This window comes from Nocardia coffeae (assembly GCF_019890715.1).
GTDB classification, from domain to species: Bacteria; Actinomycetota; Actinomycetes; order Mycobacteriales; family Mycobacteriaceae; genus Nocardia; species Nocardia jiangxiensis.
The window spans coordinates 57,672-115,342 of the sequence record NZ_JAINZY010000022.1; the positions used below are offsets into that span (position 1 = coordinate 57,672).

At 63.6% G+C, this 57,671-nt stretch carries 50 protein-coding genes and 2 pseudogenes (2 of these 52 cut by a window edge); 35 read left to right on the forward strand and 17 right to left on the reverse strand.

Features of this window, described 5'->3' with window-relative positions:
* On the reverse strand, window positions 1–1,116 hold the 5' portion of the coding sequence (locus tag K7711_RS43550) for a VOC family protein (protein WP_222978373.1). 6 nt of this gene lie to the left of the window's left edge; 1,116 of the gene's 1,122 nt are visible here — the first part of the coding sequence; it begins with the start codon at window positions 1,114–1,116; the stop codon falls past the left edge of the window.
* A 168-nt stretch (window positions 1,117–1,284) separates the two neighbouring features.
* Between K7711_RS43550 and K7711_RS43555 the strand changes: the two genes are divergently transcribed.
* The 17 genes from K7711_RS43555 to K7711_RS43635 all read left to right on the forward strand — a co-directional run bounded on the left by K7711_RS43555 (window position 1,285) and on the right by K7711_RS43635 (window position 18,781).
* Window positions 1,285–1,932, forward strand: a complete 648-nt coding sequence (locus K7711_RS43555; RefSeq protein WP_235748730.1) for a TetR/AcrR family transcriptional regulator — start codon at window positions 1,285–1,287, stop codon at window positions 1,930–1,932.
* Between the two features lie 60 nt (window positions 1,933–1,992).
* Window positions 1,993–3,657 carry an FAD-dependent monooxygenase gene (locus tag K7711_RS43560; protein WP_222978383.1) on the forward strand — a complete coding sequence of 555 codons (1,665 nt, stop codon included), beginning with the start codon at window positions 1,993–1,995 and terminating at the stop codon, window positions 3,655–3,657.
* The gene (locus tag K7711_RS43565; RefSeq protein ID WP_222978384.1) at window positions 3,654–5,465 is read left to right on the forward strand and encodes an AMP-dependent synthetase/ligase; all 1,812 of its coding nucleotides are present in this window, start codon (window positions 3,654–3,656) and stop codon (window positions 5,463–5,465) included. Before K7711_RS43560 ends, K7711_RS43565 begins: the two co-directional genes overlap by 4 nt.
* A 58-nt stretch (window positions 5,466–5,523) precedes the next feature.
* On the forward strand, window positions 5,524–5,877 hold the full coding sequence (locus K7711_RS43570; protein WP_222978385.1) for a DoxX family protein: 354 nt from the start codon (window positions 5,524–5,526) through the stop codon (window positions 5,875–5,877).
* Between the two features lie 109 nt (window positions 5,878–5,986).
* Entirely contained in the window at window positions 5,987–7,453 is a 1,467-nt protein-coding gene (locus K7711_RS43575) for a hypothetical protein (protein WP_222978386.1), read from the forward strand.
* A 63-nt stretch (window positions 7,454–7,516) separates the two neighbouring features.
* The gene (locus tag K7711_RS43580) at window positions 7,517–8,026 is read left to right on the forward strand and encodes a DUF2505 domain-containing protein (protein ID WP_222978400.1); all 510 of its coding nucleotides are present in this window, start codon (window positions 7,517–7,519) and stop codon (window positions 8,024–8,026) included.
* 18 nt (window positions 8,027–8,044) lie between these two features.
* Entirely contained in the window at window positions 8,045–9,010 is a 966-nt protein-coding gene (locus K7711_RS43585) for a fumarylacetoacetate hydrolase family protein (RefSeq protein WP_222978402.1), read from the forward strand.
* Between the two features lie 124 nt (window positions 9,011–9,134).
* Entirely contained in the window at window positions 9,135–9,977 is an 843-nt protein-coding gene (locus K7711_RS43590; RefSeq protein ID WP_372460259.1) for an MlaE family ABC transporter permease, read from the forward strand.
* Complete coding sequence (locus K7711_RS43595; RefSeq protein ID WP_222978407.1) at window positions 9,977–10,834, forward strand: ABC transporter permease; 858 nt, start codon at window positions 9,977–9,979, stop codon at window positions 10,832–10,834. The genes K7711_RS43590 and K7711_RS43595 overlap by 1 nt, the downstream gene beginning before the upstream one ends.
* An 18-nt stretch (window positions 10,835–10,852) precedes the next feature.
* Window positions 10,853–11,884, forward strand: coding sequence for an MlaD family protein (locus K7711_RS43600; protein WP_222978411.1), 1,032 nt, complete (start codon window positions 10,853–10,855; stop codon window positions 11,882–11,884).
* Complete coding sequence (locus tag K7711_RS43605; RefSeq protein ID WP_222978413.1) at window positions 11,881–12,888, forward strand: MlaD family protein; 1,008 nt, start codon at window positions 11,881–11,883, stop codon at window positions 12,886–12,888. The genes K7711_RS43600 and K7711_RS43605 overlap by 4 nt, the downstream gene beginning before the upstream one ends.
* Entirely contained in the window at window positions 12,876–13,919 is a 1,044-nt protein-coding gene (locus K7711_RS43610; protein ID WP_222978415.1) for an MlaD family protein, read from the forward strand. The genes K7711_RS43605 and K7711_RS43610 overlap by 13 nt, the downstream gene beginning before the upstream one ends.
* Window positions 13,889–15,025, forward strand: coding sequence for an MlaD family protein (locus tag K7711_RS43615; protein WP_222978417.1), 1,137 nt, complete (start codon window positions 13,889–13,891; stop codon window positions 15,023–15,025). The genes K7711_RS43610 and K7711_RS43615 overlap by 31 nt, the downstream gene beginning before the upstream one ends.
* Before the next feature lie 77 nt (window positions 15,026–15,102).
* A complete protein-coding gene (locus K7711_RS43620; protein WP_235748718.1) occupies window positions 15,103–16,122 on the forward strand; it encodes an MlaD family protein in 1,020 nt (339 codons plus the stop codon).
* A complete protein-coding gene (locus K7711_RS43625) occupies window positions 16,119–17,078 on the forward strand; it encodes an MlaD family protein (RefSeq protein ID WP_222978419.1) in 960 nt (319 codons plus the stop codon). The genes K7711_RS43620 and K7711_RS43625 overlap by 4 nt, the downstream gene beginning before the upstream one ends.
* A gap of 151 nt (window positions 17,079–17,229) precedes the next feature.
* Complete coding sequence (locus K7711_RS43630; protein WP_308015210.1) at window positions 17,230–17,721, forward strand: hypothetical protein; 492 nt, start codon at window positions 17,230–17,232, stop codon at window positions 17,719–17,721.
* A gap of 316 nt (window positions 17,722–18,037) precedes the next feature.
* Entirely contained in the window at window positions 18,038–18,781 is a 744-nt protein-coding gene (locus K7711_RS43635; protein WP_222978520.1) for a maleate cis-trans isomerase family protein, read from the forward strand.
* Window positions 18,782–18,850: 69 nt separating this feature from the next.
* On the opposite strand, the gene K7711_RS43640 is transcribed toward K7711_RS43635, so the two are convergent.
* The gene (locus tag K7711_RS43640) at window positions 18,851–19,441 is read right to left on the reverse strand and encodes a hypothetical protein (RefSeq protein WP_222978423.1); all 591 of its coding nucleotides are present in this window, start codon (window positions 19,439–19,441) and stop codon (window positions 18,851–18,853) included.
* Between the two features lie 360 nt (window positions 19,442–19,801).
* Here K7711_RS43640 and K7711_RS43645 point away from each other — a divergent pair, with 360 nt between their 5' ends.
* The 3 genes from K7711_RS43645 to K7711_RS43655 all read left to right on the forward strand — a co-directional run bounded on the left by K7711_RS43645 (window position 19,802) and on the right by K7711_RS43655 (window position 22,699).
* Window positions 19,802–20,650 carry a lysophospholipid acyltransferase family protein gene (locus tag K7711_RS43645; protein ID WP_222978424.1) on the forward strand — a complete coding sequence of 283 codons (849 nt, stop codon included), beginning with the start codon at window positions 19,802–19,804 and terminating at the stop codon, window positions 20,648–20,650.
* Between the two features lie 296 nt (window positions 20,651–20,946).
* Window positions 20,947–21,705, forward strand: a complete 759-nt coding sequence (locus tag K7711_RS43650; RefSeq protein WP_222978425.1) for a hypothetical protein — start codon at window positions 20,947–20,949, stop codon at window positions 21,703–21,705.
* Between the two features lie 37 nt (window positions 21,706–21,742).
* Window positions 21,743–22,699: an SMP-30/gluconolactonase/LRE family protein gene (locus K7711_RS43655; protein ID WP_222978426.1), complete on the forward strand. Its 957-nt coding sequence runs from the start codon at window positions 21,743–21,745 to the stop codon at window positions 22,697–22,699.
* Between the two features lie 43 nt (window positions 22,700–22,742).
* On the opposite strand, the gene K7711_RS43660 is transcribed toward K7711_RS43655, so the two are convergent.
* The 7 genes from K7711_RS43660 to K7711_RS43690 all read right to left on the reverse strand — a co-directional run bounded on the left by K7711_RS43660 (window position 22,743) and on the right by K7711_RS43690 (window position 32,994).
* Window positions 22,743–24,509: a multicopper oxidase family protein gene (locus tag K7711_RS43660; protein WP_222978427.1), complete on the reverse strand. Its 1,767-nt coding sequence runs from the start codon at window positions 24,507–24,509 to the stop codon at window positions 22,743–22,745.
* Between the two features lie 345 nt (window positions 24,510–24,854).
* Window positions 24,855–26,003: an acyl-CoA dehydrogenase family protein gene (locus K7711_RS43665; protein ID WP_222978428.1), complete on the reverse strand. Its 1,149-nt coding sequence runs from the start codon at window positions 26,001–26,003 to the stop codon at window positions 24,855–24,857.
* Complete coding sequence (locus K7711_RS43670) at window positions 26,003–27,793, reverse strand: acyclic terpene utilization AtuA family protein (protein ID WP_222978429.1); 1,791 nt, start codon at window positions 27,791–27,793, stop codon at window positions 26,003–26,005. The genes K7711_RS43665 and K7711_RS43670 overlap by 1 nt, the downstream gene beginning before the upstream one ends.
* Window positions 27,790–28,608 (reverse strand): TIGR03084 family metal-binding protein, encoded by an 819-nt coding sequence (locus K7711_RS43675; protein WP_222978431.1) that lies wholly within the window; start codon window positions 28,606–28,608, stop codon window positions 27,790–27,792. Before K7711_RS43675 ends, K7711_RS43670 begins: the two co-directional genes overlap by 4 nt.
* Window positions 28,608–29,372, reverse strand: a complete 765-nt coding sequence (locus K7711_RS43680; protein WP_222978433.1) for an enoyl-CoA hydratase/isomerase family protein — start codon at window positions 29,370–29,372, stop codon at window positions 28,608–28,610. The genes K7711_RS43675 and K7711_RS43680 overlap by 1 nt, the downstream gene beginning before the upstream one ends.
* Window positions 29,372–31,387 carry an acetyl/propionyl/methylcrotonyl-CoA carboxylase subunit alpha gene (locus K7711_RS43685; protein ID WP_222978435.1) on the reverse strand — a complete coding sequence of 672 codons (2,016 nt, stop codon included), beginning with the start codon at window positions 31,385–31,387 and terminating at the stop codon, window positions 29,372–29,374. Before K7711_RS43685 ends, K7711_RS43680 begins: the two co-directional genes overlap by 1 nt.
* An 8-nt stretch (window positions 31,388–31,395) precedes the next feature.
* Window positions 31,396–32,994 (reverse strand): acyl-CoA carboxylase subunit beta, encoded by a 1,599-nt coding sequence (locus K7711_RS43690; protein ID WP_222978437.1) that lies wholly within the window; start codon window positions 32,992–32,994, stop codon window positions 31,396–31,398.
* A gap of 329 nt (window positions 32,995–33,323) precedes the next feature.
* Here K7711_RS43690 and K7711_RS43695 point away from each other — a divergent pair, with 329 nt between their 5' ends.
* The 3 genes from K7711_RS43695 to K7711_RS43705 all read left to right on the forward strand — a co-directional run bounded on the left by K7711_RS43695 (window position 33,324) and on the right by K7711_RS43705 (window position 37,922).
* A complete protein-coding gene (locus K7711_RS43695) occupies window positions 33,324–34,538 on the forward strand; it encodes an acetyl-CoA C-acetyltransferase (protein WP_222978439.1) in 1,215 nt (404 codons plus the stop codon).
* Between the two features lie 37 nt (window positions 34,539–34,575).
* A complete protein-coding gene (locus tag K7711_RS43700; RefSeq protein WP_222978441.1) occupies window positions 34,576–36,729 on the forward strand; it encodes a 3-hydroxyacyl-CoA dehydrogenase NAD-binding domain-containing protein in 2,154 nt (717 codons plus the stop codon).
* A 167-nt stretch (window positions 36,730–36,896) separates the two neighbouring features.
* Window positions 36,897–37,922 (forward strand): LLM class F420-dependent oxidoreductase, encoded by a 1,026-nt coding sequence (locus K7711_RS43705; RefSeq protein ID WP_372460260.1) that lies wholly within the window; start codon window positions 36,897–36,899, stop codon window positions 37,920–37,922.
* 51 nt (window positions 37,923–37,973) lie between these two features.
* On the opposite strand, the gene K7711_RS43710 is transcribed toward K7711_RS43705, so the two are convergent.
* The 5 genes and pseudogenes from K7711_RS43710 to K7711_RS43730 form a co-directional block, all read right to left on the reverse strand.
* Complete coding sequence (locus K7711_RS43710) at window positions 37,974–39,569, reverse strand: AMP-binding protein (RefSeq protein ID WP_222978445.1); 1,596 nt, start codon at window positions 39,567–39,569, stop codon at window positions 37,974–37,976.
* Window positions 39,570–39,786: 217 nt separating this feature from the next.
* Window positions 39,787–40,386, reverse strand: coding sequence for a TetR/AcrR family transcriptional regulator (locus K7711_RS49170; RefSeq protein WP_222978522.1), 600 nt, complete (start codon window positions 40,384–40,386; stop codon window positions 39,787–39,789).
* Window positions 40,387–40,554: 168 nt separating this feature from the next.
* A pseudogene (locus tag K7711_RS49470) lies at window positions 40,555–41,369 on the reverse strand (AraC family transcriptional regulator ligand-binding domain-containing protein); the annotation flags it as partial.
* A 37-nt stretch (window positions 41,370–41,406) separates the two neighbouring features.
* Window positions 41,407–41,628, reverse strand: a complete 222-nt coding sequence (locus K7711_RS43725; RefSeq protein WP_222978450.1) for a hypothetical protein — start codon at window positions 41,626–41,628, stop codon at window positions 41,407–41,409.
* A 56-nt stretch (window positions 41,629–41,684) separates the two neighbouring features.
* Complete coding sequence (locus K7711_RS43730; protein ID WP_222978524.1) at window positions 41,685–42,722, reverse strand: LLM class F420-dependent oxidoreductase; 1,038 nt, start codon at window positions 42,720–42,722, stop codon at window positions 41,685–41,687.
* Window positions 42,723–44,027: 1,305 nt separating this feature from the next.
* Between K7711_RS43730 and K7711_RS43735 the strand changes: the two genes are divergently transcribed.
* The gene (locus K7711_RS43735; RefSeq protein WP_222978451.1) at window positions 44,028–44,243 is read left to right on the forward strand and encodes a hypothetical protein; all 216 of its coding nucleotides are present in this window, start codon (window positions 44,028–44,030) and stop codon (window positions 44,241–44,243) included.
* A 49-nt stretch (window positions 44,244–44,292) separates the two neighbouring features.
* Here K7711_RS43735 and K7711_RS43740 read toward each other — a convergent pair whose 3' ends face one another.
* Window positions 44,293–45,078: a GntR family transcriptional regulator gene (locus K7711_RS43740; RefSeq protein ID WP_222978452.1), complete on the reverse strand. Its 786-nt coding sequence runs from the start codon at window positions 45,076–45,078 to the stop codon at window positions 44,293–44,295.
* A gap of 416 nt (window positions 45,079–45,494) precedes the next feature.
* Between K7711_RS43740 and K7711_RS43745 the strand changes: the two genes are divergently transcribed.
* The 8 genes from K7711_RS43745 (at window position 45,495) to K7711_RS43780 (ending at window position 53,405) form a co-directional block, all read left to right on the forward strand.
* Entirely contained in the window at window positions 45,495–46,118 is a 624-nt protein-coding gene (locus K7711_RS43745; RefSeq protein ID WP_222978453.1) for a cysteine hydrolase family protein, read from the forward strand.
* A complete protein-coding gene (locus K7711_RS43750; protein ID WP_222978454.1) occupies window positions 46,115–46,516 on the forward strand; it encodes a nuclear transport factor 2 family protein in 402 nt (133 codons plus the stop codon). Before K7711_RS43745 ends, K7711_RS43750 begins: the two co-directional genes overlap by 4 nt.
* A gap of 191 nt (window positions 46,517–46,707) precedes the next feature.
* A complete protein-coding gene (locus K7711_RS43755; RefSeq protein WP_222978455.1) occupies window positions 46,708–47,067 on the forward strand; it encodes a DoxX family protein in 360 nt (119 codons plus the stop codon).
* Between the two features lie 751 nt (window positions 47,068–47,818).
* Complete coding sequence (locus tag K7711_RS43760) at window positions 47,819–49,654, forward strand: FAD-dependent monooxygenase (protein WP_222978456.1); 1,836 nt, start codon at window positions 47,819–47,821, stop codon at window positions 49,652–49,654.
* Between the two features lie 64 nt (window positions 49,655–49,718).
* Complete coding sequence (locus tag K7711_RS43765; RefSeq protein ID WP_222978457.1) at window positions 49,719–50,609, forward strand: alpha/beta fold hydrolase; 891 nt, start codon at window positions 49,719–49,721, stop codon at window positions 50,607–50,609.
* A complete protein-coding gene (locus K7711_RS43770; protein ID WP_222978459.1) occupies window positions 50,606–51,475 on the forward strand; it encodes a VOC family protein in 870 nt (289 codons plus the stop codon). The genes K7711_RS43765 and K7711_RS43770 overlap by 4 nt, the downstream gene beginning before the upstream one ends.
* Window positions 51,476–51,566: 91 nt before the next feature.
* Entirely contained in the window at window positions 51,567–52,391 is an 825-nt protein-coding gene (locus K7711_RS43775) for a fumarylacetoacetate hydrolase family protein (RefSeq protein ID WP_222978461.1), read from the forward strand.
* 123 nt (window positions 52,392–52,514) lie between these two features.
* Window positions 52,515–53,405, forward strand: a complete 891-nt coding sequence (locus K7711_RS43780; RefSeq protein WP_222978463.1) for a helix-turn-helix domain-containing protein — start codon at window positions 52,515–52,517, stop codon at window positions 53,403–53,405.
* A 50-nt stretch (window positions 53,406–53,455) separates the two neighbouring features.
* On the opposite strand, the gene K7711_RS43785 is transcribed toward K7711_RS43780, so the two are convergent.
* Complete coding sequence (locus tag K7711_RS43785) at window positions 53,456–53,851, reverse strand: NUDIX hydrolase (RefSeq protein ID WP_222978465.1); 396 nt, start codon at window positions 53,849–53,851, stop codon at window positions 53,456–53,458.
* Window positions 53,852–54,470: 619 nt separating this feature from the next.
* Window positions 54,471–54,650, reverse strand: coding sequence for a YegP family protein (locus tag K7711_RS43790; RefSeq protein WP_222978467.1), 180 nt, complete (start codon window positions 54,648–54,650; stop codon window positions 54,471–54,473).
* A gap of 908 nt (window positions 54,651–55,558) precedes the next feature.
* Here K7711_RS43790 and K7711_RS43795 point away from each other — a divergent pair.
* The 3 genes and pseudogenes from K7711_RS43795 to K7711_RS43805 form a co-directional block, all read left to right on the forward strand.
* Window positions 55,559–56,539, forward strand: a pseudogene (locus tag K7711_RS43795) (RNA polymerase sigma factor); the annotation flags it as partial.
* A 320-nt stretch (window positions 56,540–56,859) separates the two neighbouring features.
* Complete coding sequence (locus tag K7711_RS43800) at window positions 56,860–57,021, forward strand: hypothetical protein (RefSeq protein WP_222978471.1); 162 nt, start codon at window positions 56,860–56,862, stop codon at window positions 57,019–57,021.
* 1 nt (window position 57,022) lies between these two features.
* Window positions 57,023–57,671, forward strand: partial view of a fatty acid desaturase family protein gene (locus tag K7711_RS43805; protein ID WP_222978472.1) — the 5' portion only. 680 nt of this gene lie beyond the right edge of the window; 649 of the gene's 1,329 nt are visible here — the first part of the coding sequence; it begins with the start codon at window positions 57,023–57,025; its stop codon lies beyond the right edge, outside the window.

The following is a 57,671-nucleotide window of genomic DNA, read 5'->3' on the forward strand; positions in this document are numbered from 1 at the left end:
CGGAAGCATCGCCTTCACCATGGCGACCAGGCGAGATACTGTGATCTCGTTGTCCTCTCGGAGAGCGGCGACAATGTTGCGGAGGGTCTCGGGAGAGGGGCTGGCGCCGAGGAAATCCTTTGTGACGGGAGGCCCCCACTGGGCCAGCCCGTTGACCGACATCGGTGCCCATCCAGTGGGTACGGTGGTGTCGAACAGGTCTCCGTCGGCGAAGTGCTCGACCATCAGATGGTCCGGGTCGCGCCAGTAGTCGAATAGTTGGCTGCCCTGGACGTGCCGACCAATGCCCCAGGCTCGCTGGTAGCCCTCGTCTGCGAGAAATTGCCCGCCCGCTGCCATGGCGTCGAGGTCGCTGACCTGGTAGGCGGAATGCACATACCCCAGGGAGGGGCCGAGGACGAGGGCCAGGGTGTGGTGATCGGCCGGGGCGTTGCCGCGGTCGCATCGGACGAAGGCCATGAGGGGCCCGCGATCGCGTTGGCTGTCCAGGAACAGGAAGTCGCTGACGATCATGCCGAGGGTATCGAGATACCAGTCCAGCGTCTTGTTGAACCTGCGAGTCTGCAGCACGAGGTGTCCGAGCCGTTGCACGCGCGCCGGTTGCCGTGGTGGCCGCTGAGTGGCGTTGATGCGGACGGGGTTCGTCCCGAAGTTCAGTGCGAGTGGCTGTTGGTCGGGCAGGGGAGGTAGTTGCTCGACACCGTGCACCACACGTACCGGCATGCCGTTCGGGTCGGCCAAGGTGACCGCCGTACCGCCGCCGGGTTGACGCAGTAGGGATTGTGATGCGCCCGGCAGCCGGGTCAGCCGGGCGATGTCTCCGGCGTCGGCGGCATGGAAGGCCGGGCCGACGAAGCGGGATTTGCGGCTCTTGTGCACGACCATGCTGTGGGTTCCGGCGAAGGTACCACGCAAGTACAGCGATTGTGGGGTGCGTTCGACCGTCGTGAGCCCGAAGGCGTGGGCGAAGCGTTCGGTGCGGTCGAGGTCGGGTTTTTCGAATTCCAGCCACGCGAGGTCGGTGACCTTGATCAGGGGGTTCGGCGCGCGGCCCGGACGTTCACCCCGCAACGCACCGTCGTTGCTGTGCAGGTCTTCGTGTGCCGTCTTCGTCATCGCTGTCCCGGCCTGTCGTTTTCGTGACCCGGCCGAGTGGCATGCCCGCTGCGCACCGGCCGGAGTCTCTTCAGCTGTCCGGGCCTCATCATCGAACCGAGTGAGCTTGTTGTCAAGCGACAACTAAATTGTTGTCATTACCTCGGGTAACATGTTCGTGTGAATGAGATGGTTCAGCCCAAACCGGCCGGGCGCCCGAAGGCGGGGGAATCGCCCGTGGAGCGGGAAGAGATTCTGTCGGCGGCGTTGCGTGCGTTCGCGCGGTACGGCTATGCCGGTGTGTCGGTACGAACCCTACAGCGTGAGCTCGGGGTCAGTCACAACCTGATCAGGCAGCGTTTCGGATCGAAGGAGGGTCTCTGGAAGGCGGCGGTCGACTGGTCGTTCGGCAGCCTGGTTGCAGAGCTGGGTGCGTTGCTGGATCCGACCCTCGAGGATCCGCTTGACCAGTTGCATCATGTGATCAGAAGGTTCGTGGAGTTCAGTGCGGCTCATCCGGAATTGCTGGCATTGATGAACGTCGAAGGCGCCTCTGATACCGATCGCCTCGACTACATCTACGAGGCCTACGTCGCCAGGTTCTTTGAGCCGATTGGCCGGTTGACCGACCATCTCGTCTCGGTTGGCCGGATCCGGCCGATTCCGCTGCGGACGCTGCATTTCCTCATTGCCCACGGGGGTGCGGCACCATTCAGTCTCGCTCCGCTGGCTCGTCGTTTCGATCCGGTGGATCCGCTCTTGCAGTCCCAGGTTCGCCGGCATGCGCAATTGGTGGCCGACCTGATCATCGAGGGCCTGAGGGTGCGCTCGGCATAGAGCGCTCCAGCCGCCAACTCATTTGTTGACGACCGACAACATCTGTCATATTGTTGGCGCATGGTTGGAAACCAAGCGCCGGTCGTCATCGTTGGGGCCGGTCCGGTGGGCATGGTGCTCGCGCTCGAGTTGGCCCATCACGAGATCGACTCGGTCTTGGTCGAGGCGCACGCCGAGACGACCAAGTTCCCCAAAATGGACGAAACCAATCCGCGCAGCATGGAATTGCTAGCCCGGTTGGGTCTGACAGATGACCTTCGTGCAGCTGGCGTGCCGCCGGAATTCAGCTTCGATACCGTGTTCTGCTCCTCGTTGGAGGGTTTCGAGTACGCGCGGTGGTCCGAGCCTTCGGTGGCTCAGATGTGCGAACGGATCGATCGAGCCACCGATGGCACGCTGCCGGGGCAGCCCTGGCAGCGTATTTCGCAGGAGTACGCCGAGGACGTGCTGATGCGTCGTTGCCTGCAGAATCCGCGTGTCGATGTCCTGCGTCCGTGGCGGGTGACCGATGTCGCCGAGCATGATGACGAGGTCACCGTGACGGCTGTGCACGCCGAGACCGGAGAAGCGCGCACGCTGTCGGCTGGATATGTCGTAGGTTGCGACGGTGCCCGTTCGCGGGTGCGGACGTGTCTGGGTATCGAGCAGGACGGGATGGAGCGCATCCTGACACTTGCCCTGGTTCACTTCCGTTCACGGGACCGCGAGCGCCTGCAGGCCCACGGCCAGTTCTGGCATTTGTATTTCGCTTCGGGAGGAATCCTCATCGCCCAGGACGAGGAGGAGACCTGGACGTTGCACGGGCTGGTCCCACCCGACACCGAGCTCGGGAACATCGACCCGGTCGAATTCATTCATCGCGTGTGCGGTGCGCCGGTCGAAGTCGATGAGATTCTGGCCCAGTCGATCTGGCAGCCGAACGTGCTGCTGGCCGATCATTACCGTAAGGGCCGGATCTTCTTGGCCGGTGACGCATGCCACCAGGTGATACCGAACGGCGGCTATGGGATGAACACCGGCATCGGCGATGCGGTGGATCTGGGTTGGAAATTTGCTGCGGTTCTGCACGGATGGGGTGGTGATGCCCTGCTCGACAGCTATGAGGCCGAACGTCGCCCGGTTGCAGAACGCAACCGCGACTGGTCGTTCCGGCATGTTGGCGCGCAGCTGGAAATTCAGTCCGAGGTCGATCTGGAGTTGATCGGTGCCGACACCGAGGAAGGCGGTCGGCATCGTCACGAGATGGCGGCGTTCATTGCCGAACGTCGTGGCGAGGCGTGCAGTCCCGGAGTGGAATACGGCTACCGCTACGAGGGGTCGCCAGCGGTCGTCAGTGAGGCGGGCGAGGGGCCGGCCCTGGATCCGATGCGCTATGAGCCCACCACACGGCCGGGGGCGCGGGCTCCGCACGTCGTATTGCCGGACGGGCGCTCGATTCTGAGCCTGTACTCACGCGGATTCACGCTGGTCGATCACGGCGGCATCGGCGGTGAGAAGTTCGCCGCCGCCGCATGGGCCGCCGGCATTCCCTTCGAGCACGTCGTCATCGAGGCCTCCGCGGGAAGCGCGTCGGTCTACGAGCGTGCACTGGTCCTGGTTCGGCCCGACGGCCACGTCGCCTGGCGCGGCGAATCTGTCGACGACGACCCGGCCGCGATCCTGGCCACCGTTACCGGACATGTCATTGTTCCCGCCGCTGTACCTCAGGAAGAGGCAACTCGATGACCACCCCTGCATCTATCTCCTCGAACGTTCGTGATGCGCTGTCGATGCGCACGCTCGGCGAGGCATTTCTGGCAACGGTCGAAGCCCGCGGTGGCCAGCCCGCTTTGGCCACCGAGGACGGGACGCTCACCCTCACCTGGCGTGAATACGGCGAACAGGCACGACGCGCCGGGGCCGGGCTGGTCGGACTCGGTGTGCAACGGGGCGACACCGTAGGACTGCTGCTGAGCAACCGGCCGGAGTTTCACGTGACGGATGCCGGCGCCCTGCTTGTCGGGGCTACGACGTTCTCGATGTACAACACATATCCGCCCGAGCAGTTGGCGTACCTGCTGACCGATACCGGTGCCCGGGTCGTGGTGACCGAGCCTGCCCTGTTGCCGGGTTTGCTGGCGGCCCGCGAGCTCGAGGGCCCCGTTCTGGAAACGATCGTCGTGGTCGGCGAGCCGGTCGAGGCCACCATTGCATGGTCGGCGCTTATCGACGCCGATCCCGACGCGGTCGACCTCGATGCCCGGACGGCGGCGGTCGAGTCCGACGACATCGCGGTTATCAGCTACACATCGGGAACGACGGGCGCTCCCAAGGGTGTTCAGCTCACACACCGCAACATGCTGGCGGTGGCTGATTCGATCCTGCAGGTCATGGCCGTCGATCCTGACTACCACCTGCTGTCGTATCTGCCGATGGCTCATGTCGCCGAACGGTTTTGCAGCCATTACATGCCGATGTTCGTCGGCTACTCGATCATCAGCATCCCGGTGCTGGATCGGCTCGGTGCGGCCTTGCCGAAGTTCCGCCCGAACATCTTGTTCTCACCACCACGGTTGTGGGAGAAGCTGCGTGTAGCGGTCCAGACGAAGATCGCGGCCAACGACAATGCCGAAGTACGGGCCCAGCTCGCCCGCGCCCTCGAGGTAGGCGTTGAAGCACTCCGCGAGCGGCAGGCCGGACGCGAGTTGAGTGCATCGCTTGCGACAGAACTGCAGCAGAGCGAACCGCTGCGCTCGGCTATTCGTGCGGGTCTCGGCCTGGATGCGATCGCAGTGGCCGTCACTGGAGCGGCGCCGGTCCCCCCGCAGGTCATCGAGTTCTTCCACGGCCTCGGTATTCCACTGCAGGAGATCTACGGCCTGTCCGAAACCACCGGCCTGATCACCATGACCCGCGCCGATGAACTGAAGCCCGGGTCCGTCGGCCGGGCGCTGCCCGGCATGGAAATCCGGCTTGCCGACGACGGTGAGATTCTCTCGCGCGGGCCGCTGATAATGGCCGGCTATCGCAACCGGCCGGAAGCCACCGCGGAAATGATCGACTCGGAGGGCTGGCTGCGCACCGGGGATATCGGTCAGCTCGACCACGACGGCTATTTGCATGTCGTCGACCGCAAGAAAGAACTCATCATCAACGCCGCCGGAAAGAATATGTCTCCGGCTAATATCGAGGCCCGCATAAAGGAAAGCAGCCCGCTGATCGGGCAGGCGTGCGCCATCGGCGATGGCCGACCGTATAACGTTGCATTGGTCGTGCTCGACCCCGAAGCAGTGGTAGTGTTCGCGCGGGCAAACAGCCTGCCAGACGCGAAATTTGAGCAGTTGGCCACGGAGCCGGTCGTGCGTGCGGCCATACAATCGGCGATCGATGAGGCTAATGCGGGTCTGGCGCGGGTCGAACAGATCAAGCGTTTCACAATTCTTCCGGTCGAGTGGCGGACCGACAGTGACGAGTTGACTCCCACCTCGAAACTGAAACGTCGGCCGATCGCACGGAAATACGCTGCAGAAATCGAAGCACTTTACGCAGGCTGAAAATCACTTTCCGCACCCGGGCGTCCGGCCCGGTTGCATGCTCGCCAAGGAGATCCTCATGTACATCGCCGCCGTTGTTCTGGCGATCGTCGTCGCGTTGGCGTTCTCGGCGGCGGGGATTCCGAAGATCCTCGGTGCCGAACAAGCCAAGTCTACGGCCGATCATCTCCGCGTGCCGCACACCCGGTATCTGGTGGTCGGCGTGCTGGAAGCGCTCGGTGCCGCCGGGTTGCTGATCGGGATTGCGTGGGGGTGGCTCGGTGTGGCCGCGGGTGCGGGATTGGTTGCGCTCATGGTCGGTGCGGTCATCACTCATGCGCGTGCTGGAGATTCTTTCAAAGCGATGGTGCCCGCGCTGGCATTCGGAGCGCTCGCTGTGGCATCCATCGTGACGCGTGTGCTCAGCCTCTGAAATCAAATATTCGAACGCCTCCGCTTGTGGCGGTGGCACTCCGACCAGGAGGAATCAGATGAAACATGTCCTTGCCGCGGCTGCGAAGTCAAGGAAGCGCACTCGTGTTGTGGTCGCGGTCGCGGTATTGGCTGCCGGTTATGGCACTGCGCAGGCGTACGCGGGGCCGGTGTCCGGCAGCTGCGGGAATGTCACTGTGACCAATGCTGGCGAACTGTCGGCAGCTGCTGGTAATGCTTGCGCGCACGATATCGGTGTGCGGGGTGTGATTTCCAGTCCGAAGGCGATTACTCTCGCTCCCGGGCAGCGACTGACCGGCACGACAAACGACGCCGCGATCGTTTTTCCGAAAGCGGTCGATGGTGTTCAGCTCTCCAGTGACAATACTGTTTCGAAACTGCGGATCCAGGCCGATTCGGCGCAGCGGGCCATTTTCAACGACACCAATGCGTCCGGTCTGGGTACGGTGACTTTGTCTCATGTGACCACCACGGGGCAGGTGCAGTTGTTGGCTCAGGGCCGGGTGCGGTCGGGCCATGTCGCGGTGGACGGTCTCGATATCGTCGCCGCTGATACCTCGAGTCAGCCCAGGCCGAGCTACACCTTCTACGGTGGTCCGCTGGAGTCCAGGCAGGGCGCGTTCCAGATCTGGAACCGGCAGCCCGATGCTTCTTCGGTGGTGACAGCGGATCTGCGGGGTATCACGGTTGGTCGGCCGAACGCTCCTGTGCTCGGCTCCGGAGTTGCGGTTTTCGGTGCTACCGGGCTGACCGTGCCGACGCCGGACAACGCTCCGGTCGGCGATGTGCTCCATCAGCTCAGCCAGCACCCGCACTCCGGTAGCGTGCGGGTGTCCACCATCGACACCGGCGCGCTCTACACCGACGGCGGCCTGACCCCGGTCGACCCGAGCAATGGGAATGCGATTGTCGGCTCTGCTGCGGTCCTCGTGGGTGCTCAGGCGCCGGTCCAGACTCTGCACGTCGGCGGTCAGATCACTACCACTGGTCTCACTGCTGGTGCTACCGATATCTTCTCCGACGTCGGCTCGATGACCTACGATGGTTCGGTCGAAACGTTCGGCCCGACCGGGATCGCCATCGTTACCTGGCCGCGGATCGGCACGCTGACAACCAAGGCCGCCGTAACCACGCACGGGGTGGGGTCGCGAGGGCTCAATGCCTATGCCGGCCACATCGATACTGTCCGGATGCATGACATCCACACCGAGGGTGCCGGTGCACCCGCGATCGACATCTTCGCTTCGATCAATGACCTGGGTATCGACGGGAACGTCGAGACGACCGGAGTGCCGGGCCCGAGCCTGGTGCTCGGCCACTACACGGTGGTTCCGTCGGATGCACTGCGTGTGGCCGAGGGCGGCACGGTTGATTCCGCACATGTTTCCGGAACGGTGAGCACCACTGCCCCGGGCACCGCCGCGGTTTTGGTCGGACAGAACAGCCGGATCGGAACGTTGTGTGTCGGTAAGGGAATCCAGGCCACCGGACTGGGATCGCAGCCGGTCGACAACACCGGGACTCTTACTTTGAAGTGCCCCGCCCCGTCCCACTGATTCACTGGTTCAACGTCGCCGCCCGGTTCGACCTTGGGCGGCGACGAGACAGGAAATAACCTGATGGCGACGCAATTGAGTGTCACACAATCGTTTTCGGCGTCGCCGGAGGCAGTCCTGGATCTGCTTCGCGACCGTGACTTCGTCACTGCCTGCGTGCAATCGGTGAACGGGCCCCAGGCCGTTGTTCTGGTTCACAGGGTCGAGGACGCCGAGCTGACGGTGATCTCCGAGAGCCCGGTCCCGGCAGCGATTCTGCCCGGGCCGCTGCGGAACATGCTGCCGTCCAACGCACACGGCACCAAGTCGGAGACCTGGACCAAGACCGGAGACGGTTACCGTGCGGTGATCGAGATCGCCGTCACCGGAGCCCCCGCCTCGGTCATCGCCGAGGCCACCTTGACCGTGACCGAGACCGGGGCGACGCTGTCGATCGCCGGGAAAGCCGAGGTAAAGATCCCGTTCATCGGGCCCAAGATCGAGAAGATGATGGTCGACCAGGCAAGTGAACGGCTCACTGCCGAGGGGGAATTCATCAATACCCGGCTGGGCACCGGCACCATTTCGGCTTAGGCCCGAAGGAGCAAATTCATGAGCATCAATCTGGTTCGCTACGAACAGCCTTCGGGAACCGACGCCGCCTGGGGAGTCGTGGCCGGCGACAATGTGCTTCCGCTGCCCGCCGAATACAACACGACGGCAGAGATTCTGGGCGAGGGCGTCAAGGTCGCCCGTCAGATGCTGGCCGAAGACACGAAGTCCGAGCCGCTACCACTGGATAGCCTACGACTGCTCAGCCCGGTGACGCGCCCGTGCCGGATACTGGCTCAGGGCGCCAATTTCAAGACCCATCTGATCGAGAACAAGATGGATCCGAACAGAGCATTCAACATGTTCTTCACGAAGTCGAGCGCATCGATGTGCGGTCCGAGCGATGACATCGTGCGCCCGGCGAATGTCCGGCTGCTCGATTATGAGGTGGAGCTGGGGATCGTGCTCGGCAAGCCGATCACCGGACCGGTCACCGTCACCGCCGACGAACTCGAGGACTATATCGGCGCGTTCGTGATTGCCAACGATGTCAGCGCTCGTGATGTCCAGCTCATCGAGCTTCAGTGGTACAAGGGCAAGAGCTACCGCACGTTCTGCCCGGTCGGACCGTATCTGACCGTTCCTGATCCGGGTGAGGTGTCGCGGTGGGGAGAGCTGCGATTGCATCTCGAGGTCAATGGAACCGTGCGCCAGAACGAACTGGCATCGGATATGGTGTTCGGCCCAGCCGAGACTTTGACCGAATTGTCGCAGATCGAGGATATCGACGTCGGTGATCTCCTCATCACCGGCACGCCGGGCGGCGTCGCCCTGAAGCTCCCCAGCGCTATGGCACAGCGGTTGGCGGGTCTGCTGCCGGAATCACGGCGCTGGCCGATGTTCGTCAAGAGTCAGCTCCGTACCAGCGGATACCTGCAATCCGGGGACATCGTCACGGCCGGTATCTCGACCCCGGACGGCGCGTTCGATCTGGGGACCCAGCGCAACATAGTGCGCGCGCTCTGACCATCACGATCGAAAGCTGCTCAATGACGAGCGAAATCCCTGCGCCGAATCTCACCGGCGCCCGGGCCCCGCGAAATAGGCTGTCCCACAGGTCGAGCCAGCACGCGGAGGTTCGATGTCCGAGATGATTTCGAGCTCGCCCCGGCCGGCATCGTCGGCTTCGCGGATCGTTCGCACGAATCTGACCGGCACTGTCATTTCCGGCTTGGAAACCTTCGGTCGCGTCGTTCGGCTGGGGCTCGACGCGTTGCGGGGGATCGCGACCGATACGATCCGGTTGCGGTTCCAATGGCGTGAAATGCTCCAGGTCTGCTGGTTCCTCGTCGCCGTGACGGCACTGCCGGCCATCTTGATGGCCGTCCCGTTCGGTGTGATCGTTTCCGTACAGGTCGGCAACCTGATCAAGAACCTGGGCGCGGACGCGCTGCTCGGGGCGGCCAGTGGGCTCGGTGTCGTCAAGCAGGGCGCGCCGATTGCGACCGGGCTGCTGCTGGGCGGTGCGGGCGCGGCCGCCATCGCCGCAGATCTGGGTGCCCGCACGATTCGCGAGGAGATCGACGCGCTGCGGGTCATGGGAGTCGACCCCATCCACCGCCTGGTTGTCCCTCGTATGGCCGCGATGATCATCGTCGCCCCGCTGTTGAACGTGCTGATCATGTTCGCCGGCGTGGTCGCCGGATATGTCGTCGCGGTCTTCTCACAGGGAGTCACGCCTGGAAGCTATTGGGCGACTTTCGGATCGTTCACGGTCGTCGCCGATATCGTTGTATCACTGGCCAAGTCGATCATCTTCGGATTCCTTGTCGTGGTCATCGCCTGTCAGCGCGGCATGGAGGCGCGCGGCGGGCCTCGCGGTGTCGCTGACGGTGTCAATGCCGCCGTCGTGTTGTCGGTTGTCTCGATCATCCTGGTGAACCTGTTGATTTCGCAGTTGGCAGACTTGTTCCTGCCGGTGAGGGTGGCGTAATGACCCCGTCGACATACGTCCCCCCCGGCCTTCGGTGGTTGATCCGAGCAAGGCGGCAAGGGGCGGCGCCGGTGGAGTCCGTCGGCTTCGTGCTCGAATTCGTCTGGCAGGCGCTGTCTTCGATCCCTGAGACCGCACACCGATATCGCGCCGAAACGATGCGCCGGATCACCGATATGACCTGGGGGAGAGGGTCATTGATCGTCGGTGGCGGCACCGTCCCGATGCTGATCGTGCTGGGCGCCGCCATGGGCGCGCTGGTCGGGATCGAGTCCTATGCGACGTTGGATATGATCGGGATCGGCCCCCTCACCGGTATCGTGTCGGCTTTCGCCACCACTCGGGAACTCGCGCCGATCGCCGCGGCAATCGGTTTCGCCTCGCAGGCGGGATGCCGGATGACGGCGGAAATAGGTTCCATGCGGATCTCCGAGGAGATCGACGCGCTGGAATCGCTCGGATTGCGGTCGATTCCGTTCGTGGTCACCACCAGGGTGATCGCCGGTGCGGTCGCGATCGTCCCGACCTTCCTGGTCGCCCTCATCCTGAGTTATCTGTCTTGCGCCACCGTGATCGTGACCATCCACGGTGAGGCCGGCGGCGTCTACGACCACTACTTCTTCCAGTTCGTTAGTGGTGGCGACATGATCGCTGCCGCGGTCAAGATCCTCGCCCTCGCCGTCGTGGTGATCCTGATCCATTGCTACCAGGGGTTTTTCGCCACGGGCGGACCTGAAGGGGTTGGCATCGCCTCCGGGCGGGCGGTGCGTGCCAGCTTCGTGGCCATCATCGGCGTCGACATGCTGCTGACGCTGGCGCTGTGGGGATTCAATTCACCGATCAAGTTCACGGGGTAGGCGATGAGGAACTACGGATTGCCCGGAACAACCGGTGACTGCGGGCGGTCGTTGCGAACCGGCGCCGCCGCGATCACGATCGTCGCCCTGGTCGTGGTCGGCTGGACAGCTTTCGACCACCTGCGCGGCGATCATCGCCTGCACGTGAGCTTGCAGACCGAGCTGATCGGTGACGGCATCGACACCGGGTCACATGTGCAGTTGCGCGGGGTGGACGTCGGGCAGGTCGACCGCATCGAACCCCTCGGCGGGGACCGCCAGCGGATAACTTTGAGCCTGAACCGCTCAGAGTTGCACGGGCTCGACGACAGCCTCGGAATCGAGTACGCCCCGGCCAATACCTTTGGCATCAGCGTCGTCGAGCTGCGCTACGGTCCGGGAGGGGCTCCGCTGTCCGACAACGCGACCATCGACCTCACCGGCCGCCAGTCCGGTCGCGTGGATGACGCCACGATGGGAAGTCTGATCCGGTCCCTGACCCAGACCGCAACCCAGGTGCTGACACCCCAATTCGCCGACGTGCTGCGGCAGGCAGCGATCGATTTGCGGGCCTTCACCCCGCTTCTGCAAACCATCGTCGTCACCGCACAGTCGATCGCCGACACCCAGCGATATGCGTCGTCCTATCTCATCCAGCAGTACAGCTCAACGCTGGACGGAGCGGCGCCGATGATCGACGGAACAATCAAGCTGCTCGATCACATCAACAACATCGAGGTCCTGCGCAACGACAAACCTCTGTTCGACGCCGGTGTGGCCATGATCGTCGACAAGCTCTGGCCCGCACTGGGACAACTCGGTGTGTCCATGCATCGCAATCTCGGCGACTACACAACCATGCTGACACCCCTACTGAGCACAATCGCCTCGACCGTGCCGACACCGCAACGATCGAGCGCCGAGCTCACGCAACTGCTCGATCGTCTGAACCGGGATTTCGCCGAAACGCCCGCAGGCCCCACGCTGAACCTGCGTCTGACTCTCCACGATGTTCCCGCGGTCGCGATCCCGCTGCTCGGCCCGGCGCCTGTCCAGACGGGATCGAGATGACATCGACAACTCGCGTTGTGGTTCGGCTCGTAGCGTTCACGGCTGTGATCGCCGTGATGTTCGCGGCGATCATTGCGGCGATCACACGACCTGTCGGCGGTGAAACCGACTTCTACACTGCTCGATTCACCGATGCCAGCGGCTTGAAGACCGGCGATGACGTCCGCATGTACGGGGTCGCGGTCGGCAAGGTCGGATCCGTCGCTCTCGATGGCAGTATTGCGGGGGTTCGCCTGACGATCGGCCGCGGACATACCGTCTTCGACAATACGATGCTGGCCATCCGCTATCAGAATTTGACCGGCCAGCGCTATATCGATATCCAGCAGCCGCAGCGTGCCGGCCGCCCCTTGGCGCCGGGCGCGACGATCGACGTCGGTAACACCTTGCCGTCGTTCGATATCACTTCGCTGTTCAACGGACTGCAGCCCGTGCTCGCGGAATTCTCTCCGGGCGCACTGAACCAGTTCGCGCAGAGCATTCTCGCGGTGGTCCAGGGCAATGGAAACGGCCTGGGCCCGGCTCTGGACGCGATCGACAGTCTCAGCCGCTATGTCACCGATCGCCAGCACGTCATCTCCACACTGGTACACAACCTGCAATCCATTTCCGACCAAATCAGTGGTCGCTCACCACAGCTGATCACACTCATCACCGGTCTTGCCGACGTCTGGGCCGCGCTCCAGCAGAAGATCGATGGAATGGTCGACTACGCCTTGACCATTCCTCCCGTCCTGCTGCCGCTCGACCACCTCGCCGCAACACTGGGATTCACCCCCGACCCGAACACCGACTTGACTACCTTGGTTCACAAGGCCTTTCCGGATCCGAAACAAGCCCTCGACGTTCTGGGCGCACTACCCGGATTGTTGCAGTCCCTCAACACAATGGTCGGTGCGCCGGGACCGGACATCAACTCCACCTGCTCCCATGGCGCCGCCCCCGTGCCCGGGATGGTGCAGGTTCTCCTTCACGGGCAGAGGATCTCGATATGCAACCGCTGACCGATAACTGGGTCCGGAAGCTGGCGTCGCAATTCATCAGTCGGCTCCGACGGCCGCACCTGGTGTGGACGGACCTGCGGCTCGGAATCCTCGGTGTCGTGGTCATTGTCATCGCGCTCGTCGCCACTGGCGTGATCTACGTTCTGCCCCTGGGCAAGACGACCTACCAAGCCCGGTTGCCGGAGGCGGGCGCGGTCAGGGTGGGCGACGACGTGCGTGTGGCCGGCGTCCCGGTCGGCAAAGTAACCGAACTGACGCTGTTGCCCGACCACGTCGACATGGCGTTCACAGTCGCCGGCAAGGTATTCGTCGGTGACCAGAGTTCCCTCGACATTCGTATGTTGACGTTCGTCGGCGGCCACTATGTCGCACTCACTCTGGCAGGCACTCACCCCCTCGGGGCGGGGACGATACCCGCCGATCATGTCCGGTTGCCCTACAGCCTGATGCAGGCTTTCCAGGACGCCGCCCAGCCGGTTCACGATGTGGACGGGGACACCCTCCGTAAGAACTTTTCCGCTCTCGAGAGCGCACTGACCAAGACCCCGGACGGGCTGCGGGAGATGGGGACTGCCATCGACTCTCTCATGGACATCATGGTCCGGCAGAACAACGACATCTCCAGGACACTGGCGCTGGTCGACGAGTACCTCACCGCGATCACCAACGCCAAATCAGTCTTCGGCCGTTTGATCCACAGTGTCGATCTCGTCGAGACTCTGCTCATCGACAAGCGGGCCGAAATCCAGCTGGCTATCGACCATACCGGCGTACTGTTCTCCCGGATCGCCGCAATCGCGCCGTCCTGGCACAGCACACTGCAACCGATGGCGGAACGATTGGCGCAGGCTGTCCCCCCGCTGGAACAGGTACTCGACAGGTTGGGGACGGTGATCGACCGGGTCCATACTCTGGGCGAGCAATTGCGTACCCACGCCGCCGCCGGTAACAGCGGCCCCACCATTGATCAATCAGCCGGGACGATCCAGGGTGCCGGGTTGTGTATTCCGGTGCCGGGGAGGTCCTGCTGATGCTGCATCGGATCCTTGCTTCCAGGGGCTTCATCTCGGTCATCAGCGTGGTGGTGCTCACGGCGCTGGTCACAGCTGCTTACGTACTTATCGTGCATCCGGCGCACAAGACGTTGTCCTACTGCGCGCTCATGCCCGACTCGATCGGTCTGTATACCGGAAATCACGTCACCATGCTCGGGATGCCCGTCGGCACCGTCACGAGCATCGCGCCGCAAGGACCGCATGTGCGCGTAGATTTCACTGTCGACGCGCGCTATCCGGTACCCGCCGATGCTGCGGCGACCACCGTGTCACAAACCTTGGTCGCCGATCGCGACCTCGCGGTGCTGGGTGATCGCGCAGGTAAAGGGCATTGGGACGCCCACACCTGCATCACCGACACACTCACACCCAAGAGCATGAGCCAAACCTTCGATGCGCTGAACAAGCTGGCCGACGAGCTCGATGGCGGTGGAAATCCTTCCGACCAGAATCAAGTCGGTAACGGCATTGCCGCCCTCAACAATTCGACGACCGATCTGGGGCCACGCATCAACGCGATCATTCACAAGCTTGGTGTCGCCCTCGCCTCACCCGACGCGGCAATCGGGCACATCGGCGCCATCGTCGACGCGTTGACCAGCCTGGCCGCCAGCACCGCGGGCGGGTGGAACGACATCAAGTCCATGCTCACCCGCTTCGCCCCGGTACTGAACCAGATCGATAACCAACTTGTGGCGCCGGTGATCGAGATTCTCAGTTCGCTGTTTCAGTTCCTGCCGATCTTCAACGAGATAACAACTCTCTACGGGAGCCTGATCCGACGTGGTCTCGACGCGACCGTGCCGGCGGTGCGGTTTCTCGCCGCCCATGTCGGCACCCTGCAGGACATCATCACGATGATCCCCCCCATCACAACGGCTTTCAGCAAATCGATCGATCCGGTCAGCCACGAGGTCTCGCTGATCTATGCCTCGCCGAAAATCGCTCTCCCCGTACAACAGTCGAAGTCCCTATGCGATGCGATCAATGCGATCACGCCGGGCCGCTGCACTGATGCCGCCGGGACATCGGTGTCCGTCCCCCTGGTCCCACTCGTCCTGGGAATGGCGGGCGCACGATGACATCGAACCCTCACAACAACATGGGCCGGCGCCGCGGCATCCGCACCGCCCGTGCCGCGGTCGCCGCGGTTGCGGCCATGGTGGTCGGCGTCGGCGGCGCCGGCTGCAGTTTCGACCCCTCATCGGTTCCGCTGCCCGGTGTCGAGATTTCCGGTGGGACTTACCAAATGCAGATCGAGTTCGCCAGCGCGCTCAATTTGCCTGCTCGCGCCAAGGTCGTCGCCGGCGGCGCGAAGGTCGGCGAACTGACCCGCGTGGATATCGTCGACGCATCCGCGGGGCGACCGGGGTACGTCACCGCGCATGTCCGTATCAGCGACACGGTGAAACTGTCAGTCGACACCACAGCGCAACTACGGCAGAACACCGTCCTGGGCGACGTCTTCATCGCTCTCACCACCCCTGCCCACAGTGCGGCGAAAACCATCGGATCGAGCGGCACTATCCCGCTCTCACACACCATTCCGGCACTGCAGATCGAGGATCTCATGTCCGGCATGGCGACCTTCTTCAACAGCGGAGCGGTCAATCAGTTCCAGAACATCGTGGACCGGATGAACCGGGTGCTTCCGCAGAACCCGGTCGATACCGCGCATGCCTTCGATGTCGTCGGCTCCGACCTCGAGGACGTATCGGCGAACCTCGGCCAGGTGGACCGGTTCCTTTCCGCCGCCACCGCCGATACGCACGTATTCCATGATGACGGCCCAGAGCTGAACGACTTGCTGACCCCGCAGAGCGCAACACACGTCACCGGTGCCGTCGCCTCCCTGGCCGATGTCATAAAGGTCCTGAGCAACCTCGGCGGTGTCGCACACGATTGGGTATGGCTGGGCCCGCTGGTGGCCTCCGGCGACGCCGCGGCAAGCGCGTTCGTACCGCTGGCGTTGACCGACCACCCGCTGGACCTCAACGCCCCCTCGAATTTGAACAAGCTTGTCGCGTTGCTGCGCGACAAGGTGATTCCCTTTGCCGCGAGCCCGAAGGTCGACATCACCGGCGTCAACGTGGCATCGGCGGGGGCGACCTCGGTGCCTGCCGCCGATCAAGTCGACCGGATCCTCGCGACGCTGCGCATGATCGGAGCAGTGCGTTGAAAACCGCCACTGTCGCCTCACTCGGCGCCATCGCCATGGTATTTATCCTCGGCGCTTCATATCTGACCTTCGGCGTGGCCCGAGTCGACTGGTTCCGCAGCTTTACCACCACAACTATGGTCCTCACCGACTCCGGCGGTCTGGCTGACGGCTCGCCCGTACTGCTCACAGGTATTCCCGTCGGCCGGGTCACGAACGTGGACAACACGACTACGGGGGTCCAGGTTCGGCTTCGGATCGACGATACGTACCGAATCCCGGTCGCCAGCACCGCTCGCATCGAATCGCTGTCCGCGCTGGGGGAGCCGTATGTCGAATTCGTTCCCACCACGGACAGCGGTCCGTATCTGCGGGACGGACAGGTGATCGACGCACACACCGTTCGCATGCCGACATCGATCCCTCAGCTCGCACGCACTGTCACCACCTTGTTGGACCAGCTGGATCCCAGCGCCATCGCCTCGCTGATCAACACCCTGGATCAGGCCCTCGCGAAGACCGATACGACCGTTCCGCAGTTGGCTCGCTCGACCGACCTGCTCGCCGCCACCGTCCTGAGCCGCACCCCGCAGATCCACAGTCTGCTCACCGACCTGCAAACGATGGGCGGCGACATGAGTTGGACGGGCCCTTCGATGGCCGCCGCCGGCCCCCTGTGGGGCCTCCTCGGCACTCGGTTCGACGGACTCACCGAGGTGATCGGCGACTTCGTCCGGCACAACCGGAATCTCGGCCAGTACACCGACGGCAACGGTCTGATCCCATTCCTCAACTACACCTCCGCCTACCTGGACAAGATCGGCCCCGACCTGAAGACCCTCGCCCCGGCCATCGCACCCCTCGTCGCGACCACCACGAACACCGTGCCGCACATCGATCTCAGCGCACTGATCTCCCAGGCACTCGACGCCACCACCGCCGACGGCTCGATACCCCTGCAGATTCACCTCAAGTAATGTCCCACCCCATTGGAGAAGCATGTCGACCCAGACGACGGACAACGATCAGGTCACCGAAACACCGAGCGACGCAGCAGATCCGACACCTGTCACACCCGCCATCGGTCCACGCCGGCAAACCACTGTCTCGCTGCCCCTGTCGACGGTGGTGAGCGCCGCGCTGGCCGTCGCCGGGCTCATCGCCGCGAGCGTGCTGGCATGGTCACTGGTATCGGTGCGGCACGAACTGTCTGATCGTGATCACACTGCGGCCGACCGTGCGCATGCCCAACAGGTTGCCACCGACTACGCCGTCGGCGCCTCCACGATCGACTTCCACGACCTCAATGCCTGGCAGGTCAAGCTGAAGGCACACACCGCTCCACCGCTGGCCAACAAGTTCGATGCCACCGCACCGAAACTGCAGGACATCCTCGTCCCCCTGCAATGGACCTCGACCGCCAATCCCATTGGCTCCGTGGTCAGTTCGGATAATGGCGGCGTTTACAAGGTGAACGTCTTCCTCAATGTCTCCTCGACCAACGCGCAGACGCCCAACGGAGCACAGACAACCGTCACCTACGACGTCACCGTCGACGGCAACAACAACTGGCAGATCACTGACGTCGGCGGTATGGACGCCGCGCTGCCGGTGAAATGAGGCGGGGCGTCTCCGATGCCCGCTGTGGGGGCCGGATTCGTCTCGACGGAATAACACCGGTGACACGTTGCGTGGGCGAAGCGGTCCGAGTGTGGTGTGCGCCGAACGACACGTCGCGCGTATGGCCTACGCGCGGGTCTGGTTCTGATCTGCGCGAACTTCTTGTCCGGTAGCCGACGCCCGTTCGGTGGCCGTACGGGCGAGATTTCGATCAAATCACATAATCACATGTGAAATTTTGATCGTCGGGACTAGGCTCGGCACCGGCAACACCGACGACTGCCGCCCAGGGACCTCGATCGACGTGGAGGAGAAGATGTTCAGCCATCGCATCGGCCTGCTCGTTCCCAGCTCGAACACCACCATGGAGACAGAGCTTCCGATTATCCTGCATCGGGTGTCTCGTCGGACTGGTCACAGTTTCACCCTCCATTCCAGCCGGATGCGGATGACGACCGTAACGTCGGAGGAACTCGCAGCTACCGACGACGAGGTCGAGCGGGCGGCATTCGAGTTGTCCGACGCGGAGGTGGATGTGATCGCTTACGCGTTCCTGATTGCGATCATGTCCCAGGGGCCCGGTGTCCACCGCGGCATCGAACGCCGACTCGCCGAGGTCGCCGAGTACCATCAAGCAGGCGGCGTCGTTTCCAGTGCGGGCGCACTGATCGCAGGACTGCATCATCTCGGTGCGAAGAAGACGGCGATCGTCACGCCGTACCCCAAGCCCCTCACGGCGAAGGTTGCCGGCTATATCGAAGCCGAGGGCATCGAAGTCCAGGACGCGATCAGCCTAGAGGTCGACGACAATCTTGCGGTGGGCAAGCTCGACCCGGCGGGGTTGAAAGGCGTCGCCATGAGCCTGGACATTCGTGACGTCGATGTCGTTGTGCTCTCGGCGTGTGTCCAGATGCCATCGCTGCATGTGATCCCGGAAGTTCAAGCAGCACTGGGTGTTCCGGTCATCACCGCGGCGACGGCGACCGCATGGCAGATGCTGGAACGGCTGGGCCGGCCAGCTGTCGCGGCTGATACCGGCGCACTCTTCTTGGCACCGTAGAGTTGATGGTCGGTCCGACCGGACGCGCGGACGTCCGGAGGCAGGGCGAGCGAACGATCCCGCGGTGAATCAGAACGGCATCTTCATACGCCATGGACTCTTCACTGGATCGTGCAATGGATGTGAGAGTATGAGAAACCGGAAAATCAGCAGCGCGCTCGCGATCAGCAGAACGCCTAGTGGAATCTCGCCAAGTACGGCCGTTCCTACCGAGATCCACACGTCCCGCGAGCCGGAGGTCATGATGTCGAACCAGGCGTCGACCAACAGCAGCAAGCCGGTCCCGAATGCGGGCAGCATCACCACCTGACGATGTCGGCCGCCGAGGTAGGCCGTTGCCGCCATCATCGCGACCAATAGCACGTCGAAACCAACCCAGACCACCGACCAGTTTCGTGCGTTATATGAGGTAGGAAGCGTCACGGCGAGAAAGACGATCCACGGAATCATCGCCACCGAGCCGCCTGCCAGCGCTCCCAGCCGGAATCGTCGATACAGCCGGAGCAGCTCGGGCCGCGGTGCCGCTGCCCGCTCATCCAGCACTCGCAGACGCCTGATGAGTTCACGCCGCTCATGTGACGACATGGTGGCTATCTCGGCGTCGGATAGTGGTCGCGCGGTCTTCGGCGGAATGTCACCCTCGCCTTCGGATGGTTCCATTGAATCATCGTGCCGGTTCGCTGTGGAGCGAGTCCAGGCCGCCGGTGAGGTGGCGGCATGTGACACTGGCCAACCTTTATTGTTGTCAATTGGCAACTTAGTTATGATGATGACGTAACGCCGACAGCTTGTCTCGGGGAAGGCCAGCATCCGGACGTGGTTCGGGCGGGCTCCTTCGAGGGCAGCGGATCAGGCGTCTGGATTTTGCGGACGAAATATAGTCACCGATCGTCTCTCCAACGTCCGGCAATGACGGCGGCTCGAGTTGGGGCGATGGAACACTCGAACCGAGAAATGTGGAGCCGTCGCATGTATCACACAGACTCTTCTACGCATCCGGTCCTAGGGTGTGAGGGTGCAGTGACCGATTCGATACGGAATGCTCTAGCCTGGACCCAGCCGTCGGACAACCTGGTAAATCTGGCGTTCTCTCCCTGGGTGCGGTGGTTTTCTCCGACATTCTATGGAGCGGAGAACTTGTCGCAGGATCGCCCTACGCTGTACGTAGCGAACCATGCCGTGTGGGGAACCGGAGAGGTGCTGCTGAGCCTGTATGGGGTATTCCGGGCGCGGGGCAGCATGCCTCGTTCACTGGCCGATCGTCTGCACATGCGTATCCCCGGCTGGCGGGATATGTTGACGGCGATGGGGTCGGTCGTGGGAGACCGTGAAATTACCCGAGCCCTCATGCGAAACGGTCAGGATGTCCTGGTCTTCCCTGGCGGGCAGCGCGAGGTATTCAAGACTCGTAGCGAGCGGTATCGGCTGGTGTGGAAGCAGCGCACCGGTTTCGTGCGTCTGGCGGTCGAGGAGGGATACTCGATCACTCCGGTTGGGGTTGCCGGTGCGGACGACGCCTTCGATTACGTCTTCGATGCCGATGATTACCGAGTGTGCTCGTTTGGGAGATCTATTGTGCGAAGCGGTGTGGCGGCGGGTTTGTTTCGTAATTGCGATGAACTACCGCCGATTGTGCGCGGCATCGGATTGACACCGATTCCTAAACCGCAGCCGTTCCATATCACGTACGGTGCGCCGATCGATCTCTCAGATTATCGCGATCGGACCGATGATCTTGACGCTATGTTGCAGGCCAGGGCCGTCGTTGTCGAGGCGGTCGAGTCCGCGATTACGCACGGACTCGAGCGCCGGCGTGCGCAATCGGCGTGCGGCAGTCCGCTGCGTCGCTGGCTCAATGCGGCGACTTGAGACTACTGAATCCTTACCGCGACGAGGGGCCTGCTTTCCGTGGGAACAAGTCCCGTCACGAAGTTGTCGACTGTCAATTTCATGCTAGAGTTTGACCATGTCGCCGAGGACCCGTGAAAGCTGCCTATGATGCACCGGATCGCGTTCGCGCGGTGAGTGCCGTTTTGATCGTCGGTGGCGCCGCGTTCGTCGGCGGGCTGTTCTGGCGTGAGTTCCTGGTCGGCAGGTCAGCGCTACGCGCGGTCGATCGCATGGGTCCACTGGAGCCGACCCTGCTGTCGGGGTATTACGCCCGGGTGATCGACGCCGCGGCCGCCCGTGTCGTGCTGAGCGCCGTGCTCGTGGTTATCGGTGTGGGCCTCGCGATGCAGCTGTGCGGTGATGGTCCCGTCTGGGCGGCGGTGACATGCGTCTGCATCATGATCATGTTTCTCGTTGTCGGCGTGCTACGAATCCGGCCCGCCGCCCGCCGCCTGGTCACATCGCCGGATTCGCTCGATGTGCAGCTGCCGATCGTCCGGCGCCTGCTCGGGTACCACGTGATGGGTATGGCGATGATGGCGGCGATCGTGGCGATCCAGCCAGCCGTCGAGCGAGGCACTGTCAGTACGACGATCGCGGCCGGTGGCGCCGGTTTCCTGGCCGCTACGCTCTGGAACGAAGTGCTGGTCGATAGGCCGGCGGCACGGCTCGACGCGGTGCTGACAGAGCGTGACCGATCGACTGTTGTCGGCTACTACACCGTGATGACAGCGACTGCGGTCCGCCCTAACCTCGCCGCCGTGTCCCTGGCCGTGAGCGTGACACTCGGGGTGCTGCTCACGCAGCTGCTGGGCAGCGGAATACCTGACTGGGCGGCACCGACTTCTCTCGCGATCCTCATGGTGTTTCTCGTGCTCGCGGGTCTGCGGACCTGGCCGGCCGCCGTACGTCTGGGCGGCAATACCGAGCCCGCCGAAGTGCAGATGCGCTCGGCAAGGACGCTGGGCCGGTATCATCTCACATTCGTGATCATGCTCGCGGCCATCGTCGTGGTCCAGTTGATCGCTAGCTAGGGCCTGAGTGCTGGTAGCGCATCCAAGAGGAATTCCTATGAGAACTCGTCGAACCCTCACGGGGTTGCTCACCGCCGCGGCAATCGCCACGTTCATGTTGGTGTGGCCGACAGCGCCCGCGGGCGCTGATGTCGGCGAATGTTCGGCGGGATGGCATTCCGACACCCTCGCGTCGGGGCTGGGTATGCTGGAAAACCTCGAATCGGACGGGCGAGGTGGATTTTACGTTGCCGGGCTGGGCGCTGGGGTTCTCTACCACCTCGATGCCCAGTCGAAGGTGACGCCGGTCCTCGCGCATCTCGATAGCCCCGCGGGGTTGCGACTGGTGGGAAAGCATCTGTATTTCCTGACCGGTGACCAGTCATCGCCGAACGGAACCGGCACACTGCAGCGATTCGACACAACCAGCCGTACGGTCACAACGGTGCTGAAGGGTCTGGTACAACCCAACGGCCTGCTACTGCTGCCCGACGGCGATCTCCTTATTACGCACCTGACCGCCCCCACGCAGCCGATAGGCATCGATCGATATCGGCCCGCAACGGGCAAGTTCACTTCGAGTTGGGCCAAGACGGAGACCCCCAACGGTCTCGCCCTCTCCTCGGATCGCCGGACCGTCTACACCGAGGACATGCTGCTGTCCAGGATCATCCGCATACCGTTGGACGCACCCGATAAACCGTCGGTTGTGGGCGAGATCCGCGACGGACTCTTCCCGGGCCTCGACGACATGGCGGCAACCAAGTCGGGCACCTTGTTCGTGGCCGGCGACAATTCCGGCAGCGTCTACCAATTCGACCCCGCCACTGGTACAAGCTGCACCGTAGCGGCGGGGTGGTTCCTTCCCAACTCGACACCCGTCCCGCCGCGTGGCCCGACCTCGGTCCGCATCGCCCGTGATGGGGACCGGTGGGCGCTCTACATCACCTGCAGCGACGGCACACTGCGCAGACTGCGACCGCCGGCCGGTGTTGATCTCACGCCTGTCCGGTAACCGATGGTATGACCGGGTACCGCGCGGTTGTACCAACGGTTACTCAGCGGCGCAGGCGGTACCGCGACATCATGCATTCGTCCTCGTGGTCGATCAGGTGGCAGTGCCAGACGTAGCCCTGCATCATCATGTGGTCGCCACCGTGGAACATCGCGTCGGGGTCGAATCCCAGTTCGTCGGCGGTAGGGAAGGTGATGGACACCCGCGTGACCATGCCGGCCGGGCAGGTGACGGTGTCCTTGGGGCCTACTTCCCATGCCCGTGGCGGCTCGGGAGCGCCGCTGAGGAATCGCGTGGGGTCGGGCGCCCAATACGTGCCCTCCGGCGGTACGGGATTCTGGGCGAGATATCCGATCGTATTGAAAGGCTGGCGGTTGAGGATCCGCATGCGGACCAGGTGCAGGTGCATCGGGTGCGAGTCCGGCGAGTTATTGACGAACTCCCAGATTTCGGTTGTGCCCTGCCGCGGTTCGGGTATCGGATTGTCCTGGTAGCGCAGGTTGTTCATGTTGCCGGTGAACGGCGGCCATGACGCTGCCGGGAACTGGTTGAGGGTGATGACGCGGCGTCGGCCTGTGGTCGGCACAGGCGGTAGCGCGGCGGATCGGCGTTTGCCACCGCGTAGCGCGGTCGGGGGTGCGGCGGCGAAGCCGGTGACTCCCGTACCTACGAACCGCATCAGCGTCGCGATGGTTTGTGCGCCGAGGGCCTGGGCGAGACCCGGTCCGAATTCGAAGCTGTTCAGCAGGTCGACGGTCTCTCCCGCGCGGAGCCCGGTGAAGTCGGCGACGATGTCGAGCCGTTCGCCGGGTGCCATCTCGACTTCATCGAGGTATACGGGTTGGTCGAGCAGACCGCTGTCGTTGCCTACGACCCAGAACCTGGTCCGATTGGAGAACGACAGCCGGTATTCCCGGTAGTTGGATGCGTTGAGCATCCGGAACCGATACATGCCGCGGGCCACCGTGGCGCGAGGATGGACCGTGCCGTTGATCGTGATCAGGTCGCCGAGCATGGCGCCCTCCCAGCGGCCTTCCTGGATCCAGCGCACGGTATGGAAGCGCAGTGAGCCGTCGTCGTTGAAGCGACGGTCGGCAATCACCAGAGGGATTTCGAATTCGCCGCTGGGCAGCCCTAGTGCGTTGCCGGCCGTGCCGGTGTCGTAGTCGTCGCGCAGCAGATACATGCCAGCGAGGCCGGCGACCACGTTGAGGCGGGTGATGCCCATCGCGTGATCGTGATACCAGAGTGTGGTCGCGTCCTGCCGATTGTGATGTCGGTAGAGCTTGGTTTCACCAGGCCGAAAGGTGTCTTCTGGGTGCCCGTCCATATCCGGCGGAGTAACTGCACCGTGGAGGTGCACCGCGACGCGGGGCGCTGTCCTGTCCTGATCGGTGGCGCCGTCCATGGATGTGTCGACATCGCTCGCGAACAGATGTTTGCCGAGGGAATTGGAGAAGGACAGCTCGATCGGCTCGCCAACATGAGCCTCGATGGTCGGTCCCAGGTAAGGGGCCCCGCCATAGGACCAGGTCGGCGCGACACCGAGATCGCGGTGGAAGCGATGTGTGCTGGGGTCCACCGCCAGGGCCCGGCTGCCGCGGACGACCGGCGGGACAGGAAGCTCGTCGACAAACGGTTGCACCTTCGGAGACGGTGGCGCAACGATGTCGACGGACGGATCCTGTTGCGGGACAGAAGGATCCGCCTTGACGGTCGAGACCTGGGACGCTGCCCAGCCGCTGGCCGTAACTGCCGCTACTGCGGACAGGAAGCGTCGACGTCCCAGACTGCGGGGCTGGCGGATCACGAAGTCTCCTCGATGGGGCCGTGGACGGAAGGGCAGCTCGACGTGGGTACCATACGAAATAAGTTGTCAGTCGTCAATTTATTGAATCGACGGTCGACACTCGACGGCCGATCTCCAAACCGGTACCAACACAACTGATGTCACGCATTGTCACGCTGCGTGTCGAAGCGTGCGCCGATATCAGGTAGGCCCACGCTGTCAGGTCTCGAGCACCTGTTCGACCCCTGCGGCGTGGCGCCGGGCGGAGAGCTGGGCCCCGCTGATCATGGCCCGAGGAGTGTCCTCATAGGATTTGATGTGCTCGTGGAGGATGCCCCGGTCCGCGTGTCAGCTCCTGCCTGTGGATCAGTACGACCGTGGGAGGCGAAGACTGTGCTGCGCAACGTAATTGAGGATCATCTCGCGGCTGACCGGCGCGATGCGCAGCAGCCGCGCCAGGCCCCACTGGGGCATCAGTCCGTATTCGCTGCTGATGCCGTTGCCGCCGTGCACCTGGATGGCGTGGTCGGCCGCGCTAATGGCCGCCTCCGCGGCGGCGTATTTGGCGATATTGGCGGCTTCCGCGGCGGGCAGGCCGTTCTGATAGAGCCACGCAGCCTTCACGGTCATCATCGCGGCGAGATCGACTTCGATCTTTGCCTTGGCGAGCGGATGCGAGATCGATTGGTAGCCACCGATTGCCGACCCCCACACCGATCTGGTGCGGGCATAGGCGGCAGCACGGTCGACGGCGAATCGGCCGATGCCGACACAGACGGCCGCCCCGGTGATCCGCTCCGGGTTCAAGCCATCGAAGACATGGCGGAAACCTTCGTCCAGGACGCCGATGATGCTGTCCGCGGGAAGCCTGACCTTGTCGAAATGCAGGGTGTACTGCTTCTCAGGCAGGCTGATCCCCACGGGGAGCGGATGTTTGACGAGGCCGGGCGCGTCGGTGGGGACGAGGAACAGCGACATCGTCGCGGTGCCGTCCTCCCTGCGGCCGGTCCGGGCGACCACGATGAGCGCCGCGGCCTCGTCGACCCCGGAAATGTAGTACTTCGTTCCGGTCAGGACGTAGTCGTCGCCCTCGCGGACGGCAGTCGTCGATATCCGGTGGCTGTTCGAGCCCGCGTCCGGTTCGGTGATGGCGAAGACGACCTTGGTGCCCGACGCCATGCGCGGCAGCCATTCCCGGCGCTGCTCGTCGGAACCGTATTTGCTCAGCAGCTCGCCGGAGATCGCGCTGGATACCAGCAACAGCAGCTGCGGGCAGCCGTGGGCGGCGGTTTCTTCGCAGACGATGGCCAGTTCAGTCATTCCGGCCCCGCCGCCACCGTATTGCTCGGGCAGGTTGATTCCGATGAATCCGTGATCTGCGAGGTCCTGCCAGAGCTCGTTGGTGGGTTCGTGCGCACTGGCTCGTTCGGCGTAGTAGGCCGGGCCGTACTTGTCGGTGATCGCTGCGACCGCACGGCGCAGCTCTTGCTGTTCGGTTGATTCGATGAAATCCATCAGAGTGCTCCAACGAGTTTGTCGGGAACGTCGGTGTAGGTGGCGCGCAGGAACTCGCCGAGTCCCTTCGCTTGCGGGTCGGTTCGGGTCGAGGACGCGACGCCATCGCCGAGGAAGCCGACGATCACGAAATTCAGCGCTCGAAGGTTGGGGAACTCGTAGCGCCGGACTTCGAACCCTTTTGCGTCGGCGACCAGTTCGGTGAACTTTTCGGTCGTGAGATGGGAACGCAGCCAATCCCACTGCTCGTCGGTGTCGGTCCAGACCCCGACGTTCGCCTTGCCGCCCTTGTCGCCGGAGCGAGCTGCGACGACCGATCCCAGTGCCCGGCGCGTGGCGGGGCCGAACTCGGTTGTGACGATCGAAGGTTCGACACTGGCAATGGCGCCGCAGCAGCGGTCGTCGGTCTGCGGGCAGTGTGGGATAATCTCACGGGTGCCGTCGCCGTGCACGACGACGTGTTCGATCTCGGTCGCGGGAACGACAGTCGGCCAGTACACCCCGAATTCGCTCGCTGAGGAGGGTGGGGTGGTGGTGTGGAATCCGGCGTAGCCGCCGACCGCCAATTCGAGCACAGCGTTGGAGAACGCGCGGTCGACCTTGGTGCGGTCGCGGTCCTTGACGGTGACCCGCAGATGCGCGCTCGCCTGGCTCAGCCGCGTCGGCTCGGGGACGTCGTAGCGCAGCAACTCCACGGCGACATCGTCGAAACGTTCACGGCCGCCGAGAATGTCGAACAGCTCGTCGACGGCCCAGCGTGCCTTCTCCTCGATGTCCAGCCCGGTGAGCACCAGGGTCATCGTGTTGCGGTAGCCGCCGATGTAGTTCATGGCGACCTTCAGTGCCGACGGCGGGGGCGTGCCCCTGGCCCCGGTGACCCGGACGCGATTCTCGCCGTCCTGACTCAGTTCGAGCGAGTCGAAATGGGCGACGACGTCCGGATTCAGATAGGCGGGTGAGTCGACTTCATAGAGCAGCTGGGCGGTGACCGTGCCGGGCGACACCAATCCGCCGGTGCCGTCGTGTTTGGTGATGACGAAGCTGCCGTCGTGTGCCAGCTCGGCGATCGGCGAACCCGGATACCGACGGTCGGTGATCTCGTGGATCTGGGAGTAGTTTCCGCCGGTCGCCTGCGGTCCGCATTCGATGATGTGGCCAGCGGCGATCGCCCCGGCGAGGGCGTCGAAGTCGGTTCGGGTCCAGTTGTGCCACCAGGCGCCGACACCCGAGATCAGCGCCGCGTCGGTTACCCGCGGGGTGATCACGATGTCGGCGCCGCGGGCCAGAGCGGCCGTGATGCCCCAGCCGCCGAGATAGGCGTTCGCGGACACCGGTTCCGCGCCGGACTCGGAGAGAGTCATGCCCTTGTCGAGATGGTGCAACGAGTGGCCGGCGGCCTGTAGTGCGGGGAGGCGCTCGATGATGTCGTCGCCTTCGACGTGCGCCACCGACATCTGCACGCCCGCCGCGTTCGCGATTTCCCGCACCCGGGCGGCCATCCCGGCCGGGTTCAGCCCGCCGGCGTTGACCACGATCTTGATACCGCGCTCGGCGCACGTGCCGACCGCCTCGGCGAACTGCGTGAGAAATGTTCGCGCGTAACCAGTTTCGGGATCCTTCTGCTTGGCCTTCCACAGAATGAGCATGGTGAGTTCGGCCAGGTAGTCGCCGGTCACCACATCGATGGCTCCACCCTCGACGATCGCTCGGAACGACGCGATCCGGTCGCCGTAGAACGCGGACGCGTTGCCGATGCGAACCGGTCGCCGCGGTGTTGTCGTGTCGATCATATCGGGGTCTTCTTGTCGGGAGTGACGGCGAGGTGGGGGCGCTTGCTGCCTGGCGCACCCGCGAAGGCCTGGGCGATATCCATCCAGGAGGAGGCGACATCACCGTGAATGGACAGTTCGGTGTCCTCGGCATGCCGGCGTTGGGTGACCACGAGGACGAAATCCTCTGCGGGCCCGGCGATCCGGTTGACCGCGTCGTCGGGCCCCCAGGTCCAGACCTCGCCGCCGTCCGGTGCGCTCAGCTCGACCCGCACCGAGTCCTCGGGAACCTCACGATCATTGAGGCGATAGGCGAAGGCGAAGGTGCTCACGCCGAGATGGGCGATGCTGCGCAGTCCCGGGCTGACCGGATGTTCGACACCCACGGTGTCGTACACGTCCTGGCCGTGCGCCCACGTCTCCATTAGCCGAGCGGTCGCCGACGAGGCCACACTCATATCCGGGCCGAACCACGGCATTCGCTGGCGCGGATCCGCCTCGGTGAATGCCGCGAGCAGCCGCGTACGGGAGTCGATGAACCATTCGAGCAGATCGACCGGCGCCATCCGCCGGTAATCTTCAGCGACACGGTCCGGGAAGTCGGTTCCGCGAGCGGTCAGGCTCTCGGCCTCTGACCGGAACCGGTCGGCATCGGTCATGGCGAGCAGGGCGACGTCATCGAAGAATGCCAGATGCGACACCTGGTCTCGGACAGCCCAGCCGGCCGCGGGCGTCGCGGTCTCCCAGACCTGTGCGGTCGACGAGCGCAGGCAGTCCAGGAGCGAGTCGCTCTCCTGCCTGAGGTCGTGCAGTAGTGCGGCGTAGTCGAGAGCCATTATTTTCCCTGCCATTTCGGAGTGCGTTTTTCGGCAAAGGCGGCCATCCCCTCTTGGGCGTCCGCACTGGAATAGACTGGAGCCCAAATGGTTTCGGCGTGGTCGAAGGATTCTCGCAGCGTATGTTCCGCGGTGAGCGTCATCGTCTGCTTGCCCGCCAGCACCGACAGCGGCGCGTTCGCGGCGATCTGTAGCGCGAGTGCCTGCGCGCGCGCAGGCAATTCGCCGGGTTCGGCGAGTTGGTTGACGAAGCCGATCTCGTAGGCGCGCTGCGCGGTCATCGGCGCACCCGTCAGGACGATCTCCATCGCCACCCGCCGGGGGATCATCAGCGGAAGCGGTGCCGCCCAGGGCGATCCGCGGCCCACCTTCACCTCCGAGATGGCGAATGTCGCTGTCGTCGAGGCGACACACAGGTCGCAGGTCTGCGCGAGCAGGAAGCCGCCGGCGAAGGCCGCGCCGTTGACCGCCGCGATCGTCGGCTTGTCGACCTCGATATTGCGTCCGAACTGCGGGACGAAATCGATCGGCGGGATCGTCAGTTTCGACTCGGACATCTCCTTGAGATCGCCGCCGGCGCAGAAGGCTTTATCGCCGGCTCCGGTGAGGACGAGGACCTTCGCCTGGTCGTCCTCGTTGAACCGGCGTACACCCTCGAAGAGTCCGTCCCGCACGGCCCGGTTGAGACTGTTGCGGGCAGCAGGCCGATTGATCGTCAGCCACGCGATGCCGTCGCGGATCTCGTAGCGAACCTCATCGGCCATTACTCGACTCGGTCCTGGACGATCGCGAGCACCTGTCCGGAGTCGACCTGCGTGGACACCGCTACCGGCAGCTTGACGACGATGCCGTCGGCGGGCGTGCGAATGGTGTGCTGCATCTTCATCGCCTCCAGCACGACGACCGGGTCGCCCGCGGACACTGCCTGTCCCTCGGTCACTTCGACCCGGACGACCGTTCCCGGCATTGGCGCAAGCAGTGAACCGGCCTCCTTCACTTCGCTCGGGTCGGGGAAACGTTCGATCTCGTGCAGCTCGGAGGCTCCGAGGGCACTGTCGACGAAATACGTTGTCCCGGAGGAGGTGACGCGATACCGCCGGCGGACACCGTCGATGACGGCGTCGACCAGCCCGGCGGTCGTCTTGTCGAGAACCACGGTGTGCGGCGCCCAATCATCGATGTGGGCGGTGAGTCCGGCGCGGTCGAAGCGGTACTCGACGTCGTACTGTTGGTCGCCGCAGCGGAAAGACACCGATTGCAGGGCACTGGCAAGTGTCCGGAACCCGGACGGGAGGCCGGGCAGGATTAGTGTATGCGCGCGCCGATCCGCCTGTGCGGCGAGCGCGGCCACCAGCGCGTGAACCTTGGTCGCAGGCTCGGCGACACCACGACGCGCCATCAGTTCCACCGGGTGGTGCCGGTCCAGATAGCCGGTGTCGATGGCGCCGGTCCGGAATTCTGGTTCGCGCAGAATGCCGATGAGCAGGTCCCGGTTCGTGGCGACCCCGTGCACCAGGGTCTCCTGCAGCGCCCGCGCCACCAGATCGCAGGCCGCGGTGCGGTTGGCGCCATAGCCGATCACCTTCGCGAGCATCGGATCGTAGTAGGTGCTCACCTGCGAACCGGAGGTGAATCCGGCGTCGATGCGGACGCCGGGCAGGTTCGGGAACTCCAGGGTGGTCAACGTTCCCGAGGCCGGAATGAAGCCCGCCGCAACGTCTTCGGCGTACAGGCGTACTTCCACCGCGTGTCCGGTCGGCTTGGCGTCGAGCATCTGCTCGGGCAGCGGCTCGCCCGCGGCGACGAGCAACTGACCTCGTACCAGGTCGATGCCGGTGACGAGCTCGGTTACCGGGTGCTCGACTTGCAGACGGGTGTTGACTTCCAGGAAGTAGAAGGAACCGTCCTGTGCCATGACGAATTCCACTGTTCCGGCGCCCTCGTACGAGAGTGCCTTGCCGGCGGCGACCGCCGCGCGGCCCAATTCGTCACGCAGGGCGTCGTCGACGGCGGTGGACGGGGATTCCTCGATGATCTTCTGATATCGCCGCTGGATCGAACATTCCCGTTCACCGAGGTGCACCACGGTGCCGTGGCTGTCACCGAAGATCTGCACCTCGATGTGCCGGGGCGATTCGACGAACTTCTCCAGGAAGACCGTGCCGTTACCGAAGGCGGAGGCCGCCTCACGCCGCGCGCTGCGCACGGCTTCGACAAGTTCGGTTTCGCCGGTCACGATACGCATACCGCGACCGCCGCCACCGTAGGCCGCTTTCACCAGGATCGGAAAACCGATGTCCTGCGCGGCGGCGCGCAAGCGCTCCGGTTCTTCGTCGGACTCGCTCGCCACGGTCGCACCGGGAAGGACGGGAACTCCCGCGGCGGCCATCATACGTTTTGCCTCGATCTTCGAGCCCATGGCGGCGATCGCCGCGGGGCTCGGACCCACGAAGGTCACCCCGGTCGCGGCGCAGTCGCGCGCGAATTGCTCATTCTCGGAAAGGAATCCGTAGCCGGGATGAACCGCGTCCGCCCCGGTGCGGCGCGCTGCGTCGAGGATCAGATCGGCCCGCAGGTAGGTGTCGGCAGGGGCGGTGCCGGGCAGATGGACCGATTCGTCGGCCTGCAGCACATAGGGCTCGTCGCGGTCGGCATCGGAGTAGACCGCTACCGTCGCGATGTCCATCTGGTGTGCGGTGCGCATGATCCGGGCGGCGATCTCGCCGCGGTTGGCGATCAGCAGTTTGGTGATCGAACGCCCCTGAAGAGTCGAAGACATAGGGTTACTCACATCCTGAAGACGCCGAAGCCGCGGCGTCCGGCGACCTTGGCGGAATGGGCTGCGGACAGGGAGATTCCGAGAATGGACCGGGTGTCACGAGGATCGATCACACCGTCGTCGTAGATGCGAGCGGAAACATAGAACGGATGCGATTCGGCCTCGATCTGACGCTCGATGGCTGCGGTTCGTTGCGCGTCGGCCTCTGCATCGAACTCCCGGCCCGAGGCGGCAGCGGAGGCCTTGCCGACGATCGACATCACGCCGGCGAGCTGTTGCGCGCCCATCACGGCCAGGCGGGCATTGGCCCAAGTGAACATGAAGCGCGGATCGTAAGCGCGGCCGGACATTCCGTAGTTCCCCGCGCCGAACGAGCCGCCGATATTGATGCTGATGTGCGGGACGTCGCTATTGGTCACGGCGTTGATCATCTTGGCGCCGTCCTTGATGATCCCGCCCTGCTCGTACTCGGTGCCGACCATGAAGCCCGTGACGTTGTGCAGGAAGATCAGGGGAGTGTCGGTCTGGTTGGCGAGCAGGATGAACTCCGTCGCTTTCTTCGCTTCCTCGCTGAACAGCACACCGCGGGTGTTGGCGAGGATGCCGACCGGGAAACCGTGGATCGACGCCCAGCCGGTCGCGATGCTGGTGCCCCAGCGAGGCTTGTACTCGGAGAAGCGCGAACCGTCGACGATGCGCGCGATCACCTCGCGCGGGTCGAACGGGATGCGGGGGTCGCCGGAGGCGATGCCGAGCAAGTCCTCCGCGTCGTAGAGCGGCTCGTCGGCGGTCAGCGAGGGGCCGGGGCCGAGTTTGCGCCAGTTGAGGTGGGCCACGATGTCGCGGCCGATGCGGATGGCGTCGGTCTCGTCGACGGCGAAGTAGTCGGCCAGGCCCGATACCCGCGAGTGCATGTCCGCACCGCCGAGCTCCTCGTCGTCGGCATCCTCGCCCGTGGCCATCTTCACCAGCGGCGGTCCGCCCAGGAAGACCTTCGCCCCCTTGTCGACCATCACCGCGTAGTCGCACATGCCGGGGACGTAGGCGCCGCCGGCGGTCGAGTTGCCGAACACCAGTGCGACGGTCGGGATGCCCATCGACGATAGCTCTGTCAGCTCGTGGAAAATCCGGCCCGCGTGCACGAACAGTTCCGCCTGCGTCGGCAGGTCGGCGCCCCCGGATTCGACCAGATACACCACCGGCAGCCGGTTGATTCGGGCGATCTCCAACGCGCGCAGGTTCTTTCGCAGCGTATAGGGATTCATGGTGCCGCCGCGCACGGTGGGATCGTGGGCGATGATCATGCATTCGATGCCGGAGACCACGCCGACTCCGGTGACGATCGCGGCACCGACGTTGAACTCGGTGCCCCAGGCCGCCAGGGCGGACAGTTCCATGAACGGGCCGTCCCGGTCGATCAGCAGCTCGATCCGCTCCCGCACCAGCATCTTGCCCCGATCGCGATGGCGCTTGGCGTAGCGCTCACCGCCACCTGCCGCGACCAACTTGAGCTGCTCATGCAAGGTCGCCACCGCATCCGACTGCACGCGGTGGTTTTCCCGGTATGCCGACGCTGCGGTGTCGACCTCGGACTTGAGTACGGGCATCCGTACGCCTTTCGATTTTCGAGAAGTCGCGATCATGGCCCCACGTCGTGGGTCTGGCTAGCGAGTTAGTGAATGAAGATATACTAACTTAGCGAGAAGGCTAGCGGAACCTGGGCGTACGCCTGTAATCTCCCACCGTGTCCTGCGTGAGTCTATCGAGATTGGATCTCAGAGTTATCTGTGAGTAACTATCTAGCGGCGGCGCCCGGCGTTTGGCGGATCCGATGTCCGTGAACGGCGCTGTGCGACGGCTCCCGCGGAAAACGAGATCATGACGGAATTGCGCGCACGCTCTGATCGCGACCGCTTCGAGGAAGGACCCGCTCATCGTGAGCACTGAAGCATTCATCTACGAGGCCGTCCGGACCCCGCGTGGGCGAGGCAAGGCCAACGGCTCGTTGTACGGTGTCAAGCCGGTTTCGCTGGTTGTCGGGCTCATTCACAACCTGCTGGAACGTCATCCGGGCCTGGACCCCGCGGTGGTCGACGACATCGTGCTCGGCGTGGTGTCGCCGGTCGGTGATCAGGGCGCGGTGATCGCGCGGACCGCGGCGCTGGCCGCCGGTCTGCCGGACACCGTTGCCGGTGTGCAGCTCAATCGTTTCTGCGGGTCGGGTCTGGAAGCTGTCAATACCGCCGCGCAGAAGGTGCGTGCGGGTTTCGACAAGCTCGTGCTCGCCGGCGGCGTCGAATCGATGTCCCGGGTGCCGATGGGATCCGACGGCGGCGCGTGGGCGATGGACCCGGCTACCAACTTCGCCACGTATTTCGTGCCGCAGGGCATCGGCGCGGATCTGATCGCGACGATGGAGGGCTTGAGCCGCGAGGACGTCGACCGTTACGCGATGCGGTCACAGCAGCGGGCTGCTCAGGCCTGGACGGGTGGTTATTTCGCGAAGTCTGTTGTGCCCGTGGTGGATCAGAACGGCATCACGATTCTGGACCGGGACGAGCACATGCGTCCGGAATCGACCGTGGAGGGTCTGGGCAAGCTTGCGCCGTCGTTCGCCACGGCCGGTGCGATGGGTGGCTTCGACGCGGTGGCGTTGCAGAAGTACCACTCGGTCGAGCGGATCGAGCATGTGCACACAGCGGCGAACTCCTCGGGCATCGTGGACGGCGCGGCCCTGGTGCTGGTCGGTAGTGAGCAGATCGGCAAGGATCTGGGCCTGACGCCGCGGGCGCGGATCGTGGCGACCGCCACCTCCGGTGCGGATCCCACCATCATGCTCACCGGCCCGACTCCTACCACGCGCAAGCTGCTCGACCACGTCGGCTTGACGGTCGAGGAGATCGACTTGTTCGAGATCAACGAGGCGTTCGCGTCCGTGGTCCTGAAATACCAGAAGGATCTTGGTATTCCCGACGAGAAGCTCAATGTCAACGGCGGCGCCATCGCCATGGGCCACCCGCTGGGCGCCACCGGAGCCATGATCGCCGGCACCATGGTCGACGAGCTGGAGCGCCGCAGCGCCCGGCGCGCGGTGATCACGCTGTGCATCGGCGGCGGTATGGGTGTGGCCACTCTGATCGAGCGTGTCTGAACCGGCGAATCTTCCAGCAGCAGAAGGAAATACACTCATGATTGAGAACATCATCCGGTGGGAGTCCGGCGACAACGGAATCGTCGTGCTCACTATCGATGACCCGAATCAGTCGGCCAATACGATGAACCAGGCCTACATCGACTCGATGGCTGCCACCGTCGATCGCCTGGAGGCCGAGCGGGATTCGATCGTCGGTGTCGTGCTGACCTCGGCCAAGAAGACCTTCTTCGCCGGTGGTGACCTCAACGATCTGATCGCGACGACCAAGGAGCAAGCGGCCGGGTTCTTCGCCTTCGCCGAGCGGATCAAGTCCGATCTGCGCCGGCTCGAGAAGCTGGGCAAACCGGTCGTGGCCGCGATCAACGGCGCGGCAATGGGCGGCGGGCTCGAGATCGCCCTCGCCTGTCATCACCGGGTGGCGTTGAACGCCAAGGGAACTCAGATCGGGCTGCCCGAGGCCGGGCTGGGTCTGCTGCCCGGCGGTGGCGGTCTCACGAGGACCGTGCGCATGTTCGGCATCCAGAAGGCCTTGACCGCGGTCCTGCTGCAGGGGCAGCGTTACTCGGCCGTCAAGGCCGCCGAACTTGGTTTGATCGACGACCTGGCCGACACCCGCGAGGAATTGCTGGTCAAGGCGAAGGCCTACATCGAGGCCAATCCAGCACCGGCGCAGCCGTGGGATGTCAAGGGTTACAAGATCCCTGGCGGCACCCCGGCCACACCCTCGTTCGCGGCCACCCTTCCCGCGTTGTCGGCGAATGTGCGCAAGCAGATCAAGGGCGCGAATCTTCCCGCGCCGGTGGCGATCCTGTCCGCCGCGGTCGAAGGGGCGCAGGTCGACTTCGACACCGCCTCGACCATCGAGTCGCGGTACCTGACCGAACTGGTCACCGGCCAGGTCGCGAAGAACATGATCCAGGCGTTCTTCTTCGACATGCAGCAGATCAACTCCGGTGGATCCCGGCCCGATGGCTACCCGAAGCAGACCTTCGAGAAGGTCGTCGTGCTCGGTGCGGGCATGATGGGCGCGGGCATCGCGCACGTGTGCGCCAAGGCCGGTATCGAGGTGATCCTTCGGGATGTCTCGCTCGAGGCGGCCGAGCGCGGCAAGAACTACTCGGTCAAGGTGCTGGACAAGGCGATCGCCAAGGGCTCGGTGACTCGCGAGCAGGCCGACGAGATTCTGGCCCGGATCACCCCGACGGCCGATGTCGAGCCGGCGGCGGGTGCGGATCTGGTGGTCGAGGCGGTCTTCGAGGACCCGGGCCTCAAGGCCAAGGTGTTCGCCGAGATCGAGCCCGTCGTCGCCCCGGATGCCCTGCTGGGGTCCAACACCTCGACGCTGCCGATCACCGGGCTGGCCGAAAGCGTCACCCGTCCGGCCGATTTCATCGGGCTGCACTTCTTCTCCCCGGTCGACAAGATGAACCTGCTGGAGATGATCGTCGGCGAACGGACCAGCGACGCAACTCTGGCCAAGGCCATCGACTTCGCCCAGCAGATCCGCAAGACCCCGATCGTCGCCAACGACAGCCGCGGCTTCTTCACCAGCCGTGTCATCGGCAAGTTCCTCGACGAGGCCGTGGCCATGGTGGGGGAGGGTATTGCGCCGGCGTCGATCGAGCAGGCCGGACTGCAGGCCGGCTATCCGGCGCCGCCCCTGCAACTGTTCGACGAGCTGACCCTGACCCTGCCCCGCAAGATCCGTGAGGAGACCAAAGCCGCCGTCGGCGAGGCCTGGGTGACGCACGGCTCGGAGGCCGTGATCGACCGGATGCTGGACGAGTTCGATCGCAAGGGTCGTTCCACCGGCGCGGGCTTCTACAGCTACCTCGACGGTCAGCGGGCCGGGATCTGGGAAGGGCTCGCCGAGCACTTCGCCACACCGGGCTACGAGATCCCGTTCGAGGACATGAAGGAGCGCATGCTCTTCGCCGAGTCCATCGACACGGTGAAGTGCTTCGACGAAGGCGTGCTGCGCTCGGTCGCCGACGCCAATATCGGCTCCATCCTCGGCATCGGATTCCCCGCTTGGACCGGTGGCGTCATCCAGTACATCAATGGATACCCCGGCGGCGTGGCTGGTTTCGTCGCCCGAGCACAGGAACTGGCCACCAAGTACGGCGCACGTTTCGACCCCACCGCCAGTCTCCTCGCGAAGGCCGCGGCGGGGGAGAAGTTCGCGTAGATATGTCTTCGCAGAATCGATTTCGGGCAATGCGGCTTCGGAAACGCACTGCGGAGAAGCCGGTGGCGCCCCGTTATTGGAACGAGCGGGGCGCTCTCGGTTCCGGGCCACTCGGCGCGGGACCTCGTCTCAAAAGACACTGATCAAGAGAGCCGCACAGCATGAGTATTCCAGTGGGCATCAACGTCGGCCACTTCCAGAGGGCGTTGCCCGACCGGTGGGGTGACCGCGTCCGGCAGATCGAGGACCTCGGCTTCGACGGTATCTGGTGTTCCGAGGCGTATGGGTCCGATGTGTTCACTCCGCTTGCCTGGTGCGCGGCGCGCACGACGCGGGTGCGACTGGGCACGGCCGTGGCTCAGATCCCTGCTCGGACGCCGGCGGCCACTGCCATGGCCGCCGCGACACTCGACCATTTGTCCGGTGGCCGGCTCGTGCTCGGTCTCGGTGCATCCGGGCCGCAAGTGTCCGAGGGCTGGCACGGCGTCGCTTATTCCCGCCCACTTGCGCGGACCCGTGAGTATGTGGATGTGGTCCGGGAAGTCCTGGCGCGGGAACGCCCGCTCGCTTACGAGGGCGAATTTCATCGGCTGCCGATGACCGGCGGGACTGGGCTCGGCAAACCGTTGCGGTCGTCCCTGCACTCGCTGCGACCGGACCTGCCGATCCAACTCGGCGCCGAAGGTCCCCGGAATATCTCGCTCGCCGCCGAGATTGCCGACGGCTGGCACGCCATGTTCTTCTCTCCCGCCTCCGACCCGTTCTACCGGGAGGCTCTCGATGCCGGATTCGCCCGGCGTCCCGGTGGCCGCCCCGGGCGGTTCGAGGTGATTGCCTCCGTGCCGGTCGTGGTCGACGAGGATGTCGAACGTGCTGCGGATCGGGTGCGGCCGGATCTCGCGCTGTATATGGGCGGGATGGGTGCGCGCGGCGCCAATTTCCACTACGACGTCTTCGCCCGGATGGGTCATGAGGAACTCGCCGCGCGGGTGCAGGATCTCTATCTGCGCGGGGAGAAAAAGGCCGCGGCCGCCGCGATCCCGACCGCGCTCGTCGAACAGGTGGCCCTCATCGGCCCCGTCGGCAAGATTCGCGAAGACATCTGCCGATGGGGATCCACGGTGATCGACTCGATCGCTGTGCAAGGACTGCCGGTCGACCTCGACACGGTGGCGCGAGCAGTCCTCGCCTGACACTGCTTCAGCCACGATCCGCGGACTCGGCAATTGGTCGGCCGGATGCCCCTATGCTCCATCCGGAGCGTAGTGGGTGGCGAATCGCTGGCGCACGATATTCTTCTGCACTTTGCCTGTCGAGGTCCGCGGCAGTTCGCTGACGACGATTACCGATTTCGGCACCTTGTATGGGGAGATAAGTTGTTTAACTGCTTCTATCAGCCGAGCTTCGTCGATCGATGAACCTGGTCGCGGCACCACGACGGCCGTGATCGCCTCGCTCCAGTGTTCGTGCGGTAGTCCGACGACCACGACTTCGGCGACCTCGGGTTCGGCCGCATAGATGGCCTTCTCTACCTCGATCGAGGCCACATTCTCGCCGCCGGACTTGATAACGTCTTTTCCCCTATCGGTGAACCAGAGAATCCCATCGTTGTCGATGTAGCCGACATCGCCGGAATGGAACCAGCCGTGAGCGAACGCTGCCTCGGTTGCCTGCGGGTTGTCGAGGTACTCGGTCATAGTGTGGGGTCCGCGATAGACGATCTCGCCCTCCTGGCCTTGCTTCACCAGAGCGCCATTGTCGTCCATGATGGCGACCTGGATATTTGCCACCGCGGTGCCGACCGCGCCCGAGTGGGTCAGTTGGTGCTCGGGACGAAACATCGTGGCTGTCGGGCTCATTTCGGTCTGGCCGAACAGGAGGTAGAAGTCGCAGCCGAATACTTCGATGCAGCGACGCAGTTGGGCGTCCGGCATCGGCGCCATGGCGTAGCAGGCTCTGCGCAGACTGGACAGATCCCGTATGGCGATGTCGGGGTGTTCGAGCATTGTCCGGTACATCATCGGCAGGGCGAAGATCTGTGTTATGCGGTCGCGCTCGATCTGTGCCAGCAATTCGCCTGCGTCGAAGCCGCGGCGTAGATGGATCGTTGCCCCGACCATGATCGCCGCCGTGCAGTGGCAGTTCAGCTGGGCGGTATGAAACAAGGGCAGCATGGCGACGAAATGATCGTCGGCGGCGAACCGCGCTTCCAGTGCCATGGTCATGGACTCGAGGTAGATCGCGGTGTGGTTGCCTACCACGCCCTTTGGAGCGGATGTCGTTCCGCTCGTGTAGAGGTAGCTGATCGGGTCGCGGTCGGCTACATAGTGTTCCGGCTCGGCGGATGTTCCCGCCGAGGTCAACTCCGCGAACGTGAGGTGGTGGCCTTCGTCGGTGGGCAAGGGCGTGGTGCCGGGAGCTATCACGACGTCTACCAGGCCCGGCGCGGACTCCACGGCCGCGGACATGGCGGCTACCAACTGGCTTTCGATCACGATGCCGCGTGCGGATGAGTGACGCAAGACGTAGCCGATTTCACTTGTCGCCCAGCCGAGATTGATCGGCACGCAGACCACGCCCAACTTCGCACAGGCAAAGTAGGTGACGAGGAACTCGACACTGTTTCCGGATGCGAGGGCCAACACCTCTCCCCGTCGGTACCCGCGCGAATGCAATGCGTTGGCCACCCTGTTGACCCATAAGTTGAACTCATCGTAGGTGTAGGAACGCTGGTCATCGACGACTGCGACCTTTCTCGGCGACCGCGCGGTTATCCGGGTCAGACTGTCACCGACGTTCACGCGATGAATCAGATTCGTGCGCAGGGCGCTTTCGGACACCGAGTCTCCTCTTGTCCCGTGAGAGACACTAGTTAACGATGAAGAACCGTGTTCGCGCTGCCTTCCCGTGCGAACCTTCTGAATATGTTACTTCTCATTCACTAGCTGAGGGGTCAATTCGCAATCATTCCCGGTACGGTGCCGTGGAGAGACTTACCCCCTGATGGTCTGAGCGGATGCGGTCAGCATCGGTGGCCGGCCTGGGCAGCCGAGCGGGTCATATCGCCAGGATCACCTGCGCGGCCGTGATCAGCAGTTGACGTAGCCGATCCTCCGGTAGACCGGCGTTGTGGAACAGTGTCGACTGGATCGCGCCGATTGCGGCGTGGACGAGAGTGCGGGTGTCGGCGTCCGACAGTTCATCTCGCAATTCGTCGAGTAGATGTACCCACTCCTCGAGGTACATGCGTTGCTTGCGCCGCAGGCGGCGGCTGTCCTCTTCGGGCAGGTTGTTGATTTCGTTGTGATAGACCTGCGCCAGTTGGCGATCGGCCACTACGAATTCGACTTGGCCCTCGATGAGGCGATTGAGCGCCTCTGGCAAGTCGTCGACCGTCTCCACAATACGTTGTTCGTCGAGCAGGAGATTGTCGATCACCCGATCGAACAGCGCTACCAGCACTGCGGATTTGCTGTCGAAGTGGCGGTAGATGCCCGACCCCGTGATGCCTGCCGCTTTGCCGATGTCCGACATCGACACCGCATGAAACCCCTTGTGTGCGACCAGGTCGGCGGCAGCGGTGAGGATTCGTTCTTTGCGCGCGGGGTCCCGGATTCGAATCGGCGTCTCGATGTCGTCGGTCGTCTGCTCGCTGATTTTCCACCACCTCCTGGGCCGAGTCGAAGGTAACCAGGGCTGTGTTATTCACGGTTTACCAACTGCAACGCTTCGTTATCTGTAAGGGTAACCCAGCGCTGTTACCCAGTAAAATCTGCGAAGATCTGTGCAAAACCTTGGTGCCATCCGCTTTTAGTTAATACCGGGTTACAGCCCTGCCTGCCGAGCTAGTGGCCCGCGGCCCGTTCGGCCTTGGAGTCGGGTGGCAGGTGTGGTGCCGGTCCAGCGTTTGAACGCGAAGATGAAGGTGTGGCCTCGGCGCAGTCGAGCCGGAGCGCGATGTCGTCGGTGGTCAGCGGGGGTTTCTGCCAGCATCTCTTCGGCCAGGGTGCGGCGGACCTCGTCGAAACGGGGAGGTGCGGTAGCTGGTGGCCCGCGGCCTCGAGGCGGCGACGAAACGTGCGGGAGCTGAGATCGAGTTTGCGTGCGGCGGTGTCGAGCGGCGGGGCGTGTCGAACCCGTTGCACCGGAGTTGAATAGCAGGAGCTCACGTACTTCGGCGGCAATGCCTGCGCGAGCGCGGCGCTGGTTCAGCAGGTCGCGGCACCGGGCCACGCCACATGGTGCGGGTGGCCCGGTTGGCTTGGGACAGGGGCCGTACAGGAGACTCGGGTCGATGCCGAAAACCGTATGGGCGCAGTCGAACTGCGGGTATACGTCGAAGAGCTCGGCCATTCGCTCGGCTTGATCTGTGGCGGGGTGGGTGAATTCGACGCGCGCTCCTAATAGGTCGCTGACGATGCGGTGCATGGCGACGATTTCGCGTTCGATGAGGAACTGCTGGACGTCGGCGGGATGGTGTCGTGGTGGATCCAGGCGAGCATCTCCTGAGGCAGCGATTCGACGATCGGGATGCAGAAGGCACAGCCGAGCCGGTAGTAGTGCAGTGCCAGCGAGATCGCCTCGCGCAGTGTGGGACTGGAGGCGCATGTGTAGCCGAAGATGCCGAAGGCACTGATCGGGTAGCGGCGGCCCTCGCCGGTGTCATTGTGCGCCTGATCATGGACCGAGGAACAATCGTTCGCACGGCAGGCGCGGCATCAGCCACGAGTCTTCGACCGCCTCCTGGACCAGTTCGATTGCGCACCAGCGTTTTCGGATCCAGTCGTGGACCAGATTGCGCGCCGCTTCGGCTGTCGCGGCGTAGTCGAAGACCGTATCGGTCAGCCAGATGCGTAGGTGTAGATCGCCTTCTGGTAGAAGCCATCGCTCGGTATTCATGGCCTATCGCTTCCTTGTAACGCAACTACTGGTCGACCTTGCTGGATGATGATGCATTAGCTCGACCCCTTTATCCCGTCGACGATGGTCGCCTTGGTGGAGTCGTCAAGGGAGTACGGCGCGTACAGAGTGAACCGATCGACCAAACCGCTGTAGCGCCGGATAATCTCGGGGCCTACCTCCTTCGGTTCGCCGACCACGGCGAAGGCTGTAAGCACGTCATCGTCGATCAAGCTCGTCATCGTCGCCCAGTCACCGGCTTTCGACAGCCGGTGCAACTCCTCGTGCAGATCTCCCCACCCATGCAGGTCGAGGACCGCTCGATATGCCGGCGTGGCGCCGTAGAAAGCGATCTGGTGTCGCACCGAGTCCACGGCGGTGCGGTACTGAATCTCGTTGGCGCCGGTTGCGACTAGCCCGGGGTAGGAGATGGTGAAGTCGTCGCGCGAACGTCCATGTGCCCGTAGTTCGTGCTCGACCAGGGGCACGGTGACGTCACTGAGGTATCGCGGGGTGGTGAATCCGTGGACCAGCAGGCCGTCCGCGGCCCGGCCAGCGACGGCAGTCATCCGTGGTCCCACCGCCGCCAGCACAACCCGAGGTGGCCCGTATTGGTTCGGCTCCGGCCGGAACATGGGTGTCATCAGAGTGTGCTGGTAGTGGCGCCCCCGGAAGTCCAGCTCCTCGCCGGTTTGCCAGCTGTGCCAGATCGCTTGCAGGGCTTGTATGTGCTCGGCCATGCGCTCGGCAGGTGCCGACCACGGCATGGCGAAACGCCGGGTAATGTGCGCCTGTGTCTGTGAGCCCAGTCCCAGGACGAACCGGCCCCGGCTGAAGGAGTTCAGGTCGTTGGCTGCGGTCGCGATCGTCATCGGGTTGCGCGCGAACGCGACCGCCACGGCGGTGCCCAACGTCATCGACAGTGACTTCTGGGCCGCCAACACCAGCGGCAGGAAGGGATCGCGGTTGACCTCGGTCGACCACACCCCGTCGAACCCGATCGCCTCCGCGGTCGTGATCTGCGCGGCCAGAGATATCAGGTCACCACCGAACGTGTCATCTATCCCTCCGCCGATGTTGGCGTCGATGCGCATGCGGTACGGGCGGGCGCGCTCGGGGGTCATGGATCGCACCGTCGAGGCGGTTCGGTTGGCCGTGCTGGGCTGGCCAGATGGGTCAAGGGGCATGCCGAGTGCCTGCGCTTTCGTCGCCCGTTCGTGTCGGTCACTTGTGTCTTCTGATTCACTAGTCTGTTCGCTTTAATATCGATTGGCGCCGCCAGCCGTCACCCAATCTAGCCAGCTAGCTTTGTCTCTCGGATCAATCCGAGGGGCGGCCCCCGGTCTCCTAAGCCCTCTATTAGTAAATTTCAAATCACTATAGGACGTATCGCTCGTCGGCGGCTGGGGTTTCGGGCGAGGCTGCTCGAATGTCGACCCCTTTGACCGTTCCGGCTGTTCGGTGCCGACCCGAAGGGCTTCGATGTCTGTTTCGAACCTGGTGGCGACACCGCCTCGACGCGCTGTCTTACCGCCTGGCGGGCGCAGTCGGTGGTGGCGACTGTCTTCGACGGCCTGCCTGGCCTCACGGCCAAGCCCCGCGCTGACGGCCAGTTGGACATGCCCGTAGTAAATCACATATTCATAGGTGAAGTATCGTTTTTGGCATGCATTCGGCATATCGTCGCCGCAGGTCGGTGGTTGTACGCATACAGGAGGACCTGCTGACGTGGCTGTTCCGGCGCGACGAGCCAACCTCTCCGGGCTGTCCCGGCCTGGATCGGTGTCCCAGCCGAGACCGCCGTCCATCAAGTACGTCGCCTCGGCTTCACCCCCGATGACGTGCGCCACACCCGGCTGACACACCTCGACGTCGACCGCGCCGACTTCCCCACGCATCTGTGCACGTCAATGTCACCGAACTGTTCGCGGCCCGTCATCCGCGCACACTGCGCGAGCGCAGATACGTCAATGCCCAATGGTGGCACCGCCCTCACTGGATCGAGCACACACCGAACGCAGACCCGGAGTCCTCACCGACATTGAGTGATTGCGGGAGCGCGTCGACGTCGGGGGCGAAGCGCGCACATCGCAACGCGGACCCGTGCGGGCACATCGAGTCTGACGGAGCTGCGATGCGCGGACAACGGACTGGCTTCGCCCGGGCGGTCCGTCGGCTCGGTCGCCGTGAAAACCGGCCGGTTGCACGAGGACATCGACCTCGATCCCGAACTCCGCGACTTCGCCCCCGGGTTGTGAAAGCGGTCCGGGCTACTCTCTTTCAGAGGCCAACGCAGCCTCTGTGCGACACGCAGGAGTTCTTCACCTCGGCCACCGTGATGTTCGGTAGCGACCTCGCCGTCCTGCCGAACTATCCTGCCGGCCTTCGGACCGCGGTCGGTGGTGTCGTCGCTGACTCGAAACACGCTGACCGAGTTGGGAATTGGCAAGAACGATGCTAAACGCCGCAAGAACATGTTCGCGCTCGGTCTGCTGTCACGGATCAGTCACCTGCCGGTCGGCGGAACCGCACAGTTCCTCCGTGGCAAGTTCGCGAACGAACCAGATATCCGAATGCCAACTTCCGCGCCTTTCTCATCCGCGCAGCGACGTTGACCTGCTACCAGGAACCAGGCTTGATCGTCCACGTGAGACGAGGTCTGAGCTAGCTAGCCGAACTCCAGAACCCGGTAGCCATGTCCAGCGTCTCCTCCGCCATCGCCTGATCCGGGCGTCCGAAAGCACGCATCCACTCGAGGGGCTCTCCGTGTTGGTCTTCTAGGCGGAGCACAACCATCATTGCGGGACTCTCGGCAGGAAGCCCGAGATGTTGAGCGATCACGGGTGGCGCGGTACTCGCAAGTAGCTTTCGGTGCAACCGTACGGGTGTCGTGCCCTCGGAGACAAACATGTCGAACATGTGCCGGGTCTTCAAGTCCTTGAGGCTGTGCCTTTTGCCGAGTTCGATCGGCTGCACATGATGTGAGACGGACAGCGGCTTGCGGCCCAGCGAAACCACGCGCAGCGCCTGCCATAGCTGGCTGCCTGGATCCAGGCCGAAAACCCGGCACGCTTCGGACGGTGCGATATCAATACCGTGGCTGATCAATTTGTGTCGAAGCGAAGGGACATCCGGCGGGGGGAACATGTTGAACGATAGCGCAGGGGAAGTACCACCAGGCGTGAACGTGGCTCGGCTGCGACGTCCTCGGCCGCGTTCGATAAACCCCTCCCGCGCTAGTCGCTCGAGCGCGTTGCGAGAAGTGATCACGCTGACGCCGAAGCGATCGGCGAGTTCACGCTCGCCTGGAAAACCGTCGCGTCCGATCCACAGCCCGTCGACGATCTCGGACTTGAGCTGCCGATAGATCTGTACTTGCATCGGCACGTCGCCGTCGAGGAGATTAGCGATCTTATCGACCCGAGACGCAAGCGGCAGGGAGGAGGTCATGTACTCATCATCGCACTTGGTCGAACCATCGTTCCGCATCGATTCACATACGACTGTGAGAACGTGCGCTACGTTTGACAGTTGCCTTCGGGTCTTCGTTGGTGTCGGTTGACGACCCGCGGCTGACGATGGGAAACCTCGGATGATCGTGTGCCCGTCGGTGTTCCATGGTCGGCAATCTGATCACCGCCGGGCAGCCACTGGCAGACTGGCGGCCCCTCGATCCGAGTCACCCCGGCGCGGGATGGGACGTACCTCGGCCCGCGCGTCTGTGTCGGTTCGACATCGGGTACTGCTCCGCAGACTGTAGCGAGCCCTCGGCGGGAGTCGTCCCAAAACCCGGGGCCGTGTTGTCAAAATCGCATATTCACATGTGAACCATTGTGAGATGCGGGTGGGTTGGCTAACCTCTGGTTGTGACGTTACTCACCCCATTGCGGACCGCGGTCGTCGTCGTTCACCTTCAGAACGATTTTGTCGGGGTCGATGGCGCTGTCGCGGCGCCGTTTCGCGGCGAAATCGTGCGACGCGACGTCTTGGTGAATGCGAATCGCATCACCGTTGCCGCGCGCAGTGCCGGCGCGAAAGTCGTATATCTCCGTATCGCGTTCCAGCCCGGTCACCCTGACCTGGTAGCCAATGCGCCGCTGTTCAAGAACATCTTGCGGGACAACCTTCACGTCGAAGGTACGTCCGGTGCGGCCATCGCGGACGAGGTCGAACCACTGTCTGACGACACCGTTGTGACTCACCAGCGGCTCAACGGGTTCCAAGGCACCCAGCTCGATGTGCTGCTGCGCGGTGCTGGCGTCGACGCCCTGGTGTTTTGTGGTATCGCGACGAACATGGCGGTTGAGGGTGCGGCCCGTGCTGCCGCCGACCTCGGCTACCGCACCTTGGTCGTCGAAGATGCCTGCTCGACGTTCACCGAAGCCCTGCACAACGGGGCCATCGCCTCGCTCGGCGCCCTCGCCGAGATCATCTCCACCGCAGATCTGATAGAGGCGCTGGAGCTTGCGTCGGAGAGGACTGGCCAGTGAGCGTGTCCGAGTCTGATGCCGCGACGCTATCGACGTGGGTGCGTGGATTCTTCGCAACCGTGGATGCCCGCGATGTGGAGCGCACCGCGGCCTACTATGCCGACGACGTCCGGGTGGCGTTCGGTAATGGGCCGGTGATCACAGGCCGTGAGAAGGTGGCGCGCTTGTTCGCCGAGAGGGCTGGCGTCTTTCGCGCTGTGTGCCACGACATCTCAGGCATATGGACAGGTCATGACGGCGCCTATCGAGTCGTCAGCGTGGAGGCGCAAGTTACTTACACCCATCATGACGGTCGCACCATCACCGTGCCGTGCACCTCGACTCTGCGACTCCGGGACGCTCGAATCGCGGACTACCGCGTCTTCATCGACCTCGCGCCCGTCTTCGCGACCGCGTAGGCGGGGATCGGCCGCAGGCGATGACGGTTGCGCGAGACTACCCGCGCAAGACCCGCGTGTTCGCCGACAACCCTTTCGGTCTATCCTCGGTTTGCGATGGTTCGTATATGAATATGAGTTCTTGCTGTAGCGGGGGCGTCATCACAGAACCGGATCGGTCACTCACGAGTCCATAGATGGAGGCATACACAATGACGATCGCCGCGATAGTAATTTCGGTGATTCTGGCGCTGCTGCTCGCTGCGGCGGGCATCCCCAAGCTGCTCGGCGTCGCGTCGGCCACCAGTACCGCAGATCACTTGCAGGTCTCATCCGCGCTCTACCGTGTCATCGGCGCGTGCGAATGCGCGGCGAGCGTCGGCCTGATCGTCGGGTCGGTGTGGTGGTCACCGCTGGCGGCCGCCGCAGCTGTCGGCGTCACAGTGCTCATGATCGGCGCTGTCATCGCTCACCTGCGGGTCAAAGATGCCGCCGCCAAGCTCGCACCGGCCCTCCTGGCATTGGCGCTCGCCGTCGCCGCCCTGGTCCTTGCGATCGCACGTCTGAGCTGAACCTTCGGCGGGTCTCGCCGCCCTGGCCCCATGGATCCGCAATCGGCTCGCCCAGCGTTGACGCCCGCATCGTTTCGGCTCGGACCAGGGTCGTCGCGGCAACCGCTCGCGCGGCGGGCGAGGGTGCTGCGGGAAGGGTGTACAGGTCCTGCCTGTCGATGCCCTGGTATGTACCCGGACGGTAGGAGTCGCGAAGGGTCCTCGCTACGATCCCGTTTGCATCGTCGAGAAGGTCGCGTCGTCCGGGGTCGCGGAGACGAAATACAGAGACTGTCGCGGACAGTGAAAAAAGTATGCTCCCAGGAATATTGGACTCGGCGTCCTATGTGCGGTGCAGACTGTGGCCGATTTGACATCATCGACTCATAGGGATTGTTCACATGTGAACATGAGATTTGGTCGCTTCGTGCGAATGTTCTGTGTGTGCAGATTTGTGGCACTGCAGCGCCGCGGTTCATCGATCGTCTCGCTTCTGCGGACGAAGCCCGCCTAGCGTTGGTGTCGCGAGAGGGCCCGCCGCAGAGCCGGTGCAGGCAAGAGCCCGATGCCAGCGACGAGCACCTCGCCCTCGATCTGCTGAACGTCGGAAAATGACAACGACAGGACGACACAACGTGAACAGGTTCATCGACAGCGTGGTCGGGATCGACACCCCGCATTGCCGACTCGGCGATGGCGGTGACCATCATCGCCACGCCCAGATGTTCGCTCGGTCCGCCGCATCCACGGTCGCATGGCGGGGGGAGACCCGATGACGTCAGGCACGACTTATGAGGCGACGGTACTCGTGGTCGGTGCGGGACCGGCCGGATTGACCGCAGCCCTCGCGTTACAGCAATACGGCGTCGATTACCGTCTCGTCGAACGCTACGCCGGGCCCGCGCACACGCCTCGCGCCCATATCGTCAACCAGCGGACCGTCGAGATCATGCGCCATCTGGGTATCGAGGAGGAGCTGGAATCGGTGGCCGTCCGGCAGGACGCGATGCCGAATCGGTTGTGGTACACCACCCTCAACAAGCCCGAAGTCATCCGGTCGGAGCAGTGGGGCGCCGGCGTGCGGCGTAGCGCCGACTACCGGGCTGCCAGCCCGTGTCCGATGCTGAACTGTCCGCAAACCGTATTCGAGCCCGTGTTGGTTCGTGCACTTGCCGAACGTGGATCGCCGGTGGGGTTCAGCCACGAGTTCATCACCACGCAACGCGACGGTGATCGCTGGGTGAGCACTATGCGTTCACGTGTCACCGACGAGGTGTACACGGTGCGATCGACTTACATCATCGGCGCTGAGGGTGCCCGAAGTACACTGGTTGACCACGCGGGCCTCCAGTTGGAAGGCGCCGCCAGCATAGCGAACAGTATCAATATCTGGTTTCGCGGCGATCTTTCGCAATATCTCGCACACCGTCCCGCCGTGTTGTCCATCAACGTGTACCCCGGAATGAGCAACCTGCTCGGTCTGGGGACATTGGTGTGCTGCGTCCCGTACAACGAGTTCGTCCTCATCCGTGACTACAACCCCGAGGTAGAGGACCTCTCGTCGTTGACCACGATGGAAGCTGCTGAACTGGTCAGCGCCGCCGTCGGTGAGCGGGTCGACGTCGAAATTCTCGGAGTCGCGCCCTGGCAAGCGAACGCGCAGGTGGCCAGTCGCCTGTCAAATGACTCGATCTTCTGTATGGGTGACGCCGTTCACCGCCACCCCCCGGCGTCTGGCATGGGGCTGAACTCCTCCGTCGCCGACGCCTTCAATCTCGCCTGGAAGGTCGCACTGGTCGACCGGGGCATCGCCGGCCCGGGCCTGTTGGATACCTACAACACCGAGCGCCAACCGGTGGTCAAGGCCATGGTTGAGCGGACCGTCTATGCGGGCATGGACGCAAGGACGGTTCCCGCGGCATTGGGTCTCGGTGTCGATGTCTCCGAAGATGCGGGTTGGGCCGCACTGGCATTACTGGATGATCCCAGCCCTGCAGGCGACGCGCGACGCGCGGCGGTCGAGGACGCGATCCGCCAGACCGACTACCAAGTGAACGGGCTCAACGCCGAACTGGGATATCGCTACGAGTCCGGAGCGCTGGTGGTCGAAGCGCCAGCGCAGACCGACTTCCCAGTGGACCCGTCCGACCGTCTGGCGCGACGGGCGTCGGCCGTGGACTTTCAACCGTCGACTCGACCGGGCAATCGTCTGCCCCACGCGCGCCTCGAACGTGACGGTGTTGCGTTGTCGTCGCTGGATCTGGTCACCAATGACGAGTTCGTCCTGATCGTCGGACTCGACGACGACGGCTGGCATGGCGCTGCAGAGCAGGCCCGGGTCGCTCTAGGCGTCGCCGTGGATGTGCACAAGATCGGAGGCAGCGGGGTCCGCGATCCCTACGGCGAATGGGCGCATCTGCGCGAGATCGGCCACAGCGGAGCAATTTTGGTTCGGCCCGATCGCCACATCGCCTGGCGAGCTGCGACCCGGCCAGCGGATCCGCGCGCTGCACTCATCGAAGCGTTGTGCACGGTGCTGGACCGCAGCATCGCGCAGATCCCGTCCGAGGTGTACGAGGCCGAGGCCGTCCCCACATCACGCGGTTAGTTTCCGACCGGCCGCAGATCGACACACAAGCAAAGATCGCCACACAAGAAAAGGAGAACCGATAGTGACGCAGCTGAATGAGCCTACTACCGCCGAGTACCAGAGCATATGGAAATACCTGTACCGCACGCCCCACACCGTGCGCTATGTCGAGGCCGACGGTTATCGGACACGTATCCTGACCGCTGGTGATCCGGATCGTCCGCCGCTGGTGCTGCTGCACGGTACCGCCGGCAGTGTCGAGAACTTCGCCGCCAATATCAGCGCGTATGCCGAGCACTTCCACGTCGTGGCGATCGATATGATCGGGTGCGGCTGGACCGATCGGCCGACGCAGCAGGTGAAAGTGACGCAGTGGTCGCACCACGTTGTCGCGGTTATGGACCTGCTGCACATCGAGCGGGCATCCATGGTCGGGGTGTCCTTGGGCTCGGCGATCGCGGCCTATATCGCGGTCGACTACCCCGAGCGCGTGGATCGAATCGTGATGGCCGCCCCGTCGGGTGTCCCGATGTCCGAAGAAGCCATCGCGTCGCTGGTCGCCGGGGTGCGGCAGCGGCGAAGCAAGGTGGTCTCGGAGGTCACCTGGGACAGCATCAGGACGATGCTCGAGGGCTTCTTCTACGACAACAGCGTTCTCATCGACGACCTGATCGCAATCCGATTGGACATCTATCAGGATCCGGCCATCCAGAAGGCGATGCCGTTCCTGGTCGCCGATCCCACCGACCGCAGACTGACGGAAGACGAATGGCGATCGCTGAACAACCCGATCTTGGCGATCGCGTCGGTGGATGTGCCGGGCTTCTTCCTCGACAGCGCCTATCGGGTCGGCGAGCTGGCCCCCAAAGCCGAGGTCGCCGAACTTCGCGATTGTGACCACTGGCCGCAGTTCGAATGCGCCGACACCTTCAATGAGATTTCGCTGCGATTCCTGGGAGTGCCGCAATCATGAACATCACCGAACTCGGATACCTCGTCGTCGGTAGTACCGATCTGCCCGCATGGCAACGCTTCTCGGTGGATATCCTCGGCGCGATGGCCGACATCGAGGACGACACCCTCTACATTCGCCTCGATGAACTCAAATACCGCATCCTGGTCCTGCCTCATTCGGAGGACACGCTGCTGGGTTCGGGCTGGGTGGCGCCGGACCAGCACGCTTACAACGACTGTCTCGCCCAGCTTAAAGCCGCCGATATGATCGTGCAGCCCGGCACACCGGAAGGGCGCCGTGCTCGGCGGGTTGGCGGATACTCCACATTCGAGGACCCGTCTGGCAACACTCACGAAGTGTGCTGGGGACGGACGCAGCTCGCGGACCCGTTCGTTTCCCCCACTGGCGTCAGCGGTTTCATGACCGGTGAGATGGGTGTCGGACACGTTGTGCTTCCGGGCAAACTGAATTACGATGCGTCACTGCGCTTCTACGAAGAGGTCTTCGGATTCGGGACGTCCGACTACTTCGAGGTCCCCACCCCCGACGGATCGGCAGCGCGCGTCACATTCCTGCACTCGCAGAACCCGCGGCAGCACAGCATCGCCATCGGTGAGGGGCCCATCCCGCATGGCGCAGCACATCTCATGCTTGAGGTCGGGTCGATCGACGATGTCGGCCGTGCGATGGACCGGGCGGACCAAGCCGGTCTGATGGCGCGGACCCTCGGCCGGCACGTCAATGATGGCATGGTGTCCTTCTACGTGAACTCACCCGCCGGGTTCCAGATCGAATACGGTTTCGGCGGCTACCAAATGGATTGGACCGGACACGAAGTACGCCAGTTTCCGCGCGGTTCCCACTGGGGGCACCGATGGCTGTAGCGAATTCGGATACCGTGACACCCTCATGCGGCGTGCGCTGCTGCACAAGGCAATTGATAATGGATGCCAGACGCGAGGTAGTTTCACCGTCATGAGACTGGCCACGGTACGTCTTGACGGGACCACTGCTGCGGCGCGCTTGGACGGCGAGGGAAACGCGTATCTCATCGAAGGCTGCCGTGATCTATCCGAGCTGTTGGGTACGCGCGATTGGCGCAGTAAGGTCAGCGGCCCGGCTCAACGCACAGTGCAGGCAGCTGACCTCGACTACGCTCCTGTTGTCCCGTGCCCGAGCAAGATCATTTGTGTCGGCTTGAACTACCGTCACCATATTGCCGAGATGGGCCATCAACCGCCCGAGTACCCCACACTGTTCACAAAGTTTTCCGAAGCTTTGACCGGGCCCTGCGATGACGTCATCGTTCCGGAGTACGCGGCAAACCAAATGGATTGGGAGGGCGAACTCGCCGTTGTCATCGGCACCAGGGCCTACCGGGTCAGTGAAGCCGATGCCGCAAACTACATTGCGGGCTACACCGTGATCAACGACTTCACGATGCGCGACTACCAGAACCGCACCAGTCAATGGGACCAGGGTAAGAACTTCGAGAAAACCAGTGGGTTCGGACCCTACTTGAGTACCGATTATGTGCCGGGCACGCGCATCGAGACCCGTCTCGACGGTGAATTAGTGCAGTCTGCCTCGACCGACGATCTGGTGTTCGGCCCGGCGCGGCTCATCGAATACATTTCCCATATCGTGACGCTGCAACCTGGTGACGTCATCAGTACCGGTACACCCGGCGGGGTAGGTCATGCCCGGGAGCCGCAGCGCTACATTGAGCATGGGCAAACAGTCGAGGTGAGCGTCGGAGGCCTCGGCTCGGTACGTAACCGGACGATCGTTCTCGGCTGACTTCACACGCTGCTGCCATACCGCTGCCGCGCTGTTTGCCTACAGTGGGCGGCGGCAGCGATATGGAGGCGACCATCGATGGTTCCGGGTCAAGGCCGACCCGAGAAGGGCGGCCACATGACAATGTTCGGGCTGGAAGTAACCCGCCATCCATCCTCGCGCGTTGGCTGGTCGCAGCTGTACGACTGGGGCGAGATGACCTTGTCCGAGATCAGCGGTTCGTCGTACACCGTTCGGCGAACCGCTGAACTCATCGCCCGGATGCCACGAGATCACATCATCGTGGCCGTTCAGGTCGAGGGGCAATCCCGCGTCCGCCAAGGCGCACTGGACTGCGAATTACTGCCGGGAGATATCGCTGTGTACGCATCGCTGCGGCCGTACGAGCGAATCTTCCCCGGGGACTTCCGCACCATCGTGGTGACGCTGGACGGCACTCTCATCTCCGGCAGGCACGAATCACTCGATGTCCTGGCCGAGCGGAAGATCGCGGGCTCCCGCGGACTTGGGCGAGTACTTTCACAACACATTATCGAACTGCAGCGCGAGGCGGGTGCCATCACCGACCATCGCGGAGTCATCGCGCATAGCCTGGCGATGCTGCTGCGCGCGGCAATCGCGGCTAGTCCCCAAGCTGACGCCGATGACTCGAGGCGATCGCGTACCGAACATCTGCGTGCGCAGGTGACGCGCTTCGTCGATGAACATCTGTCTGAAGCCGATCTGACCCCCGACCGCATCGCCACGGCGCTGTTCGTGTCGGTGCGCACCCTGCACTGGGCCTTCGCGGGTAGCGCCCATACGCTCTCGAAGCTCATCAAGGCGCGCCGGCTGCAGCACGCGATGTTCGCGCTTGCCGATCCGCTGCGGGCAGAACTTTCCATAGCCGACATCGCGACAGACGCCGGATTCACGAACCTCAGCTACTTCTCGAAGGCATTCAAGGAGGCATTCGACACGACACCCGGCCAATACCGCTCCCGCGCTCTGAAGACAGCGCACCTCAGCTTTTGAATCGCTACGGATTCTGGCCACTGTCAGTCGAATCGAGGGGCGGTGGCAGCTCACCCGAGGTAAGGGTAATTGCCGGACAGGAAGTCGCTGATCTGCTGGCGCATGCTCGGGTGGATGTCGTAGTCGTCCAGGTCTTCGGGTTGCACGAACGCGACGCCGTCGGCTTCGTCGTTGATCGTGGGTTCGCCTTCGATTGGCCGCCCGATGTAGGTGTTCTCGTATTGCTGGCGGGTTTCGCCGTCGGTGTAGGCGACGATGTGGTTCGGGTTGCTGTAGATGCCGAGGAATCCGGTGATCTCTGCGGTGATGCCGGTTTCTTCGCGGCATTCACGGATGGCGCACTTGCCGGCGGTTTCGCCGAAGTCCATCGCGCCGCCGGGTAGTGCCCACTGTCGGGTGTCGCGGCGGCGTTGTGGCAGGATGGCTCCGCACAATCGTTGCGGCACTCAACGAGACGTAGCGCTCAACGGAGCAGGCCACACCGTAGGGGCTGCTGCATGCGGCAGGTGTCAGGTCGCGCTGTCACCCGATCGTGCAGCAACCTCCTCGCCACCGTCAGACCCTGATACAGAAAGAAGCCCCGGCAGCGTTTGGGTGCGACTACCAGGGCCTCTCAGGGTATCGTCCCGCTGATCGCTCAGCTTGACGTGGCAAGCGTATCTGATACGGCTTGCTGTCGATGTACTACGGGTGCGCAGAGTGTGTGGACAGAACCGGATCACTGACAATCTCCTCCCGGGGACACCGTGAACATAGGAAGGAATCCGCAGGATGCGGAGGCAACTGTGTCCCAGGGCATAGGTCACTGTATGACTATCGGCTGACCGAGGTCCACATTCGCACCCGATACACGTCCGCGCCTGACCGAGCAAACAGACGGCCGGAACCGAACTCAACGTAATCGGTTGGCTGCCAGTGACTTCGGGTGTGGCCCGCTATGTCAGCGGGGGTGGGGCATCTCATGACGCGGTGGATGGTGGAGCGGCCGACGCTGTAGCCCACCCCTGCCGCGGTCTGGCCGTTCGATGAGAAGGCAGGGCGGCGCGGAGGAATCAGCACAGTGGGTCAGGTCTGGTCGTCGGTCCTGGCTATCGGTGCATTCTTCATGACCGACTCGATGCCGTTGAGGGCGTCGGTCCTGCTCTCGAAGGCATGCCCCTGCGCGATGACCTCGCCGTTGTCTGCCTTGAGCCTGAACCGGAATTTGCCGGCGCTGTCCTTGTACAGCTCGAACTTGGCAGCCATGCGATTACCTCGTCTCCATGTCGAACACGGATAATGCTTCGGTCCGAAATCGGTAGATCTCCGTACTGCGGCCGCAGCCGGGACACACACTGACTCGGGACCACCTACCCCAACCAGGCCTTACGAGAACTTCGTGTTTTCTGCGCCATTACTGCAAGACTCCGGTAGGGCAGCACACTAGCTGGCGGGTCGTTGTGGTTGGGTCGAGTGTGGTGGCGGTCAGGGCCACCGGCGGTGATGTTCGCGAGATTGGGGTGAAGGTGCCGTGTCCGGTCCAGATTGAGCTGTCGTCGATGCAGCTGACACCTAGCCGTAGACGCGTTTGACGGTGTTGATGCGCCCATAGCTGCCGGGTTCGCCATCCAATAGTGCGGCGGAGCGCTTTTCGGTAGTCATATGGTGCCCTGGGAGGGTTCGAACCTGCGACGCGCGACCTGGGGTTTACTTCCCTACCGCTGGCTTGTTCGGAATCTATCACGCCGTAGATAGTTTTGACATGCGAAAACTCTGTTGCAGGTTGGTGCCCTCGGCAGGAAACGCAAGACATGGGCAACCGGGAAACGCCTGGTCATCGTGGGTGCATATCCGATTTGACGCTTCGGTGGACGTGCCATGTCACAAGTGACGGGCGCTGCCGGAGTTACTGAAGCTGACCACATGGCAGATCGCCCCGAAGCGTAGTGGAGGGTGTGGGCGGGGCCGTTGGTTGCCTCACTTCGTGTGTTGACCCGTACGCTGGTCATTGGTCCCGGTGATTGCCGAGCCGCTCGAGGCCTCTCTGCGGTCCTGTTTCTCGAATCGCGATGCCGCCCGAATCACTCGGAGAGGCGAATGTGGCACCGACCGCAGGCGAACCAAATGGCCAAGATTCCACCGTTACCTCGGCGGGGCACGATGACGCTGCGGAGGACATCTGGGATGAGGAGGAGTCTCCGGCGTTGCGTCGGGCGCGCAAGGAAGCCGAGTTCGCCGCCGGTGGGGACTCGGTACGGGCGTATCTGAAGCAGATCGGGCGAGTTCGGCTGCTCTCCGCGGCCGAGGAGGTCGATCTCGCGGTCCGGATCGAAGTCGGTCTGTATGCGGTGCAGAAACTGCAGGCCGAGTGCGAGGGGCTCTCGGGTCTCGCGATCGCACGGCGCCGGGACCTGACCTGGCTCGCACGGGACGGCATCGCGGCCAAAGATCATCTGCTCGAGGCGAACCTGCGGCTGGTGGTGTCGATCGCCAAGCGGTACAGCGGGCTGGGTATGGCCTTCCTGGACCTGATCCAGGAGGGCAATCTGGGTCTGGTGCGGGCGGTCGAAAAGTTCGACTACAGCAGAGGATTCAAGTTCTCGACCTATGCCACATGGTGGATTCGGCAGGCGATTTCTCGCGCCATGGCCGACCAGGCCCGCACGATACGCATCCCCGTGCACATGGTGGAGATCATCAACAAGCTCGCGCGTATGGAGCGCGAACTGCTGCAGCAGCTGGGCCGCGAGGCAACAGCCCAGGAGCTTGCCACGGAATTGGGTATCACACCCGCGAAGGTTCTCGAGGTTCGGCAGATCGCACGGGAACCGATCTCGTTGGATCAGCCGCTCGGAGACGAGGGCGCGACCCAGTTCGGCGATTTCATCGAAGACTCCGAGGCCGTCGTAGCCGTCGAGAAGGTGGAGTTCACGCTGCTGCAGGAGCAGTTGCGGTCGGTACTCGGCACGCTCAGCGAGCGCGAAGCCGGTGTGATGCGCCTGCGTTACGGCCTGGGTGATGGGCAGCCTCGAACGCTCGACGACATCGGGAAGGTCTACGGCGTCACTCGTGAGCGGATCCGGCAGATCGAGTCGAGGACGATGTCGAAGCTGCGTCACCCATCGCGCTCACAGTTGCTGCGGGATTACCTCGAAGAGGGGGCAATGGTTCTGTGGAGGGGTGAAGGTGCCAGCCGCGGGTTCGATCGAGGCACGTCCGTGGAATTCGCGTGAGGGCGGTAGGCCAGGCGTCCGGCGGCAGTGCGGGCAGCCCGTGCTCAGGCACTTGCCCGCGGCCGTTGAGCGAGTCTCGAACCCGCCGAGCGGTGCGAGATGCTCGGGGGCGACGGCAAGCTACCTCGGCGGACCAGGGGTAATCGAGGCTAGGGTGTAGTGATAACCGGTACGTGCGTCGAACGGACGGCCGATCCGGCTGCCGTGGCCGAGCCGCGCAACCGGGGACGGGATCTTTTCCGATGACCGAGAACAAGATCACGCATCGAATCCGGACCGCCAAGGGTGGCATCGAGCAGCGCGTGCGCGATATAGGCGCCGCGGGACCCGTCGAAGCGAGGGTGGAGAGCCGTGGCCCCTTCGACTGGCTGGAACACAGTCTGAGGGGCGTGTTCAAGCACTGATATGGCGATTACGCAGGTTGCTGTCTACGCGCATATGAGCGCGGTCGATATCGAGGCGCTGGGGCGTGAGCTCGATGAAATCCGCCAGGACATCGAGGATCAGCGCGGGACGCGGGATGCGAACTACATCCGCCGGGCGATTGCGTTCCAGCGGGTCCTGGACGCCGTGGCTCGGGTGACGATCGGGGTGAGCCGTGGCAGGTTGGGGTGGATTCTGGGGACGATCGGATTGGCGGTGGCCAAGAGTGTCGAGAACATGGAAATCGGCCATAACGTGTGCCATGGTCAATGGGATTGGATGAACGATCCGGAAATCCATTCCACCACGTGGGAATGGGATATGGCGGGCCTGTCGTCGCAGTGGCGTTATGGCCACAACTATCGGCACCACGTGTTCACCAACGTGCTCGGCCTGGACGAGGATATCGGGTTCGGGCTGATGCGCGTGACCCGCGACCAGCGCTGGCGCCCGTACATGCTGGTGCAGCCGTTGCAGAACCTGTTGCTGGCGGCCACGTTCGAGTGGGGTGTGGCGATCCACGGCCTCGACGTGGAATGGGCCCGCGCGAGGTCCGGAGCGGACAAGCTCACCCAGGCTCGTGCGTTGATCGGGAAGATCGCCAGGCAGGTAGGCAAGGATTATGTGCTGC

Coding starts and splice junctions, on each gene's coding strand:
- K7711_RS43635 (WP_222978520.1), top strand. CDS start 18,038: ATGTTCAGCCATCGCATCGGCCTGCTCGTTCCCAGCTCGAACACCACC.
- K7711_RS43760 (WP_222978456.1), top strand. CDS start 47,819: ATGACGTCAGGCACGACTTATGAGGCGACGGTACTCGTGGTCGGTGCG.
- K7711_RS43790 (WP_222978467.1), bottom strand. CDS start 54,650: ATGGCTGCCAAGTTCGAGCTGTACAAGGACAGCGCCGGCAAATTCCGG.
- K7711_RS43670 (WP_222978429.1), bottom strand. CDS start 27,793: ATGATCGACACGACAACACCGCGGCGACCGGTTCGCATCGGCAACGCG.
- K7711_RS43665 (WP_222978428.1), bottom strand. CDS start 26,003: ATGGATTTCATCGAATCAACCGAACAGCAAGAGCTGCGCCGTGCGGTC.
- K7711_RS43770 (WP_222978459.1), top strand. CDS start 50,606: ATGAACATCACCGAACTCGGATACCTCGTCGTCGGTAGTACCGATCTG.
- K7711_RS43700 (WP_222978441.1), top strand. CDS start 34,576: ATGATTGAGAACATCATCCGGTGGGAGTCCGGCGACAACGGAATCGTC.
- K7711_RS43725 (WP_222978450.1), bottom strand. CDS start 41,628: ATGAATACCGAGCGATGGCTTCTACCAGAAGGCGATCTACACCTACGC.
- K7711_RS43780 (WP_222978463.1), top strand. CDS start 52,515: ATGTTCGGGCTGGAAGTAACCCGCCATCCATCCTCGCGCGTTGGCTGG.
- K7711_RS43585 (WP_222978402.1), top strand. CDS start 8,045: ATGAGCATCAATCTGGTTCGCTACGAACAGCCTTCGGGAACCGACGCC.
- K7711_RS43580 (WP_222978400.1), top strand. CDS start 7,517: ATGGCGACGCAATTGAGTGTCACACAATCGTTTTCGGCGTCGCCGGAG.
- K7711_RS43755 (WP_222978455.1), top strand. CDS start 46,708: ATGACGATCGCCGCGATAGTAATTTCGGTGATTCTGGCGCTGCTGCTC.
- K7711_RS43590 (WP_372460259.1), top strand. CDS start 9,135: ATGATTTCGAGCTCGCCCCGGCCGGCATCGTCGGCTTCGCGGATCGTT.
- K7711_RS43655 (WP_222978426.1), top strand. CDS start 21,743: ATGAGAACTCGTCGAACCCTCACGGGGTTGCTCACCGCCGCGGCAATC.
- K7711_RS43640 (WP_222978423.1), bottom strand. CDS start 19,441: ATGGAACCATCCGAAGGCGAGGGTGACATTCCGCCGAAGACCGCGCGA.
- K7711_RS43680 (WP_222978433.1), bottom strand. CDS start 29,372: ATGGCCGATGAGGTTCGCTACGAGATCCGCGACGGCATCGCGTGGCTG.
- K7711_RS43560 (WP_222978383.1), top strand. CDS start 1,993: ATGGTTGGAAACCAAGCGCCGGTCGTCATCGTTGGGGCCGGTCCGGTG.
- K7711_RS43675 (WP_222978431.1), bottom strand. CDS start 28,608: ATGGCTCTCGACTACGCCGCACTACTGCACGACCTCAGGCAGGAGAGC.
- K7711_RS43740 (WP_222978452.1), bottom strand. CDS start 45,078: ATGACCTCCTCCCTGCCGCTTGCGTCTCGGGTCGATAAGATCGCTAAT.
- K7711_RS43570 (WP_222978385.1), top strand. CDS start 5,524: ATGTACATCGCCGCCGTTGTTCTGGCGATCGTCGTCGCGTTGGCGTTC.
- K7711_RS43555 (WP_235748730.1), top strand. CDS start 1,285: ATGGTTCAGCCCAAACCGGCCGGGCGCCCGAAGGCGGGGGAATCGCCC.
- K7711_RS43610 (WP_222978415.1), top strand. CDS start 12,876: ATGCAACCGCTGACCGATAACTGGGTCCGGAAGCTGGCGTCGCAATTC.
- K7711_RS43775 (WP_222978461.1), top strand. CDS start 51,567: ATGAGACTGGCCACGGTACGTCTTGACGGGACCACTGCTGCGGCGCGC.
- K7711_RS43730 (WP_222978524.1), bottom strand. CDS start 42,722: ATGCGCATCGACGCCAACATCGGCGGAGGGATAGATGACACGTTCGGT.
- K7711_RS43800 (WP_222978471.1), top strand. CDS start 56,860: ATGACCGAGAACAAGATCACGCATCGAATCCGGACCGCCAAGGGTGGC.
- K7711_RS43690 (WP_222978437.1), bottom strand. CDS start 32,994: ATGCCCGTACTCAAGTCCGAGGTCGACACCGCAGCGTCGGCATACCGG.
- K7711_RS43605 (WP_222978413.1), top strand. CDS start 11,881: ATGACATCGACAACTCGCGTTGTGGTTCGGCTCGTAGCGTTCACGGCT.
- K7711_RS43685 (WP_222978435.1), bottom strand. CDS start 31,387: ATGTCTTCGACTCTTCAGGGGCGTTCGATCACCAAACTGCTGATCGCC.
- K7711_RS43595 (WP_222978407.1), top strand. CDS start 9,977: ATGACCCCGTCGACATACGTCCCCCCCGGCCTTCGGTGGTTGATCCGA.
- K7711_RS43565 (WP_222978384.1), top strand. CDS start 3,654: ATGACCACCCCTGCATCTATCTCCTCGAACGTTCGTGATGCGCTGTCG.
- K7711_RS43620 (WP_235748718.1), top strand. CDS start 15,103: ATGGTGGTCGGCGTCGGCGGCGCCGGCTGCAGTTTCGACCCCTCATCG.